Origin of the sequence: Porphyrobacter sp. AAP82 (assembly GCF_000331285.1) — a bacterium.
Classification (GTDB): Bacteria; Pseudomonadota; Alphaproteobacteria; order Sphingomonadales; family Sphingomonadaceae; genus Erythrobacter.
Map to the genome: position 1 here is coordinate 57,261 of NZ_ANFX01000008.1, position 54,814 is coordinate 112,074.

Annotated in this window: 56 protein-coding genes, 1 tRNA gene and 1 pseudogene (2 of these 58 only partly in view); 39 read left to right on the top strand and 19 right to left on the bottom strand. The window is 67.0% G+C overall.

Annotation, left to right across the window (positions count from 1 at the left end; all coding sequences use genetic code 11):
- Positions 1-65: the beginning of a methyl-accepting chemotaxis protein gene (locus D620_RS0101130; RefSeq protein WP_026091861.1), read on the bottom strand. It extends 1,336 nt beyond the left edge of the window; only the first 65 of its 1,401 coding nucleotides appear in the window; it begins with the start codon at positions 63-65; the stop codon falls past the left edge of the window.
- Positions 66-201: 136 nt separating this feature from the next.
- Here D620_RS0101130 and D620_RS0101135 point away from each other — a divergent pair, with 136 nt between their 5' ends.
- From D620_RS0101135 to D620_RS0101145, 3 genes are read left to right on the top strand one after another with little or no spacing between them, the layout of a single operon-like run.
- Entirely contained in the window at positions 202-1,386 is a 1,185-nt protein-coding gene (locus tag D620_RS0101135) for a vWA domain-containing protein (RefSeq protein ID WP_017663941.1), read from the top strand.
- Positions 1,386-1,763, top strand: a complete 378-nt coding sequence (locus D620_RS0101140) for a hypothetical protein (protein ID WP_017663942.1) — start codon at positions 1,386-1,388, stop codon at positions 1,761-1,763. Before D620_RS0101135 ends, D620_RS0101140 begins: the two co-directional genes overlap by 1 nt.
- Positions 1,760-2,593 (top strand): DUF817 domain-containing protein, encoded by an 834-nt coding sequence (locus D620_RS0101145; RefSeq protein ID WP_017663943.1) that lies wholly within the window; start codon positions 1,760-1,762, stop codon positions 2,591-2,593. Before D620_RS0101140 ends, D620_RS0101145 begins: the two co-directional genes overlap by 4 nt.
- On the opposite strand, the gene D620_RS0101150 is transcribed toward D620_RS0101145, so the two are convergent.
- Positions 2,590-3,885 carry a spinster family MFS transporter gene (locus D620_RS0101150; RefSeq protein WP_017663944.1) on the bottom strand — a complete coding sequence of 432 codons (1,296 nt, stop codon included), beginning with the start codon at positions 3,883-3,885 and terminating at the stop codon, positions 2,590-2,592. The genes D620_RS0101145 and D620_RS0101150 overlap by 4 nt on opposite strands.
- Before the next feature lie 77 nt (positions 3,886-3,962).
- A complete protein-coding gene (locus D620_RS0101155; RefSeq protein WP_017663945.1) occupies positions 3,963-5,162 on the bottom strand; it encodes an exo-beta-N-acetylmuramidase NamZ domain-containing protein in 1,200 nt (399 codons plus the stop codon).
- Positions 5,163-5,252: 90 nt separating this feature from the next.
- On the opposite strand from D620_RS0101155, the gene D620_RS0101160 reads away from it, so the two are divergent.
- Positions 5,253-5,756: a TspO/MBR family protein gene (locus tag D620_RS0101160; protein WP_017663946.1), complete on the top strand. Its 504-nt coding sequence runs from the start codon at positions 5,253-5,255 to the stop codon at positions 5,754-5,756.
- On the opposite strand, the gene D620_RS0101165 is transcribed toward D620_RS0101160, so the two are convergent.
- Positions 5,753-6,322: a DOMON-like domain-containing protein gene (locus tag D620_RS0101165; protein WP_233991924.1), complete on the bottom strand. Its 570-nt coding sequence runs from the start codon at positions 6,320-6,322 to the stop codon at positions 5,753-5,755. The genes D620_RS0101160 and D620_RS0101165 overlap by 4 nt on opposite strands.
- A 23-nt stretch (positions 6,323-6,345) precedes the next feature.
- On the opposite strand from D620_RS0101165, the gene tyrS reads away from it, so the two are divergent.
- The 7 genes from tyrS (at position 6,346) to D620_RS0101200 (ending at position 13,175) form a co-directional block, all read left to right on the top strand.
- Positions 6,346-7,575, top strand: coding sequence for a tyrosine--tRNA ligase (gene tyrS / locus D620_RS0101170; protein WP_017663948.1), 1,230 nt, complete (start codon positions 6,346-6,348; stop codon positions 7,573-7,575).
- Between the two features lie 89 nt (positions 7,576-7,664).
- Positions 7,665-8,003: a PilZ domain-containing protein gene (locus tag D620_RS0101175; RefSeq protein WP_026091862.1), complete on the top strand. Its 339-nt coding sequence runs from the start codon at positions 7,665-7,667 to the stop codon at positions 8,001-8,003.
- A gap of 61 nt (positions 8,004-8,064) precedes the next feature.
- Positions 8,065-9,363: an MFS transporter gene (locus D620_RS0101180; protein ID WP_017663950.1), complete on the top strand. Its 1,299-nt coding sequence runs from the start codon at positions 8,065-8,067 to the stop codon at positions 9,361-9,363.
- Entirely contained in the window at positions 9,360-10,280 is a 921-nt protein-coding gene (cysK, locus tag D620_RS0101185) for a cysteine synthase A (protein WP_017663951.1), read from the top strand. The genes D620_RS0101180 and cysK overlap by 4 nt, the downstream gene beginning before the upstream one ends.
- A gap of 125 nt (positions 10,281-10,405) precedes the next feature.
- Positions 10,406-10,984 (top strand): dienelactone hydrolase family protein, encoded by a 579-nt coding sequence (locus tag D620_RS0101190; RefSeq protein WP_017663952.1) that lies wholly within the window; start codon positions 10,406-10,408, stop codon positions 10,982-10,984.
- A gap of 81 nt (positions 10,985-11,065) precedes the next feature.
- Positions 11,066-11,569, top strand: a complete 504-nt coding sequence (locus tag D620_RS14380; RefSeq protein ID WP_017663953.1) for a hypothetical protein — start codon at positions 11,066-11,068, stop codon at positions 11,567-11,569.
- A gap of 100 nt (positions 11,570-11,669) precedes the next feature.
- On the top strand, positions 11,670-13,175 hold the full coding sequence (locus tag D620_RS0101200; protein WP_017663954.1) for a M20/M25/M40 family metallo-hydrolase: 1,506 nt from the start codon (positions 11,670-11,672) through the stop codon (positions 13,173-13,175).
- A gap of 3 nt (positions 13,176-13,178) precedes the next feature.
- On the opposite strand, the gene D620_RS14385 is transcribed toward D620_RS0101200, so the two are convergent.
- The 5 genes from D620_RS14385 to D620_RS0101225 all read right to left on the bottom strand — a co-directional run bounded on the left by D620_RS14385 (position 13,179) and on the right by D620_RS0101225 (position 17,977).
- Positions 13,179-14,069 (bottom strand): alpha/beta hydrolase, encoded by an 891-nt coding sequence (locus D620_RS14385; protein WP_017663955.1) that lies wholly within the window; start codon positions 14,067-14,069, stop codon positions 13,179-13,181.
- A 93-nt stretch (positions 14,070-14,162) separates the two neighbouring features.
- Entirely contained in the window at positions 14,163-15,968 is a 1,806-nt protein-coding gene (locus D620_RS0101210; protein ID WP_017663956.1) for an acyl-CoA dehydrogenase C-terminal domain-containing protein, read from the bottom strand.
- A 59-nt stretch (positions 15,969-16,027) separates the two neighbouring features.
- Positions 16,028-16,477, bottom strand: a complete 450-nt coding sequence (locus tag D620_RS0101215; protein WP_017663957.1) for a MerR family transcriptional regulator — start codon at positions 16,475-16,477, stop codon at positions 16,028-16,030.
- A gap of 32 nt (positions 16,478-16,509) precedes the next feature.
- Entirely contained in the window at positions 16,510-16,905 is a 396-nt protein-coding gene (gene hisI / locus D620_RS0101220) for a phosphoribosyl-AMP cyclohydrolase (RefSeq protein ID WP_017663958.1), read from the bottom strand.
- 376 nt (positions 16,906-17,281) lie between these two features.
- Positions 17,282-17,977, bottom strand: coding sequence for a ComF family protein (locus D620_RS0101225; RefSeq protein WP_017663959.1), 696 nt, complete (start codon positions 17,975-17,977; stop codon positions 17,282-17,284).
- Positions 17,978-18,033: 56 nt separating this feature from the next.
- On the opposite strand from D620_RS0101225, the gene D620_RS0101230 reads away from it, so the two are divergent.
- The gene (locus tag D620_RS0101230; RefSeq protein ID WP_017663960.1) at positions 18,034-18,801 is read left to right on the top strand and encodes a hypothetical protein; all 768 of its coding nucleotides are present in this window, start codon (positions 18,034-18,036) and stop codon (positions 18,799-18,801) included.
- On the opposite strand, the gene ppdK is transcribed toward D620_RS0101230, so the two are convergent.
- The 3 genes from ppdK to D620_RS0101245 all read right to left on the bottom strand — a co-directional run bounded on the left by ppdK (position 18,798) and on the right by D620_RS0101245 (position 24,764).
- Positions 18,798-21,464 carry a pyruvate, phosphate dikinase gene (gene ppdK, locus D620_RS0101235; RefSeq protein ID WP_017663961.1) on the bottom strand — a complete coding sequence of 889 codons (2,667 nt, stop codon included), beginning with the start codon at positions 21,462-21,464 and terminating at the stop codon, positions 18,798-18,800. The genes D620_RS0101230 and ppdK overlap by 4 nt on opposite strands.
- 76 nt (positions 21,465-21,540) lie before the next feature.
- Positions 21,541-23,832 (bottom strand): glycine--tRNA ligase subunit beta, encoded by a 2,292-nt coding sequence (glyS, locus tag D620_RS0101240; RefSeq protein WP_026091863.1) that lies wholly within the window; start codon positions 23,830-23,832, stop codon positions 21,541-21,543.
- Positions 23,832-24,764, bottom strand: a complete 933-nt coding sequence (locus D620_RS0101245; RefSeq protein WP_033375826.1) for a glycine--tRNA ligase subunit alpha — start codon at positions 24,762-24,764, stop codon at positions 23,832-23,834. Before D620_RS0101245 ends, glyS begins: the two co-directional genes overlap by 1 nt.
- Before the next feature lie 353 nt (positions 24,765-25,117).
- Between D620_RS0101245 and D620_RS0101255 the strand changes: the two genes are divergently transcribed.
- The 8 genes from D620_RS0101255 to D620_RS0101290 all read left to right on the top strand — a co-directional run bounded on the left by D620_RS0101255 (position 25,118) and on the right by D620_RS0101290 (position 30,126).
- Positions 25,118-25,318, top strand: coding sequence for a helix-turn-helix transcriptional regulator (locus D620_RS0101255; RefSeq protein WP_017663965.1), 201 nt, complete (start codon positions 25,118-25,120; stop codon positions 25,316-25,318).
- A complete protein-coding gene (locus D620_RS0101260; RefSeq protein ID WP_017663966.1) occupies positions 25,315-25,770 on the top strand; it encodes a hypothetical protein in 456 nt (151 codons plus the stop codon). The genes D620_RS0101255 and D620_RS0101260 overlap by 4 nt, the downstream gene beginning before the upstream one ends.
- An 84-nt stretch (positions 25,771-25,854) precedes the next feature.
- Entirely contained in the window at positions 25,855-26,865 is a 1,011-nt protein-coding gene (locus D620_RS0101265; RefSeq protein ID WP_017663967.1) for a TraB/GumN family protein, read from the top strand.
- Positions 26,865-27,782 carry a TraB/GumN family protein gene (locus D620_RS0101270; protein ID WP_155799924.1) on the top strand — a complete coding sequence of 306 codons (918 nt, stop codon included), beginning with the start codon at positions 26,865-26,867 and terminating at the stop codon, positions 27,780-27,782. The genes D620_RS0101265 and D620_RS0101270 overlap by 1 nt, the downstream gene beginning before the upstream one ends.
- Before the next feature lie 120 nt (positions 27,783-27,902).
- Entirely contained in the window at positions 27,903-28,505 is a 603-nt protein-coding gene (locus D620_RS0101275) for a 50S ribosomal protein L25/general stress protein Ctc (protein WP_026091864.1), read from the top strand.
- 106 nt (positions 28,506-28,611) lie between these two features.
- Positions 28,612-29,181: an aminoacyl-tRNA hydrolase gene (gene pth / locus D620_RS0101280; RefSeq protein WP_017663970.1), complete on the top strand. Its 570-nt coding sequence runs from the start codon at positions 28,612-28,614 to the stop codon at positions 29,179-29,181.
- Between the two features lie 4 nt (positions 29,182-29,185).
- Positions 29,186-29,608, top strand: coding sequence for a DUF1330 domain-containing protein (locus D620_RS0101285; protein WP_017663971.1), 423 nt, complete (start codon positions 29,186-29,188; stop codon positions 29,606-29,608).
- 5 nt (positions 29,609-29,613) lie between these two features.
- Positions 29,614-30,126 (top strand): AAA family ATPase, encoded by a 513-nt coding sequence (locus D620_RS0101290; RefSeq protein ID WP_017663972.1) that lies wholly within the window; start codon positions 29,614-29,616, stop codon positions 30,124-30,126.
- Here D620_RS0101290 and D620_RS0101295 read toward each other — a convergent pair.
- Complete coding sequence (locus tag D620_RS0101295; RefSeq protein ID WP_017663973.1) at positions 30,120-31,277, bottom strand: serine hydrolase domain-containing protein; 1,158 nt, start codon at positions 31,275-31,277, stop codon at positions 30,120-30,122. The genes D620_RS0101290 and D620_RS0101295 overlap by 7 nt on opposite strands.
- Positions 31,278-31,401: 124 nt before the next feature.
- Here D620_RS0101295 and ychF point away from each other — a divergent pair, with 124 nt between their 5' ends.
- Both ychF and D620_RS0101305 read left to right on the top strand, forming a co-directional pair.
- On the top strand, positions 31,402-32,502 hold the full coding sequence (ychF, locus tag D620_RS0101300) for a redox-regulated ATPase YchF (RefSeq protein WP_017663974.1): 1,101 nt from the start codon (positions 31,402-31,404) through the stop codon (positions 32,500-32,502).
- A 240-nt stretch (positions 32,503-32,742) separates the two neighbouring features.
- Positions 32,743-33,951 carry a nucleotide pyrophosphatase/phosphodiesterase family protein gene (locus D620_RS0101305; protein ID WP_017663975.1) on the top strand — a complete coding sequence of 403 codons (1,209 nt, stop codon included), beginning with the start codon at positions 32,743-32,745 and terminating at the stop codon, positions 33,949-33,951.
- On the opposite strand, the gene mutL is transcribed toward D620_RS0101305, so the two are convergent.
- A complete protein-coding gene (mutL, locus tag D620_RS0101310; protein ID WP_017663976.1) occupies positions 33,948-35,822 on the bottom strand; it encodes a DNA mismatch repair endonuclease MutL in 1,875 nt (624 codons plus the stop codon). The two genes, D620_RS0101305 and mutL, sit on opposite strands and share 4 nt — an antisense overlap.
- Before the next feature lie 206 nt (positions 35,823-36,028).
- On the opposite strand from mutL, the gene D620_RS0101315 reads away from it, so the two are divergent.
- The 6 genes from D620_RS0101315 (at position 36,029) to D620_RS0101340 (ending at position 42,130) form a co-directional block, all read left to right on the top strand.
- The gene (locus D620_RS0101315) at positions 36,029-37,072 is read left to right on the top strand and encodes a rod shape-determining protein (protein WP_017663977.1); all 1,044 of its coding nucleotides are present in this window, start codon (positions 36,029-36,031) and stop codon (positions 37,070-37,072) included.
- 48 nt (positions 37,073-37,120) lie between these two features.
- Positions 37,121-38,098 (top strand): rod shape-determining protein MreC, encoded by a 978-nt coding sequence (gene mreC, locus D620_RS14390; protein WP_017663978.1) that lies wholly within the window; start codon positions 37,121-37,123, stop codon positions 38,096-38,098.
- Positions 38,098-38,652: a rod shape-determining protein MreD gene (gene mreD, locus D620_RS0101325; protein WP_017663979.1), complete on the top strand. Its 555-nt coding sequence runs from the start codon at positions 38,098-38,100 to the stop codon at positions 38,650-38,652. The genes mreC and mreD overlap by 1 nt, the downstream gene beginning before the upstream one ends.
- Positions 38,652-40,802: a penicillin-binding protein 2 gene (gene mrdA / locus D620_RS0101330; RefSeq protein WP_017663980.1), complete on the top strand. Its 2,151-nt coding sequence runs from the start codon at positions 38,652-38,654 to the stop codon at positions 40,800-40,802. Before mreD ends, mrdA begins: the two co-directional genes overlap by 1 nt.
- Complete coding sequence (rodA, locus tag D620_RS0101335) at positions 40,799-41,935, top strand: rod shape-determining protein RodA (protein WP_017663981.1); 1,137 nt, start codon at positions 40,799-40,801, stop codon at positions 41,933-41,935. Before mrdA ends, rodA begins: the two co-directional genes overlap by 4 nt.
- 119 nt (positions 41,936-42,054) lie before the next feature.
- Positions 42,055-42,130: transfer RNA gene (locus tag D620_RS0101340), tRNA-Lys, on the top strand.
- 22 nt (positions 42,131-42,152) lie between these two features.
- Here D620_RS0101340 and D620_RS0101345 read toward each other — a convergent pair.
- Positions 42,153-43,505, bottom strand: coding sequence for an aromatic ring-hydroxylating oxygenase subunit alpha (locus tag D620_RS0101345; RefSeq protein ID WP_017663982.1), 1,353 nt, complete (start codon positions 43,503-43,505; stop codon positions 42,153-42,155).
- A gap of 226 nt (positions 43,506-43,731) precedes the next feature.
- On the opposite strand from D620_RS0101345, the pseudogene D620_RS16710 reads away from it, so the two are divergent.
- The 5 genes and pseudogenes from D620_RS16710 to D620_RS15605 form a co-directional block, all read left to right on the top strand.
- A pseudogene (locus D620_RS16710) lies at positions 43,732-44,007 on the top strand (transglycosylase SLT domain-containing protein); the annotation flags it as partial.
- Between the two features lie 795 nt (positions 44,008-44,802).
- Positions 44,803-46,050 (top strand): 3,4-dihydroxy-2-butanone-4-phosphate synthase, encoded by a 1,248-nt coding sequence (gene ribB / locus D620_RS16715; RefSeq protein WP_026091867.1) that lies wholly within the window; start codon positions 44,803-44,805, stop codon positions 46,048-46,050.
- 5 nt (positions 46,051-46,055) lie between these two features.
- Positions 46,056-46,475 carry a 6,7-dimethyl-8-ribityllumazine synthase gene (ribH, locus tag D620_RS0101355; RefSeq protein WP_017663984.1) on the top strand — a complete coding sequence of 140 codons (420 nt, stop codon included), beginning with the start codon at positions 46,056-46,058 and terminating at the stop codon, positions 46,473-46,475.
- A 164-nt stretch (positions 46,476-46,639) separates the two neighbouring features.
- Entirely contained in the window at positions 46,640-46,804 is a 165-nt protein-coding gene (locus D620_RS16165; RefSeq protein ID WP_017663985.1) for a hypothetical protein, read from the top strand.
- 144 nt (positions 46,805-46,948) lie between these two features.
- Positions 46,949-47,509 carry a winged helix DNA-binding protein gene (locus tag D620_RS15605; RefSeq protein WP_017663986.1) on the top strand — a complete coding sequence of 187 codons (561 nt, stop codon included), beginning with the start codon at positions 46,949-46,951 and terminating at the stop codon, positions 47,507-47,509.
- Here D620_RS15605 and eno read toward each other — a convergent pair.
- Positions 47,506-48,792, bottom strand: a complete 1,287-nt coding sequence (eno, locus tag D620_RS0101370) for a phosphopyruvate hydratase (protein ID WP_017663987.1) — start codon at positions 48,790-48,792, stop codon at positions 47,506-47,508. The genes D620_RS15605 and eno overlap by 4 nt on opposite strands.
- A gap of 204 nt (positions 48,793-48,996) precedes the next feature.
- Between eno and D620_RS0101375 the strand changes: the two genes are divergently transcribed.
- The 6 genes from D620_RS0101375 to D620_RS0101400 all read left to right on the top strand — a co-directional run bounded on the left by D620_RS0101375 (position 48,997) and on the right by D620_RS0101400 (position 51,837).
- Positions 48,997-49,623, top strand: a complete 627-nt coding sequence (locus D620_RS0101375) for a hypothetical protein (RefSeq protein ID WP_017663988.1) — start codon at positions 48,997-48,999, stop codon at positions 49,621-49,623.
- A 21-nt stretch (positions 49,624-49,644) separates the two neighbouring features.
- Positions 49,645-50,088, top strand: coding sequence for a hypothetical protein (locus D620_RS0101380; protein ID WP_017663989.1), 444 nt, complete (start codon positions 49,645-49,647; stop codon positions 50,086-50,088).
- A complete protein-coding gene (locus tag D620_RS0101385) occupies positions 50,085-50,462 on the top strand; it encodes a hypothetical protein (RefSeq protein WP_017663990.1) in 378 nt (125 codons plus the stop codon). The genes D620_RS0101380 and D620_RS0101385 overlap by 4 nt, the downstream gene beginning before the upstream one ends.
- The gene (locus D620_RS15610) at positions 50,459-51,040 is read left to right on the top strand and encodes a hypothetical protein (RefSeq protein ID WP_017663991.1); all 582 of its coding nucleotides are present in this window, start codon (positions 50,459-50,461) and stop codon (positions 51,038-51,040) included. Before D620_RS0101385 ends, D620_RS15610 begins: the two co-directional genes overlap by 4 nt.
- A gap of 82 nt (positions 51,041-51,122) precedes the next feature.
- Positions 51,123-51,353, top strand: a complete 231-nt coding sequence (locus tag D620_RS0101395) for a DUF4170 domain-containing protein (protein WP_017663992.1) — start codon at positions 51,123-51,125, stop codon at positions 51,351-51,353.
- A 4-nt stretch (positions 51,354-51,357) separates the two neighbouring features.
- Positions 51,358-51,837: a GNAT family N-acetyltransferase gene (locus D620_RS0101400; protein ID WP_017663993.1), complete on the top strand. Its 480-nt coding sequence runs from the start codon at positions 51,358-51,360 to the stop codon at positions 51,835-51,837.
- A gap of 9 nt (positions 51,838-51,846) precedes the next feature.
- Here D620_RS0101400 and D620_RS0101405 read toward each other — a convergent pair whose 3' ends face one another.
- The 3 genes from D620_RS0101405 to carB form a co-directional block, all read right to left on the bottom strand.
- Positions 51,847-52,134: a hypothetical protein gene (locus D620_RS0101405; protein ID WP_017663994.1), complete on the bottom strand. Its 288-nt coding sequence runs from the start codon at positions 52,132-52,134 to the stop codon at positions 51,847-51,849.
- A gap of 21 nt (positions 52,135-52,155) precedes the next feature.
- Complete coding sequence (gene greA, locus D620_RS0101410) at positions 52,156-52,632, bottom strand: transcription elongation factor GreA (RefSeq protein WP_017663995.1); 477 nt, start codon at positions 52,630-52,632, stop codon at positions 52,156-52,158.
- 117 nt (positions 52,633-52,749) lie between these two features.
- On the bottom strand, positions 52,750-54,814 hold the 3' portion of the coding sequence (gene carB / locus D620_RS0101415) for a carbamoyl-phosphate synthase large subunit (protein WP_017663996.1). Its footprint extends 1,262 nt past the window's final position; 2,065 of the gene's 3,327 nt are visible here — the last part of the coding sequence; its start codon lies beyond the right edge, outside the window; it ends in the stop codon at positions 52,750-52,752.

Sequence of the window (54,814 nt, forward strand, 5' to 3'; positions counted from 1 at the left end):
CCGCAGCTCTCGGGGATCATCCCCAAGGCATGGGCATTGGCGGTATCGATGGCGAGAGAATTCATATGCGGTTCGCGGCCCTGTTGCATGGTCTGCGGGACACTAGGCAGATGATGGTAAGCAAGCGGTTAAGATTTGCCCTGTCGCCCTCGCAAGAATGGGGACTGGTCAGGCGCGCGGGCGCGGGTTAAGCGTTCACCCATGTTCTTCAATTTCGTCGACGAGCTTCGCGCCGCCGGGATCGGCGCCTCCTTCAAAGAGCACCTCACCTTGCTTGAGGCGCTCGACAAGGACGTGATCGAGCAGACGCCCGAGGCCTTCTATTACCTGTCCCGCGCAACCTTCGTGAAGGACGAAGGGCTGCTCGATCGCTTCGACCAGGTGTTCCAGAAGGTCTTCAAGGGGATCATGACCGATTACGGCCAGAACCCGGTCGACATCCCCGAGGACTGGCTGAAGGCGGTCGCCGAGAAGTTCCTGACGCTCGAGGAGATGGAGAAGATCAAGTCGCTGGGTGACTGGGACGAGATCATGGAGACGCTCAAGAAGCGGCTCGAGGAACAGGAAAAGCGCCACCAGGGCGGCAACAAGTGGATCGGCACGGGGGGCACCTCGCCCTTCGGCAATTCGGGCTACAACCCCGAAGGCGTGCGCATCGGCGGTGAGGCCAAGCACGGCCGCGCGGTCAAGGTGTGGGAAAAGCGCGAGTTCAAGAACCTCGACAACACCAAGGAACTCGGCACCCGCAACATCAAGATGGCCTTGCGGCGTCTGCGCCGCTTCGCCCGCGAAGGCGCAGCGGACGAATTGGACATTCCCGGCACCATCGAAGGCACCGCCAAGCAGGGCTGGCTCGATATCAGGATGCGGCCCGAACGCAGGAATGCCGTCAAACTGCTGCTGTTCCTCGATGTCGGCGGGTCGATGGACCCCTTCATCAAGCTGGTGGAAGAACTGTTCAGCGCCGCCACAGCGGAGTTCAAGAACCTCGAATTCTTCTACTTCCACAACTGCCTGTATGAAGGCGTGTGGAAGGACAATAAGCGCCGCTGGCAGGAACGCACCAAGACCTGGGATGTTCTCCACAAATACGGCCACGATTACAAGATCGTGTTCGTGGGCGATGCGGCGATGAGTCCCTACGAGATCACCCATCCGGGCGGCTCGGTCGAACACATGAACGAGGAAGCGGGCGCGGTGTGGCTCCAGCGCGTCGCCAACACCTACCCCGCGACCGTGTGGCTCAACCCCGTGCCCGAAAAGCAGTGGGGCTATTCGCAGTCGACCAAGATGATCAAGCAGCTGGTCGGCGACCGGATGTATCCGCTGACGCTCGAAGGGCTGGATGACGCGATGCGGGAGCTGTCGCGGAAGCACGGGGCTTGATGAGGCGCCTGTTGGCCGCGGTGGTCGCCGGGGTGGTGTTCTTTGCCCTGTTCGTCTCGCTCATCAACCGCGGCGCGATGTTGGTCTGGCCGGCCTATGGCGAGGCCTTCCCCACGAACAGCTTTTCCTCTGGCATGATGATCCTGCGGCTGTGCATGGGCGCCGCGGCTCTGCTCGGGTCGGGTTATCTCGTCGCCGCCATTTCGCGAGTGAAGCATCTCGCCGCAATCATCGCCGCAGGCGTGCTGTTGCTGCTCGGCGGCACGGTCCACCTGAACGAGCCGATCTGGTCATCCTTCCCGCTGTGGTATCACATCGCCTTCATCGGATCGATTGTCCCGGCGGTGCTCATCGGCGCACGGCTGCGCAGGGCGTGAACCACACCCGCTTCGAGGCGATCCGCCTCCGGCTCGAGGCGTTCGACCCGGGCACGGGCTGGCGGCTATGGCTCTACGAATTCCTGCTGTTCGGCTTCAAGCAGGGATGGGCGTGCCTGTTCGGCGGATTGCTGCTCGCGCTGCTGCTCGGCACGCACCTGTTCTATCCCGACCGCGCAGCCCTTCACCGCTATGACTTCCTGACCCTCGCCGCCATCGCCATCCAAGCCGCAATGCTCGCCTTCCGGCTCGAGACATGGCGAGAAGCTCGCGTCATCCTCATCTTCCACGTCGTCGGCACGGTGATGGAGCTGTTCAAGACGGTGGCCGGATCATGGACCTATCCCGAGGCGAGCGTGCTGCATATCGGCGCGGTGCCGTTGTTCTCTGGCTTCATGTATGCCGCCGTCGGCAGCTACATCGCGCGGGTGTGGCGGATCTTCGACTTCCGCTTCAGCCACTATCCGCCCGCATGGACGACATGGGCCTTGGCGGCGGCGATCTATGCCAACTTCTTCACCCACCATTACGTCTTGGACATCCGCTGGGGACTGTTTGCCGCCACGGCTGCGATCTTCTGGCGCACCCGCGTCCACTTCATGAACTGGCGCGTCCATCGCTGGATGCCGCTTCTGGTCGGCTTCGGCCTCGTCGCATTGTTCATCTGGTTTGCCGAGAACATCGCCACCTTCGCCAATGCCTGGAACTATCCCGGGCAGGAGAAGGAGTGGAAGATGGTCAGCCTCGCCAAGTATGGCAGCTGGTACCTGCTGATGCTGATCAGCTTCGTGCTGGTGACGATGGTGCAGCCCGTGCGGGAGCCGGACTAGGCGCCCTTTTGATCCAGCTCCGCATCCAGATGCAGGCTGCACCGCCAGAAGAAGAACGCCGGCACCAGCCCCAGCACCGCCGCGCCGTAGAGCACGTAGCGCACGCTATCCGCGCCGTAGACGGGTTGCAGCCAGTCCGACAGCATCCCGAAGAACAGCGGTCCGAGGCCCAGCCCGATGAGGTTCTGGAAAAACAGCAGGCTCGCCGCCGCAATCGCCCTCGCCCGCAGCGGGACAAGGCCTTGCGCCGCCGAATAGCACGGCCCGTAGTAGAGCGAGTTGAACACCGTCGGCAGGAACAGCAGCACCAGCGCCAGCGGCCAGGTCGGCGCGTGATAGGCGGCAATCGCGAGCGGCACCGCCAGCGCCATCCCGATCGCAGGCGCGCTCAGCACGTGGCGGCGGTTTGTCGCGCCGAACCGGTCGGCGAGATAGCCACCCGCCCATGTGCCGAGGATCCCCGCAGCGCCGCCCAAGAGGCCGAAGGACAGCCCCACCTCCCCCGGTGACAGGTCATGGGTGCGCTGGAAGAAGATCGTGGTCCAGGTGGTTTTGCCGTAAGACAGGAATGACGCCGCCGAGCCCGCGCAGACCAGCAGCACGAAAGCGCGCGAGCGCATGACTTCGGCCACCGCTTTCCCGAGCGGCAGCGCGGCAGGCTGGCTCTTGGCGCGCAACACCGCCGCGGCGTCAGAACGGCGCGGGTCGCGCAAGCCGAACCACACGACCAGCGACAGCACGACGCCGGGAAGTCCCACCACCACGAAGGCTTCGCGCCATCCGAGAAAGTCGGCGAGCAGCCCGCCGATCACCATCCCCAGCAGCGATCCGACCGGAATACCCAGCGAATAGAAGGCCAGCGCCGAGGCGCGCTTTTCAGGGGGCACCATGTCGCTGATCAGCGAATGCGCAGGCGGCGTGCAGCCCGCCTCCCCCACTCCGACCCCGATCCGGGCGAGCAGCAATTGCCAGAAATTCTGCGCGAGGCCGCACAGCGCGGTCATCCCCGACCACAGCGCGAGCGCCACGGCGATGAGCTGCGGGCGGCTCGTCGTCTCGCGGTCGGCGAAACGGGCGATGGGAATGCCCAGCACTGTGTAGAACAAGGCGAAGGCCAGCCCCGTCATCAGCCCGATCTGGGTGTCGGAAAGGTCGAGATCGCGCGCGATCGGCTCGGCAAGGATGTTGACGATCTGGCGGTCGATGAAATTGAAAACATAGACCGTGAGCAGGATCCACAAGGTCAGCCTTGCCGATTGCACGCCGGTCCCGCTCGCTGCCGCGGTTGCCATTCTCTGTCTCTCTCCCATCGGTGGCAGGTGTTCCGCCATCCGCTTGTCATGCGCGCTGCGGCGTCATGACGTCACTTTCAATAAAGCAGGTGATGCCGCACCTCGGCAATCCATGCCGCCTCGTCGTGTGACGTCACCGTGTCGAGATCGGCAGGGCGCGCGGCGGGGTCGTCGACCCATTCGCGCAAGCCCGGCCCGCCGTTGATCACGTCGATCGCGAGGCGGGTGACTTCGTACTCGTACGGAAAATCGCGCCACAGCGGGTAATCGGGATAGAGCATCCGGATCGCCTTGAAGGCGAGCGCCTGTAGCCGCCAGGGCTTGAAGCTGTCGTGGTTGTAGAAAGACCCTTCTGCATGAATCATCAATGCATTGCAGAGCATTCCTTGGTGCTTGTGGAAGGTCGGCTCGAACCAGCATTCGCGGATGGCGCAGCCCGCCAGCCACTCGGGCGCGAGCGTGTTCATCACCTTCAGCACCGCGCCCGCGTCAATATCCGGAGCGCCGAACAGCACTTCGAGCGGCCGCGTCGTGCCCCGCCCTTCGGACAGCGTCGTGCCCTCCAGCATCACCGTGCCAGCATAGGCCCGCGCCATGTTGAGGTTGGCCGCATTGGGCGAGGGATTGATCCACAGGCGTGACGCCGGCCACCCGAAGCCGTCGGCATCATCGGGACGCCAGCCCTCCATCGCCACCACTGTGTAGGCGACGTCGAGACCGAAATGCGCGATGAACCAGTGGCCCATCTCGCCCATGGTGAGGCCGTGGCGCATCGGCATCGGCGCGGCGCCGACAAAACTCTCCTGTCCGCGCAGGAGCATCAACCCTTCGACCGGGCGCCCGGCAGGGTTGGGGCGATCAAGCACCCATACCTCCTTGCCGGCCTTGGCCGCTTCCTCGAGCAGATACAGCAGCGTGGTCACGAAGGTGTAGATCCGGCAGCCCAAGTCCTGAAGGTCGAACAGGAACACATCGGCGCTCGACATCATCCGCCCCGTCGGGCGGCGCACCTCGCCATAGAGCGAAAAGATCGGGATGCCGTAGCGCGGGTCCATCTCGTCCGCGGTCTCGACCATGTTGTCCTGCTTGTCGCCCTTGAGGCCGTGCTGCGGGCCGAAGGCGCTGTTCACCTGTACGCCTGCCGCAATCAGCGCATCGAGGCTGTGGGTCAGATCTGCGGTCACGCTCCCAGGGTGCGCGACCAGCGCAACGCGGCGGTCCTTCAATCGGGCGAGGAGTTCGGGGTCGGCGAGCAACCGGTCGATACCGTTCATCATGGGCATCAGCGATGGAACATCGCCTGCGCAAAGGCAATCCTTGGGAATGAGGGCTGGGAACATTGTCCGCCGTGTGCCAGTTAGGTGCCCATGGACATCGACTGGACACCCGCAGCCATTGCCGCTGGCTGGGCAATCATCCTCGGCGGTGCGGGCGGCGCGCTGACCGAGATCGGCCAGTGGTATCGCGACCTTCGCAAGCCGCCATGGCAACCGCCCGACTGGCTGTTCGGCCCGGCCTGGACGGTCATCCTCGCCCTGGCGGGGTGGAGCTTCTACATCGGCCTCACCGAGGCCCCCACGCCCGAGGCGCGGATTGCGGTCTGGGCGCTGTTCATCGCCAATTTCACGCTCCATTTCATGTGGTCGCCGCTGTTCTTCAAGCTGAAGCGACCCGACTGGGCGCTCGCCGAGAATGTCTTCCTGTGGCTTTCGGTGGTGGCGCTGATGGTGGTGCTGCCGCGCTTGGTGGGCAACGCCTTTGCGGGCTGGCTGAACGTCCCCTATTTCATCTGGGTGAGCTTTGCCTTCGTGCTCAACTGGAAGATCGTGCAGTTGAACCGCCCCTTCGTGACCGCAGCTCCGACGGGTTAACGCTCGATAATCAGCGCGCGGTTGGCTTCCGAATGGAACTCGGGCTGGCCGGGGGGAAAGGCGAGCGCCCAGTATTGCCTGGTGCCGTCGGCATGTTCGACCACCGCATTGAGTGCGACCTGCGCGGGCACGGGCAGATCGGCCGCGATGCGGGCCCTGAGCACAAGACTGCCATCGTCGTGCGAACAGGCCAGTGCAATTGCATGGACTGGCGCATCGCGCATCCCTTGGCGGAAGGAATCGAAGTCGTAAGCCGCCCACTGCCCCGAAGGCGAGAGGTTGAACTCGCGATATTGTGTGTCTCCCAGCGGCTGCCAGAAGATCTCGAAGCAGGTCGTCTGCCACAGGTTGTCGCGCCGGCCGGGTGCGGCGGCAGGCGGCACGGTGATCCCCGCGATCGCCCCGTCGAGCCGGAATTCCGCCTCGCAGCCTTGGCTTGTGGCGGTGACCGAGGCGGTGACGGCGCGGACCGGGCCGAGGTCGCAGGCGACATGGAGCATCAGCGGGTGCATCCACCCGGTGTGGCCGTTCCTCCCGCCCCCGGCAAGCCACTTCCCGTCGCGCAAGCGCCCTGTTAGGGGCGCTGGCCATGAGCACCTACGAATCCGACCTCCTGCGCCTGCTCGAAGAGCGCGGCTACATCCACCAGATGACCGACGCGGCGGGCCTCGATGCACTTGCCGCAAGGCAGGTGGTGCCCGGCTATATCGGCTTTGACGCGACCGCGCCTTCGCTCCACATCGGCAGCCTCGTCCAGATCATGATGCTGCGCCGCTTGCAGCAGAGCGGGCACAAGCCGGTGGTGGTGATGGGCGGCGGCACGACGCGGATCGGCGACCCCACCGGGCGCGACGAGAGCCGCAAGATGCTCACCGACGAGACGATCGAGGCAAACATCCGCTCGATCTTCACTGTCTTCGACAAGCTTCTGGTATTCGGCGATGGTCCGACCGATGCGGTGATGGTCAACAACCATGACTGGCTGGGCCAGCTCGGCTACATCCAGCTGCTCCAGGAAGTCGGCACGCACTTCACGATCAACCGCATGCTGACCTTCGACTCCGTCAGGCTGCGGCTCGAGCGCGAACAGCCGATGACCTTTCTCGAATTCAACTATATGATCCTGCAAGGATACGATTTCAGACACTTGTCAAAGGAACTTGATGTTCGCTTGCAGATGGGCGGGTCGGACCAGTGGGGCAATATCGTCAACGGGATCGAACTCGGCCGGCGGATCGACGGAACCGAACTGTTCGGCCTCACCACGCCGCTTTTGACCACCGCGAGCGGGGCGAAGATGGGCAAGACCGCGGCCGGCGCGGTATGGCTCAACGAGGATCAGCTCCCGGCGTATGATTTCTGGCAATACTGGCGCAACGTCGATGACGCTGACGTGGGCCGCTTTCTGCGCCTCTTCACCGACCTGCCCCTCGATGAGATCAGCCGCCTCGAAGCACTGGAAGGCGCGGAGATAAACGCCGCCAAGGTGGTGCTTGCCAACGCGGTTACCGGCCTCGTGCGGGGCAGCGGCGCCGCGACCCGTGCCGAGGCCACCGCGCGCGAAACCTTCGCCGGATCGGGCGCGGGAGAAGACCTTCCAGCGATCGCCACCGGACCTGAAGGCGTGCGCCTTGCCGCGCTCCTCACCGAAGTCGGCCTTACCGCCTCGAATGGCGAGGCCAAGCGCAAGGTTGCCGAGGGCGCGGTGAAGCTCGAGGGCGAGACCGTGAGCGATCCGGCGCAGCTGGTTCTTCCGCAAGCGGGCGAGACTCTGCGCCTCAGCCTCGGCAAGAAACGCCATGCTCTTGTCACGCGCTAATCCCTGAGGCGCGGTTCCTTTACCAATTGTCAGCCTTTCTGCGGCATTTCCCTTGTCTGTGACCCAGACGGAGGGAAGGATCGCGCTACGTGACAGGTGGAGCTAATCTCAGCGTAACCGACATGCGCCGTGCGGCGCGTCACCCGGTGGATTTTCCGGCAATCGTCGAGCATTTCGCGTATGGCGACCTGCACCTGCACATCTGCAACCTTTCCGCTCACGGCTTCATGGTCGACGATGGCGGGCAGCTCCAGCGCGGCGACCGCATCATTATCCGCCTGCCGATCGTCGGCCGGATCGAGGCCTATGTGATCTGGACCCGCGACAACCGTGCCGGCTTTCAGTTCGAACGCATCATCCGGCTCGACGATTTCGTCGCCATCATCGACGAGCTCCAGCCCAATCCGCGCCTGCGCCGTACGCGCTGAGCCAACATAAAGTCGCAGGGGCGCAAGTTTCGCCTGCTTGGCAGAGCGTCTGCCGCCTGCCATGGCGCGCAGCGTGACCGATGCCGTGACTGCCCCCGTTCCCGCCTCCCCGCTCCATATCGGCGATTACCGGCGCTATTGGCTGGCACGCTTCATGGGCGTGTTTGCGACCATGTCGATGGTGGTGCTGCTCGGCTACCAGCTCTACGCCGTGGCGCGTGACGATTACGGGATGAGCGTTGCCGAGGCCTCGTTCCAGCTCGGCCTCCTCGGATTGGCGCAGTTCGTGCCCCTGTTCCTGCTCACGCCGGTTGCAGGGCTTGCCGCCGACCGTTTCGACCGGCGCCATGTCGCGGCTTTCGCCAACGGGATCGACGGGCTTGTCGCGGTTGTGCTGGCGCTGGCGACCTGGGCCGATGCGCTGGATCTGCCGATCCTCTTCACGCTTGCCGCAGCGCACGGTGCGGCAAGGGTGTTCCTCGGCCCTTCGATGAGCGCGATCGCGCCCAATATCGTGCCCCCTGCCCTGCTGCCGCGCGCCATCGCGCTGTCCTCGATCGCCTGGCAGACCGCGAGCGTCGCCGGACTGGCGGTGGGCGGCCTGATCTTCGCCCGCGCCGAGTGGCTGCCGCATGCGCTCTCGGCCGCGCTGCTCGGCTGCTCGATGCTGCTAATCCTCACAGTGCGCCCCGTACGCGCGAGGCAGGACGGGCCGCGCCTCAAGCCGGTGAAGCAGATCGCCGAGGGGCTGGTCTATGTCTGGCGCGAGCGGTTCCTGCTGGGCTGCATCACGCTCGATCTCTTCGCGGTGCTGCTAGCGGGTGCGACCGCGCTGCTGCCGGTCTTCGCGCGCGACATCCTGTTCGTCGGCCCCGAGGGCCTCGGCCTGATGCGCGCGGCCCCCGCTTTCGGGGCGGCGAGCGTGGCGCTGTGGCTATCGTTCCGGCCCTTGCAGCGCGAGGTCGGGGTCAAGATGCTCTGGGCGGTCGCCGCCTTCTGGGCGCTGACCATCGCCCTTGCCTTTTCGCGATACTTCATCGTGTCGCTGGCGATCCTTGCCGCGATGGGCGCGGTCGACATGGTCTCGGTGTTCATCAGGAGCTCGCTGGTCCAGCTTTTCACCCCCGACGACAAGCGCGGGCGGGTATCCTCGATCTCGGGACTTGCGATCTCGGCCTCGAACGAGCTCGGCGAGATGCAATCGGGGCTCGCCGCAGCGCTGCTGGGTGCTGTCGGCGCGGTTGTATTCGGCGGCGCGGGTGCGATAATCGTGACATTGGTCTGGGCGTGGTACTTCCCCGAGCTGCGCCGCGCCCGCAGTTTCGAGCCGCAGGAACTCAAGAAAGAGGTATCATCATGAAGGCCGACAACATCCTCGCCACCATCGGCGGCACCCCGCACATCCGCCTTGCGCGGCTGTTCCCGGATCACGAGGTATGGGTGAAGTCCGAGCGCGCCAACCCCGGCGGCTCGATCAAGGACCGCATCGCGCTCGCCATGGTCGAGGACGCCGAGGCGCGCGGCGCTTTGAAGCCCGGCGGCACGATCGTCGAGCCGACTTCGGGCAACACCGGCATCGGGCTTGCGATGGTCGCCGCGGTCAAGGGCTACCGCCTGGTGCTGGTCATGCCCGAATCGATGTCGGTCGAGCGCCGCCGGCTGATGCTCGCCTATGGCGCGAGCTTCGACCTTACCCCGCGCGAGAAGGGCATGAAGGGCGCGATCGAGCGCGCGATGGAACTGGTCGCGAGCACGCCGGGCGCGTGGATGCCGAGCCAGTTCGACAACGCCGCCAACCCCGCCGTCCACGCGCGCACCACCGCGCAGGAAATTCTTGCCGATTTCGCCGATGCTCCCATCGACGTGATGATCACCGGAGTCGGCACCGGCGGGCACCTTACGGGCTGCGCCGAGGAATTGAAGAAGCACTGGCCGGCAATGAAGGCCTATGGCGTCGAGCCCGCGCTCTCGCCGGTCATCAATGGCGGCCAGCCCGGCCCGCACCCGATCCAGGGGATCGGCGCAGGGTTCATCCCCGGCAACCTCCACACCAACGCGATCGACGGCGCAATCACCGTCGATGCGGAGGAGGCCAAGGACATGGCGCGCCGCGCCGCGCGCGAGGAAGGCATGCTGGTCGGCATCTCGAGCGGGGCGACGCTCGCCGCCATTGCCAGCAAGCTCGGCGATCTCCCTGCGGGCGCGCGGGTGCTCGGGTTCAACTACGACACCGGCGAACGCTATCTCTCGGTTCCGGATTTCCTTCCGGTCGAGTAGGATGCTCGAGCAGATCGACTACGCCGACGGCGGGACCAAACTGACCGGATGGCTGGCGCGGCCGCTGGGTCGCGCGCGCGCGGCGGTGACGGTGTTCCCGACCTTCATGAACGCGACCCCCCGGGGTGACGGCCAAGGCAGGCGCGCTGGCGGATGCGGGGTGCATGGCATTGGCCGCCGACTTCTATGGCCCCGATGCGCCGCATGATGCTGCGAGCGCCCTTGCGGCGATGAACGCGCTGACCGCCGACCCGCTGGCGATGCGGCGGCGGCTGCGGGCGAGCCTCGACACGCTGGCGGCGATCGCACCCGGTATCCCGCAGATGGCGATCGGATACTGCCTTGGCGGGATGGCGGTGCTGGAAATGGCCCGCGGCGGCGCCGATCTGGCGCTTGCGGCAAGCTTCCACGGCCTGCTGGCCAGTCCACTGCCCGCTGCCGCTCCGATCAGGCCGCGCCTGCTGGTGTGCCATGGCGATGCCGATTCGCTGGTGCCCCGCGCGCACGTCACCGCCTTCTGGGAGGAGATGGACCGGGTCGGCGCGGACTGGCAGTTCCTGTCTTTTGCCGGTGTCGAACATGGCTTCACCAACCCATTCACCCCCGCAGGCGATCCCAATCCGGCCTATCATCCGCTCGCCGACCGGCAATCATGGGCCGCGCTCATGGGACTGATCGACAGCGTCACTTCGGGGACCGCATAACCCTTTCCTTAACCCTGCTGGCGTAACCCTGTGCGACAAGATTGCGCGAGCGATCAGGTCTTTGCGCGGGAACCGGCGGTCATGAAGTTCATCAAGCTCGAATCGCGCGGCGGCAACTACCTCGTTGTCGCCTCGAACGTGGCTTGGCTGCGCACCGCCGAGAACGGCCAGACCAGCGTCGGCATCGTCGGCGGGCAGCCGCTGCTGGTGGTGGGCTCGATCGAGGAAGTGGCCGAGAAAATCCTGATCGGACTTGGCGAGGCGCATGGCGAGCCGGGCCCCGCCCCCGCTTCTGCCGCTGTTGCACCGCCTCCGCCGGTGGTCGCCGCACCTCCGCCGCCCGCCATTCCCGTGCCCGAGCCCGAGCCTGTGATCGCGGCCCCCGAACCCGAGCCAGAACCAGAACCCGTCCGCGCTGCGCAGCCGGCGCCCCCACCCCAGCGTCCCGCGGCAACCCCTGCGCCCGCCCGCCCCCGCGTCGCTTCGGCGCGGTCGGCCAGCCAATGGGAGCGGCCTGCATCGCCCGCAGCCAAGAGCCTCAAGATGAAGGTGAGCTCGCAGCGCATGATGGGGATGCTCGACTAGCTTCGGCACGGCTGGTCATCCGCCGGATCGCCCTCGAAAGCCATTGCGCTCGCCCGCGCACCTGATACCCCCATGTGACACACACAGGGGAGACCAGCACATGAAGCGAGCTTTTGCGGGATGGACCTTTGGCGCGGTGATCGCGCTTGCTGCCGCGCCGCTGGCGGCCGAGACGCCGCAGCGCGAAAAGATCGCGGCCACCGTCGCCGCGCAGCACGACACCACTGTCAAGGCGCTTCAGGACTGGGTCGCCTTGCCCACCATCGCCGCCGAAAAGCGCGGCACGCCCGAGGGGGCCGAATACATGATGAAGCTCGCGCGCGATGCCGGGTTCCAGCAGGCCAAAATCATCCCCACCGACGGCGTGCCTGCGGTGTTCGCCACGCTCGATGCTGGCGCCAAGACCACGGTCGGTATTTACTTCATGTATGACGTCAAGCAGTTCGATCCGTCCGAATGGAACACCGACCCGCTCCAGGCGACGCTGGTCGATCGGCCCGGCGAGGGCAAGGCGATCGTCGGGCGCGGAGTGGTCAACCAGAAGGGGCCGGAGATGGCCTTCCTCGCCGCGATCAAGGCGATCCAGGCGAGCGGGCGCAAGCTGCCCGTCAACCTCGTGCTGGTGGCCGAGGGCGAGGAGGAGGTCGCCTCGACCCACTTCGACCAGGTCGTCGCCGTACCCGAAGTGCAGGCGGCGCTCTCCAAGGCGATCGGGGTGTTCATCCCTTCGGGTGCACAGAACAAGGATGGCAGCGCCGAGATCACCCTGGGTGCCAAGGGCGCGGTCGAATTCCAGCTGGTGGTCGGCGGCGAGACCTCTGACAAATACCCCAAGACCGACGTCCACTCCTCGAACTACGCGCGTGTCGAAAGCCCGGCATGGCGTCTGGTCAAGGCATTGGACACGCTGGTCGCCGATGACGGGCATACGCCCGCGATCGATGGCTGGTTCGAGAACGTCCAGCCCCTCACCGCCCGCCAGAAGGAGCTGATTGCGCAGGGTGCGACGCCCGAACGCGAACGCCAGGAGAAGGCCTCGCTCGGCATCGGGCAATTCATCGACAACGAGGATTACCAGACCAGCCTCGAGCGGTTCTATTCGCAGCCTACCGTCAACATCCAGGGCCTCGTGTCGGGCTACACCGGCGAAGGCGGCAAGACCGTGCTGCCCGGCCGCGCCGAAGCGAAGCTCGAATTCCGCCTCGTGCCGAACATGACCAAGGCCGAAGCCGTCAGCAAGCTTCAGGCGCACCTTGCCAAGCGCGGGTTCGACGATGTGCGGGTGACGGTCTCGGGCGGCTACGGCCCCAACGAAACCGCCGAGGATGCGGCCCTGATCCGCGCGCAGAAGAAGCTCTTCGAGGCGAGCGGCATCCCCTACACGATCCGCCCGCGCAATGCCGGGAGCTGGCCGGGGGTGATCTTCAACGGCGCGCCGCTGAACCTGCCGGCCTCGCAATTCGGCCTCGGCCGCGGCGGGGGTGCGCATGCGCCCAACGAATGGTTCCTGATCGAGAGTTCGGACCCCAAGGTCTTCGGGCTCGACCAGGTGACCATGGCCTATGTCGATTACCTCTATGTGATCGCCGAGGAAGCGAAGAAGTAGGCCTCAGCGCGCGGCGATCAGAGCGGCGGCGGCTTCGGCCATCCCGGCATTGCTGTGCGCGATGCCGGGCACGCGCTGCATGGTCCAGCCGAAGCGCAGCCCTCTGGCAGCAGCGGCGGCCTCGCCCTGCGCGAAGAACGCCTGCCCGCGCGCATAGCGGTGCGGGCCTTGCGCATCGGCCTCGGGGGTCTTGCGCAGATCGGGGTCGGCGCGGTCGGTGTCGGCCGTACCAAGCAGCACGGTGAGCGGCTTGCCGAGCGCTGCGGCAAGCGCTGCTTCTTCCACCGGCGTGGCGCCGAGCCCGTAGGGAAAGGCAATGCTGCGGTCGGGCATGGTGTACCAACCCGCATTGGCGGCAATCGCCTTCTCGATGCGCGCCTCGGCCATGAACAGGACATAGCGGTGCACGAACTGCGCACCGGCGGAATGGCCATAGATGCTGTAGCGCTGCACCTTTGTGCCGAAGCGCTGGCGGGCTTCATCGAAGAGCGGCTCGATCGCGGCGAAAGACCAGCGGCCCGGCGGGCGAGGCGCGCCGTCCTCGGCCGTGAAATAGCCGGTGTTGTAACCGAGCGATCCGGGGAAATCGGCCGTGCCGAACTGCGGAGCGATGGCGATGAAACCGTGGCGGCGGGCCAGCAGCGCCCATTCGTCACGGTAGCGATCGGCATCGCGGTTGACCCCGTGCATCACGAAAAGCACAGGCGTATCGGCGGTGACCTGATCGGGGAGCTGGTAATAGACCGGCAAGCCCGGCCCCTCCCAAGCGGTGAAGACAAAGCTCCCGCTCGCCGGGTTCCGGGTCGCCGCGCGATCCGGCTGCAAGGGTGACGCTGTGCCGGGAACGGCGAACAGCGATGCGGCAGCAGCGATTGCCAAGATCCAGCCCCGCATCGACGCTCTCCTGTAAACCAAGCCCGGCGCACAAAGCATGCGGGCCGCCATGGATCAACATGGCGGCCCGCAAAAAGTGTCGCAAGGGCTGGCTTACGCGGCGGTCGCGAAGGCCTCCGCCGGCAGCTTCATCATGTAGTCGCTGCCCGCTTCCAGCTTGCGGCGCAGCGCGCCCGCATCGGGGAGGAAGCGTTCGGCGTAGTAATTGGCCGAGACCAGCTTTGCCTCGTAGAAGGCCTTGTCGTCCGGGCCCTCGGCAACCTTCGCGAGCGCCACCTTGGCCATCTTCAGCCAGAAGTGCCCGAGCGTCACGATGCCCATGATGTGCATGTAGTGATGCGCGCCCGCGCCAAGGTGGTTGGGGTTCGCCATCGCGTTCTGCATGAACCACATGGTCGCCGCCTGCTGCTCGCCGAGCGCCTTTTCGAGGCGTTCGGCGATCGGCTTGAGGGTCTCGTCCTGCTTGGCGGCGGCGATTTCCTCGCCGATCATCGCGAAGAAGGCCTGGATCGCCTTGCCGCCCCCTGCTGCGAGCTTGCGGCCGCACAGGTCCATCGCCTGCACGCCGTTGGCGCCTTCGTAGATCATCGCGATGCGGCTATCGCGCACGAACTGCTCCATGCCCCACTCGCGCACATAGCCGTGGCCGCCATAGACCTGCTGCATGTTGTTGGCGATGTCATAGCCCTTGTCGGTGCCATATCCCTTGATGACCGGGGTCATCAGCCCAATCAGAAGGTCGGCCATCTCGCGCTCTTCGGGGGTCTGCGCCTTGTGGGTGAGATCGACCTGGAGCGCGCCCCACAGGCACAGGGCGCGCATGGCTTCGGTGAAGACCTTGGCGTCCATCAGCATCCGGCGCACGTCGGGGTGGACGAAGATCGGATCGGCCTTGGCAGCGGGGTCGGCCGGGCCGGTCAGCGCACGGCCCTGACGGCGGTCGAGCGCGTAGGTCACCGCGTTCTGGTAGGCGACCTCGGCCTGGGCATAGCCCTGGATGCCGACGCCAAGGCGCGCGGCGTTCATCATGATGAACATCGCGGCAAGGCCCTTGTTCTCCTCGCCCACGAGATAGCCGGTCGCGCCGTCATAATTGAGCAGGCACGTGGCGTTGCCGTGGATGCCCATCTTCTTCTCGATCGACCCGCAGGTGACGCCGTTGCGCACGCCGGGGTTGCCGTTCTCGTCAAGGATGAACTTGGGCACGATGAACAGCGAGATGCCCTTGGTGCTGTCGGGCGCACCCGGGGTCTTGGCCAGCACCAGATGGATGATGTTGCTGGTAAGATCATGCTCGCCAGCCGAGATGAAGATCTTGGTACCGGTGATCGCATAGGTGCCATCGCCATTGGGCACGGCCTTGGTGCGGATCATGCCGAGATCGGTGCCGCAGTGCGGCTCGGTCAGGTTCATGGTGCCCGACCATTCGCCCGAGATCATCTTGGGGACATAGGTTGCCTTCTGCTCGTCCGAACCCTTGGCGATGATCGCCGAAATCGCCCCGGCAGTGAGGCCGGGATACATCGCAAAGGCCTGGTTGGCAGTGCCGGTATATTCCTCGAGCACGAAGCCCAGCACGTGGGGGAGGCCCTGACCGCCGAACTCTTCGGGCTGGGCAAGCGTGCCCCAACCGCTTTCGACATAGGCCTGATAGGCTTCCTTGAAGCCCGGGGGGGTGGTGACGCTGCCATCGTCGTGGCGGGTGCAGCCATGCTCGTCCCCGGCCTGGTTGATCGGGGCGAGCACTTCGGCACAGAACTTGCCGGCCTCGTTGATGACGGTCTCGATCATGTCGGGCGTCGCGTTCTCGAAGCCCGGCAGGTTGCCGTAGCTCGCAAGATCGAGCACTTCATTGACGATGAAGCGCGTGTCGCGGGTGGGCGCGGTGTAGGTCGGCATCGGTTGATCCCTCTGGTGTGCAGACGTGTTGAAGCGGTGCGGTGCTGCTTGCTAGCGCATCAGCGCAAGTCGAGCTTTTCGATTTCAGCCACGAAGTCGGTCAGTTCCTTGATCGAGCTGTCGATGTCGTCGCGCTGCGCCTTCAGCTTGGCGATATGCGTGCGGCATTTCTCGATCGTGACGCGGCGCTGTTCCACGCGGCCGTCGTCGAGATCGTAGAGGTCGATCATCTCGCGGATCTCGGTCAGCGAAAAGCCGACATTCTTGGCGCGCATGATCCACGCGAGCCGCGCGCGGTCACGTTTGGAATAGACGCGGGTGAGCCCGACGCGCGCCGGGTTGATCAGACCCTCGTCCTCGTAGAAGCGCAGCGCGCGCGCGGTGCAGCCGAACTCCGAGGTCAGGTCGGAGATGGTGAAATGTTCGCGCTCGTGGACATCCGGCCGGTCAAGATGCGCACCGTTGCGGCGCGGTTCGGCGGCGGCGGGTTGAGCAGGAGCGGTAGCCATGACGCGCGTCCTACCTTACGTTTACGTGAGCGTCAAGTATCCTTGCGGCGCAGCGCCGGCTCGCCGTCGCCCTCAACGACTTCCCGGTAGAAGCAGGAACGCGCGCCGGTGTGGCACGTGGGGCCGGCCGGCCTGGCCCGAATCAGCAGCGCGTCCTGATCACAATCGACCAGCATCCCCTCGAGCGCCAGATAGTGCCCCGAACTCTCGCCCTTCATCCACAAGGTCCCGCGCGACCGGGACCAGAAATGGACCTTGCGGCTCTGGAGCGTCTTTGCGAGCGCTTCGGCGTTCATGTGCGCCACCACCAGCACGGTGCCGTCGGCGGCATCGACCACGACCGCGGTCAGCAGCCCTGCCCCATCGAATTTGGGTGCAAAGACAGGGCCCTTCTCGCGCTCTTCGGGAGTGAGGACAGGGTCGGGCATGCAGGCAACTCCAGAAAGGGCCGGGGCCGGTCATGCAAGGATTGTTGCAAGCACACAACAGGACGTCACAAAAAATTGCGCGCGCCCAGGTTTCGTCTTCCGCGTCAGGCAAGTCGGTGGAACAAAACCGCCGGAGCCTTCGCAAGGGGTTCTCCGCCGGACTTGTGGCACCGCCCGGTGCCACGTTCAGGGGGTGACCGGACCGCAGATTTGGCAGCGGGGTGCCAGCGCGACCGGTTGAACGATAGGGACTGGATCCCGGCAGCGAAGCTAGGGGTCGCTGCCTCTGCTCGCCAGAGAGGATCCGCACCGTTTCGTCACGTGGCGCCCGGGGCCGAAAGGCCTCGGGCGTTATGTTTTTACGGGCCGGCAGACCTCACGGATGCGCGAGCTTGTGATCCTCCTCGACCCGCGCAAAGCAGGCCAGCGCGACCGATGCGGGCGCTGCCGCCGAGATGGCGGCAAGACAGGCGCGGCTGGTCGCACCGCTGGTGAGCACGTCGTCGACGAGCACCACGTCGCGTCCCCTGAGCCGCGCCGCCGCGCCCGGCGCTAGGCGGATCGCGCCGGTCAGCACCCGCTCGCGCGCCTCGCGGCCCAACCCGCCAAGGTTGGGCGTGCGTCGGAACCGCATCAGCGCCGCGACCGCCGCCTCGCCCTTGCCCTGCCGCGCCAGCGCCTGCGCAAGCAGCGCCGCCTGGTTGAAGCCCCGGCTCCACAGCCGCCAGCGGTGGAGCGGCACCGGCACCAGCAGCGGCAGTGGCTGGCCTGCCTCGGGTTCGGGCATCCGCGCTGCGATCAGCCGCGCCAGCAGCCCGCACAGTGCGATCCGCCCGCCGTGCTTGTAGGCCAGCACCAGCTTGCGCGAGGTCTCGTTGTAATAGGTCGCGGCGTAGACCGGCACGGTATGGCCAGCCACCTGCGCATGTTCGGGCACCTCGAGCGTGCTCCAGCAATCGGTGCACAGCCCCGCCTGCCCCGCGACCGCTGCCCCGCACGACGGACAGCGCGGCGGATAGATGAAATCCACCAGCGGGGCCATCTGGCGGGCAAGGTGAAGGGCCGCTGCCATGCGCGCCAGTGTCGCACGTCTTGCAACCAGCAGGCAAGCGCGGCAGGGCGGCGCGGATGAACACCCCCGCCGTCCCCACGATCTTCGCCGAGACCCGCCGCCTCGCCCGGGCCCGCCGCGCGGCGCAGCGGCAGCGGGCGTCTGCCGATCCGGCGCGGTTCATCCTTGATGACATCGCCGAGGACATGATCGACCGGCTCGGCTTCGTGCGCCACATCCCGGCTCGCGCGCTGCTCATCGGCCACGGCGGAGAGGCGCTCGCGGACTACCTGACCAAAGGCGGGGCCGCGGTCGCAAGCGAACCCCTGGTCAATCCGGCCGAGCCGCTGGCTGGCGGCCCATTCGACTTCATCGGCGTTAGCGGCCAGCTCGATGCGGTCAATGACCTGCCCGGCGCGCTCATCCACCTGCGCGGCGCGCTCACCCCTGGCGGCCTTGTCATCGCCAGCTTCATCGGCGGCCAGAGCCTCGGCGCCCTGCGCGCCGCGATGCTCGCCGCCGAGCCAGATCGTCCCGCGGCCCGGCTCCACCCGCTGGTCGACGCCCGCGCCGCCCCGGCCCTCCTCCAGCGCGCCGGCTGGAAGGACCCGGTGGTCGATACGCACAGCCTGACCGTGCGCTACGGATCGTTCGGCAGATTGGTCGCGGACCTGCGTGACCAAGGCCTCGGCAATGCCCTCGCCCGGCCCGCCGGCGCGCTGGGCAAGGCCGCCTTGACCCGCGCCCGCGCCGCCTTCGCCGCCCGCGCCGATGCCGATGGCAAGACCGCCGACACCTTCGAGATCGTCACCCTCACCGGACGGCGATCCCTCGCCGGAACCTAGGCCTTCTTCAACGCCGCCTGCGCCGCCGCAAGCCGCGCGATCGGCACGCGGTAGGGCGAAGCGCTGACGTAATCGAGGCCGACACTCTCGCAGAAGGCGATGCTAGCCGGGTCGCCGCCATGCTCGCCGCAGATGCCGAGCTTGATGTCGGGCCGCGTCATGCGCCCGCGCTCTGCCGCGAGTTCGACCAGCTGACCGACGCCCTCGATATCGAGGCTCACGAAAGGATCGCGCGGGAAGATGCCCTTTTCGACATAGACGCTGAGGAACCGCGCCGCATCGTCGCGGCTGACGCCGAGTGTGGTCTGGGTGAGGTCATTGGTGCCGAACGAGAAGAACGCGCCTTCCTCGGCGATCTCGCCCGCCATCAGCGCGGCGCGCGGCAGTTCGATCATCGTGCCCACGAGGTATTCGACCCGCGTGCCAACCTCGGCGAACACGGCTTCGGCTTCCTTGTCGACCAGCGCCTTGAGGATCGCGAGCTCGCGCTTGGTGGCGACCAGCGGGATCATGATTTCCGGGAGCGGCGCCTCGCCAGAAGCCTGCATGACCGCGCAGGCCGCCTCGAAGATCGCGCGGGCCTGCATCGCGTAGATCTCGGGGAAGGTGATGCCCAAGCGGCAACCACGGTGGCCCAGCATGGGGTTGAACTCGTGCAGCTCGCCCGCGCGGCGCTTCAGGTGATCGACCCCGAGGCCGGTGGCGTCCGCCAGCTCGGCGAACTCCTCGTCGGCGTGCGGCAGGAATTCATGCAGCGGCGGATCGAGCAGGCGGATCGTGCAAGGCAGCCCCGCCATCACCTCGAAGATCGCGGTGAAGTCCGCACGCTGTTCGGGCAGCAGCCCCTCCAGCGCCCGGCGGCGCCCCGCCTCGTCTTCGGCGAGGATCATCTGGCGCACGAGGCTGATGCGCGAGGCTTCGAAGAACATGTGCTCGGTGCGGCACAGACCAATGCCCTCGGCCCCGAACTGGCGCGCCATGCGGCAGTCTGCCGGCGTCTCGGCATTGGTGCGCACCTTCATGCGCCGCAGCTTGTCCGCCCACACCATCAGCGTCCCGAAATCGCCCGCCAGCTCCGGCTCGACCGTCGGCACGATGCCGAGCATCACCTGCCCCGTCGCCCCATCGAGGGTGATGGCATCGCCCTCTTTGAGCTCGGTGGTCCCGATGCGCAGGGTGCGGCTTGCCCGGTCGATCGACACCGCGCCCGCTCCCGAGACGCAAGGGCGCCCCATCCCGCGCGCCACCACCGCCGCGTGGCTCGTCATCCCGCCGCGCGCGGTGAGGATGCCCTGGGCTGCGTGCATCCCGTGGATGTCTTCCGGGCTGGTCTCGACCCGCACCAGGATCACCTTCTCGCCGCGGCCCGCCCATTGCTCGGCGGTGTCGGCATCGAGCACGATCCGGCCCGCCGCTGCCCCCGGCGAGGCGGGGAGCCCGGTGGTCAGCACATTGCGCTCGGCCTTCGGGTCAAGCGTGGGGTGGAGCAATTGGTCCAGCGCCATCGGATCCACGCGCCGCACCGCCTCGCGCTCGTCGATCAGGCCCTCGGCCACCATGTCGACCGCCATCTTCAGCGCAGCCTTGGCGGTGCGCTTGCCCGAGCGGGTCTGGAGCATCCACAGCTTCCCGCGCTCGACGGTGAACTCGATGTCCTGCATGTCCTTGTAGTGGAGTTCCAGCAGGTCGAACACGCGGGCGAGTTCGGTGTAGGCCTCAGGCAGCGCCTCTTCCATCGACGCCGGCTTGGCGCCGGCCGCCGCGCGCGCCGCCTTGGTCAGGTATTGCGGTGTGCGGATGCCGGCGACCACATCCTCGCCTTGCGCGTTGATCAGGTACTCGCCGTAGTAGGCCCGCTCGCCGGTCGCCGGATCGCGGGTGAAGGCGACGCCGGTGGCGCTGATCTCGCCCATGTTGCCGAACACCATCGCCTGCACGTTGACCGCGGTGCCCCAGTCGCCCGGGATGTCGTTCAAACGCCGGTAGACCTTGGCGCGGTCCGAATCCCAGCTGTCGAACACCGCGCGGATCGCGCCCCACAGCTGCTCGGTCACATCCTGCGGGAAGTCGCGGCCCAGTTCCTCGGCGACGATCCCCTTGTATTCGCCCACCAGCGCCTGCCAGTCTTCGGCGGCCATCTCGGTGTCGTTGTAGAAGCCCTTGTCTTCCTTGGCGATCTCGAGCGCTTCTTCGAACAGCCCGTGATCGATCCCGAGCACGACATCCGAATACATCTGGATGAAGCGGCGGTAGCTGTCCCAGGCGAAACGCGCGTCGCCGCTCGAGGCGGCGAGGCCCTCGACGGTCGCATCGTTCAGCCCGAGGTTGAGCACCGTGTCCATCATCCCCGGCATCGACACCCGCGCGCCCGATCGGACCGAGACCAGGAGCGGGTCCGCCGCCTCGCCGAAGCGCTTGCCGACCGCCGCCTCGACATGGGCGAGCGCATCGGCGACCGCTGCCTTCAGCCCCTCGGAAAAGCCCGCACCATCGCGCAGATAGGCGACGCATTCCTCGGTGGTGATGGTGAAGCCCGGGGGCACCGGCAGGCCGATCGACGCCATCTCGGCAAGGTTGGCGCCCTTGCCGCCGGTGACGGTCTTGTCCTTCTGGCGCGGATCGGTGTGCGCGGCGCTGCCGCCGAAGGGGTAGACTGTTTGCACGTCACGTCATCCTGTTAAGCAGCGGCCGCAAGCGGCAAGTTGGAGACACATGAGACACTGTCCAGGGGCGAAACGCTCACCCCTCGATCCGGCTGAAATCTGCTACCCGGTGCACCGCATCGCGGAAACGCGCGAGCAGGGCAAGGCGCGCGGCGCGCTTGTCCGCTTGCGGGTCGTTGACAGTCACCTCTTCAAAGAACCGGTCGATGGGAGCGCGCAAGGTGGCGAGCGCAGCCATGGCATCGGCGAACCTCTCGGCCTCCACCGCCGCAGCAGCGCGCGGAGCGGCGGCATCGAGCGCGTCGATCAGCGCCTTTTCCGCTTCTTCGGGCGTGTAGGAAAGCGCTGAATTGTCGCGGGCTTCGGCGGCGAGGATCTCGCCCACGTCGGGATCGTCGACCATCGCCAGCGGGTCTTCCTCGCCGGTGTCGGGGATGGTGTCGTTGCCGTCCTTGAGGCTGGCGAGCACCATGGGATCGGGCGCGCCGGTCGGGCCTTGGTAGCCCTCCTTCTTGAGAATGTTGGCGGCACGCTTGTAGCCCGCGAGGAGGTTGGTGCCGTCCTCGGTGGTGACGAAGGCCTGAAGCGCATGAACGCGGGCGAGCAGGCGGACGAGATCGTCCTCCCCGCCGAGCGCGAAAACGGCGTCGATCAGGTCGTGGCGGACCCCGGCTTCGCGCTGCTGGACCTTGAGGCGGTCGGCGAAGAAGTCAAAGAGCGCGTCGAGCGCCGCTGTTCCCGAAGTAGGAGCGTCGAGCGTTACGAGGAAATCGTGGCGTCCAATCGCTGTGCCGAGCCGAAACCTGAGGCCATTTTTCAAGACAAGTGCGATAATGGCGAGAGTTTGCCGTCTCAGAGCAAACGGGTCTTTTGAGCCCGTCGGCTTCTCGTCTACGGCGAAAAACGAAACGAGCGTATCCAGCTTATCCGCCAGCGACACCGCCACCGTAACCGGCGCAGTCGGCACATCGTCGCCCTGTCCGACCGGCTTGTAGTGATCGCGGATCGCCTCGGCGACCTCTTGCGGCAAGCCCTCCTTCGCGGCGTAGTAGCCGCCCATCAGGCCCTGCAATTCGGGGAACTCGCCGACCATCTCGGTGACAAGATCGGCCTTGCACAGCCGCGCGGCTTGTTCGGCGAGGTCGGCCAGACTCCCCTCCCGCTTGCGGGAGGGGTCGGGGGTGGGCGCATCAGGGCGCGCGCTCGCAGGCCCACCCCCAGCCCCTCCCGCAAGCGGGAGGGGGGTGTCGGCGACAATCCCCTCCTCGCACAGCCAGCGCGCCAGCTTCGCCACGCGCAGGGCCTTGTCGGCGACGGTGCCGAGCTTTTCGTGGAAGGTGATGCGGGAAAGCTTCTCGTCATGGACTGCGAGCGGGGTCTTCTGGTCCTGCTCCCAGAAGAAGCGCGCGTCGGAGAGGCGCGCGGCGAGGACCTTGCGGTTGCCGTCGATGACCACAGCGGGGTCGAGCGGAGCGATATTCGCGGTGCAGACGAAGGCGTTGGCGAGTTTGCCCTTCGCATCTTCGCACACGAAATACTTCTGGTTCACCCGCGCGGTGAGCTGGATCACCTCGGGCGGCACGTCGAGGAAAGCCTCGTCGAAGCGACCGAGCAGCGGGACGGGGTTTTCGGTGAGGCCCGCGTTCTCGATGACAAGGCCCTCGTCGGCGATCAGGGTGAGGCCCGCCTCGGCAGCGACCTTGGCCGCACCTTCCCGGATGATGTCCTGCCGCTCCTCGTGATTGACGATCACGAAAGCGTTGCGCAGCTTGGCGATGTAGTCGTCCGCACCGTCGATAGTGACGGGGCCAGATGCGTGGAAGCGGTGGCCGTAGGTTGTATTTCCGCTTTCGAGCCCGTCAAAATCCGCTGGCACCGTTTCTTTGCCCAGCATTGCGACAATTCCAGATAGCGGCCTAACCCAACGAAGGGAATTCATCATTCGGGACTGTTCGCCCCAGCGCATCGACTTGGGCCAAGCGAAATCCCAAACAATGCTGAAAACAACGTTGTGCAGGACTTCTAGCATCCTGAATCCGGGAACATTTTTGACCGCGAACCACACACCGTCTCGTTCAAGAAGTTCTTCTCGGGTCACTTTGACCTTGCTCAGGAAGCCGGTCAAAGCCTGCTCGGGAGCGCTTACCTTCGGTCCCTTAGTTTCTTCGATAACGGGATTAGATGTGTCCGGTAGGTCACGAGCAATCAACACGAGACGTCGAGGAGTTGACCAAACAGTAACGTCACCAACCTGTGCGTTCCATTTGCCCATCTCGCGGCGGAACAGCTTTTCGAGTTCCGCGCGCGCACCGGCCTGCATCCGGGCAGGGATTTCCTCGCAGCGCAGTTCGAGCAGGAAGTCGGCCATCAGAGGAGACTCCACCCGGGGTATTTCGCCTGCCACTCCGGCGTCATCTTGGCCGCATAGGCCTCGCAACTGGAGCGCGCGAGGTCGCGGACGCGGCCCATGTAGCTGGCGCGTTCCTGCACCGAGATCACGCCGCGCGCCTGCAGCAGGTTGAAGACATGGCTCGCCTCGATCGCCTGTTCGTAAGCGGCGATGGGGACGCCTGCCGACAGTGCATTGCGGCACTCGGCCTCCGCCTTGGCGAAGAGCTCGAACAGCGCGTCGGTGTTCGCCACTTCGAAGTTCCACTTCGACATCTGGCGTTCGTTTTCGAGAAACACCTCGCCGTAAGTCACGCCCTGCGAATTGAAGGCGAGGTCATAGACGTTGTCGACGCCCTGGATGTACATTGCGAGGCGCTCGAGCCCGTAGGTCAGCTCGCCCGCGACGGGCTTGCAATCGAAGCCGCCCATCTGCTGGAAATAGGTGAACTGGGTGACCTCCATCCCGTCGCACCACACTTCCCACCCGAGGCCCCATGCGCCCAGCGTGGGCGATTCCCAGTCGTCCTCGACGAAGCGGATGTCGTGCGCCAGCGGGTCGATGCCGATCGCGGCGAGGCTCTTAAGGTAGAGCTCCTGAATGTCGCTCGGCGAGGGCTTCAGGATCACCTGATACTGGTAGTAGTGCTGGAGCCGGTTGGGGTTCTCGCCATAGCGCCCGTCGGTCGGGCGGCGGCAGGGCTGGACGAAAGCGGCGTTCCACGGCTCGGGCCCCAATGCGCGCAGGGTGGTCGCGGTGTGAAAGGTTCCCGCGCCCATGCGCATGTCATAGGGCTGGAGAATGACGCAGCCCGCGTGCGCGCTCCAGAAGTCGTGGAGCGTGAGGATCATGTCCTGAAACGAGCGCGCGGGATCGCGTGCGGGAGGCGTAAAGAGGGGCGTAGCGCTCATGGCGGCTCGCCATGGCCGAAGCCCCCGCAAGCGTCAATGCCGCGCCGCAGCATTGCCGAGGGGAAAGCGGCCGCAAGAGCGCCCGGGCACAGGCCTGAAGGCGTGTCTGCGAGGTCTGGCAGTCATGCAGATAAGACAGAAAGACAGGTTGTCTTGACATGGTCAGCGAATCACGACATATAGTCAGCATCACCTGACATTCAGTCGGGTTAACGTGACGGAGAACGGACATGAACATCCTCACCAAGAACGTCTGCGTGAAGCAATGGCTGCTGATCGTGATGACCCTGATGAGCGGCTATGCGGCCGGCGCGATCCTCGCCAAGCTGTCGACCGCGGCGGGGTTCTGACCGGTGAAGAACCGCCTCAAGGTGCTGCGCGCCGAGCGTGACTGGAGCCAGGCGGAACTGGCCGGCCGGCTCGATGTCTCGCGCCAGGCGGTCAACGCCATCGAAACCGGCAAGCACGACCCCTCCCTCCCCCTCGCCTTCCGCATCGCTCGCCTGTTCGACATGCGGATCGAGGAAATCTTCGACAATGGAGACCCCGCATGATCTGGAACAGCAAGGACGAAGTGCTTGGACCGGGCGAGACCCGCACCCGCCAGCGCCAGCGGCGGCAGATTTTCTACATCGGGGTTGCGGCGCTGTTCGGCGGGGTGATCGGCTTTTCGACCGGCTTCTTCGATGAAGGGACCGGCAGCCTGTTCAGCGGTGACTGGGAGAATATCAAGCTCCCACCGGCGCTCGCGCTCGGGCTCGTGGTCCTGCTGCTCGGCGGCTTCCTGGTGCTCCCCCTGTGGGGCTTCCGGATGATCGACGATTACAAGCGCGAGCACAACTTCATCGGCTTTACCGGCGGCTGCGTGTCGGTGCTGGCAGGCTACCCCATCTGGGCGGTGCTCTATGCCGGCGGCTTTGCGCCCCCGCCCCATGCCTTCGGGATCTTCGGAATCGCCTACGTCTCGATGATCCTTGCCTTTCTCTATGCCCGCTGGCGGCTCTGACCTTCCCCGCAGGTCATGCCAGCACCTTGTTTCCCGGGTATTTTTGACCCACACACCAACACATCACCGAAAGGAATCCGTGACATGAAGCTTTCATCCCTTCTCGCTCTGACCGCCGCGCCCTTCGCCCTGTTCGCGGCGAACCCCGCGCTGGCGCAGGACCCTGCCGGCACTGCCGAGCCTGCCGCGGCCGCGCCCAAGGGGCCGGCGCTGTGGAAGGTCGCCGATGCCGATACCACCATCTACCTGTTCGGCACGGTCCACGTGTTGCCCCAGGGCCTAGAGTGGTACGATGCCACGATCGCCAAGGCGCTCGACGGTTCGGACATTCTCGTGACCGAAATCCCGATGGACCCGGCGAGCGAGGCCGCGATGGCGCAAATGGCCCGGCAGAAGGGCGCGCTGCCGGCCGGCACCACCCTGCGCTCGCTCCTGAATGACGAGCAGAAGGCCACCTACACCGCGGCCCTCACCCAGCTTGGCGGCAAGATCGAAGCCGCGCAGCTTGCCCAGGTCCCGGCCGAAGCGCGCGCCCAGTACGAGGACGCCAAGGCCAAGGGTCTGGTCCCGGCTCCGGGCGAGATGCTGGCGGGCCAGTTCGACGGTCTCAAGCCCTGGATGGTGGGCCTCACCATGTCGATCCTGCCGCTCACCTTCGAAGGCTATGATCCCAATAGCGGCGTCGAGAAGGTGCTGCTCGGCAAGGTCGGCACCAAGGAGAAGGGCGCGCTCGAGACCGCCGAGTTCCAGCTCGGCATCTTCGATAGCATGCCGCAGGACGCGCAGGTCACCTTCCTGATCGAAGCCGCCAAGTCGATCGACGAAACCAAGCCGATGCTCGACCGCATGGTCGCCGAGTGGATCGAGGGCGATGCCGACCAGCTTGCCGCGGTGATGAACGAGAGCATGGACGATCCCAAGGTCGCCGATGCGCTGCTCTACGCCCGCAACCGCAACTGGGCCGAGTGGATCGACACCCGCCTCGACCAGCCCGGCACCGTGTTCATCGCGGTCGGCGCGGGCCACCTTGCCGGCGCCAAGAGCGTGCAGGACTACCTCGCCCAGAAGGGCATCAAGGTGAGCCGCGTCAAGTAATGGCAGGAACGCCAGGGGCGATGGGCTTGCGGTTCGCCGCGGGGATCATCGCCCCCCTCCTCCTCCTTCTGGCTGCCGGGTGCAGCGATACACCCGACATGCCCGCAGCCGACAGGGCCCCGCCCGCACCGCTGCTCTACGAAATCGCTTCGGCCGACGGGTCGGTGGAGGGCTGGATGGTCGGCACCATCCATGCCCTCCCCGCATTTGTCGAGTGGCGCACGCCAGCCCTCGCCAAGGCGGCGGACAGCGCCGATCTGCTGGTGGTGGAAGTCCGCGATCTGTCAGGCGGCGGCGCGGCGGCAGCGATCTATGCAGGGCTGGCGAAGAGCCCGGGCCTTCCCCCTCTCGACCAGCGTCTTCCGCCCGAACTTCGCCCGCAACTGGCCGCGCTGATGGCGCGCGGCGGCCTGGCCGCCAATGATCTTGCCGCTGACGAGACCTGGGCTGCGGCGCTTGCGCTTGCCCGGATCGATGCGCCCGGCGATCCTGCCAATGGCGTCGACCGCGCGCTGATCGCAGACTTTGCCGGGCGCCCGGTGCGCGAACTCGAAGGCTTTCGCGGCCAGCTGGCGATCTTCGACCGCCTGCCCGAAGACCAGCAGCGCGCCATGCTTGCTGCCGTGGTGCGCGAGAGCACATCGGCCGTGCGCGATCCCGAGCGCCTCCAGCGCGCCTGGATTGCCGGCGATGCGGCCATGATCGAAGCCTCGACCCGCCAGGGCATCCTTGCCGATCCTGCCCTGCGCGCAGCGCTGCTGACTGCGCGCAATCGCCGCTGGGCCGCCGCGCTCGGGCCCCTGCTTGCCGGGGACCCGCGCCCGCTCATCGCGGTCGGCACCGCGCATCTGGTCGGGTCCGATGGGCTCGCCGCCCTGCTTGAGGCGCAGGGCTACCGCCTGCGCCCGATCCCCTAAACGGGTTGCCTTTCGGGCAATCCCTCTCTAAGGGCCCGCGCTTCGGTGCTTCCGGTCATCCCTGGAGGCGGTGGCACCGTGTGACTGTATCCATCAAACACGCATTCGAAAGGCATCCGTATGAGCGAGACTCTTACCCTGCCGGCCGAAGCGCGCGAACGGGCTGGCAAGGGAGCCTCCCGAGCACTTCGCCGCGAAGGTCGGACCCCTGCTGTCATCTATGGCGGCAAGGAAGAACCCACCATGATCCACGTCGAGCAGAAGGAACTGGTGCGCCAGCTGGGCACCGGGCACTTCATGAACTCGATCGTCCTTATCGAGATCGGTGGCAAGACCGTCCGCACGCTCCCCAAGGATGTCGCCTTCCACCCGGTGACCGACCGTCCGACCCATGTCGATTTCCTGCGCTTGTCGGGTGACAGCAAGGTCGAAGTCTCGGTGCCGGTGGTGTTCGTCAACGAAGACGCCTCGCCCGGCCTGAAGAAGGGCGGCGTGCTCAACATCGTGCGCCACGAACTCGAACTGCTGTGCCCCAATGCCGACATCCCCGAGGAAATCGCGGTCGATGTCACCGGCAAGGAGATCGGCGATTCGATCCACATCAGCGACGTGGCCTTGCCCAAGGGCGTGACCAGCGTGATCACCGACCGCGATTTCACCATCGCCACCGTGATCGCCCCGTCGGGCCTCAAGAGCAGCGAAGGCGAAGCCGCTTCCGAGTAAGCGCGCTGCCTCTCATGGCTTTGCAGCCAAGGAAACTAGGGCGCCGGGCTTCCTTCGCGGGAAGTCCGGCGTTTCGTTTTATGCAAGGGGGCATTAGGGAAACGTCATGCAGATCTGGGTCGGCCTCGGAAATCCCGGACCGCGCTATGCGCTCCACCGGCACAATGTCGGCTTCATGGCCGTGGACGTGATCGCCGACATGCATGATTTCGGCCCCGTCCAGAAGAAGTTCGCCGGATTGGCGCAGGAAGGGCGGATCGGCGCGCACAAGGTGCTGTTGCTGAAGCCTGCCACCTTCATGAACGAAAGCGGCCGCGCCGTGGGCGAGGCGCTGCGTTTCTACAAGCTCGATCCGCAAGCGCTCACCGTTTTTCATGACGAGCTCGACCTTGCCCCCTTCAAGGTCAAGGTGAAGCAGGGCGGCGGCCATGCCGGTCACAACGGCCTGAGGTCGATCGACCAGCATCTGGGCCCCGATTTCCGTCGCATCCGCCTCGGCATCGGGCATCCGGGACACAAGGACCGGGTCAACGGCTACGTGCTCGGCAACTTCGCCAAGGCCGAGGAGGATGATCTTGCCGCGATGCTCGGCGCGATCGGTGCGGAGGCGGAATGGCTCGCCAAGGGCGATGACGTGCGCTTCATGAATGATGTGGCATTGAGGATGCAGGATTGATTCCGTGACAGACACGCGCGCCTATCTCGAGGTCAGCCCGCAGCAGGGCGCCGCGTTCTTCGGATCACCGGATAATGGCCCGGTGGTGATGCTCAACCTGCTGCGGTTCCGCGAGACGGCCGACTATGCCCACGCCCCCGATCGCGCTCCGCCAGCGCCGGTCAGCGGGCGCGAGGCCTATGAGCTGTATATGCGCGCGATGCTGCCCTTGCTGGAGGCGAGCGGCGGGGCTGTGTTGTTTTCAGGGTCTGCCGGCGCTTTCCTGATCGGCCCGGCCGGCGAAGGCTGGGACCATGTCCTGCTGGTGCGACAGGCGAGCAAGTCCAGCTTCCTCGCTTTCGCCAGCGATCCCGAAAGCCAGCGCATCGCCGCCCACCGCACTGCGGCGATCAGCGATTCACGGTTGCTGCCGATCCGCGCGGATTGAGCAGCATGAACCGCGTGCTCATCATCGGCCCGTGCGGTTCGGGCAAGAGCACGCTGGCCCGCGAACTCGCGCCGCGCATGGGCCTGCCCCTCGTCCACATGGACCAGCTCGGCTGGCAGGCGGGTTGGGTCGAGACCGAGAAGGCCGAACTGAACGCCCGCCTCGCCGAGGTGGTCGCGCAGGACCGCTGGCTGATCGAGGGCAATTACGGCAGCACCCTCGTCCCCCGCCTCGCCCGCGCCGACACCGTCATCTATCTCGATTTCCCGATCCGCCTGTGCCTGTGGCGGCTCGTCCGGCGCCTGCTCGCCTACCGCGGCCGGTCACGCCCCGACATGCCCGAGGGCTGTCCCGAACGCTTCGATGCGGGCTTCCTGTGGTATGTGCTGAACTGGAACGCGGGCCCCCGGGTGCGCACCGAGGCCAAGCTCAAGGGCTCCACCGGCAACCTCGTGCGGCTGAACGGCCCCGCCGCGCTTGCCGGATGGCGACAGGCACAGGGGCTTGGGCCTCAGTAATCGGCGTCGGGATATTCCCAGCGCCACGGCATGCCGGTCTCGCCCAGCAGCGCGTCGATCAGCCTGGGGAAGCGCCGCTCGGCCCGCACATCGTTCGCCATGACCACGACGCAGCGCTGCCCCGCCTCGAGGCAGACCATCATGTTGGCGGTCGAATCATTATGGCCGCCCTTGAACCAGCCCGGCCCCTGCGGCCCGGTGAAGGCGATCACCCCAAGGCCTGCGCGCATGGCGAAGCGCTCGGCCTCGGGCGCCTCGGGCTGGAGGCTCGGGAACTGCGAACGGGTGGTGATCGCCATGTGCCCCCGTGCGAATTCGGCGTGCATCGCCGGCGACAGGCCGAAGCCGCGCACCATCGCGGCGGCAAGCTGGGCCATGGCTTCAGGCGAGACATCCATCGAACCCGCCATCCGCACCCGGCTGCGCTCGTCATGCGGCGCGATCTCGCCGCTCCGGGTCCACCCGTCGGCAAGGTTCGCGGCAAACTCGGGGCGCCACATCAGGCCCACATCCGTAAGACCCAGCGGCGCGAACAGATCGGCAGCGACGCCCTCGCCCACGCTTGGCCCCCCATCGGCCTCGAAGGCGAACTGGAGCAGCATGATGCCCTCGCCCGAATAGCCGTAGCGGCTGCCGGGATCGAAATGGAAGCGCAGCTTGCCGCCCTCATCGAGGAACGCGAAGTTGGCAAAGCCGGTGGCGTGGCTCAGCACATGGCGCGCCGTGATGCGGCGCCATCTGTCATCGCCTGCAAGGTCGCCCCAATTGCCATAGGCGTCGAGGTTGCCGTAGTCCGGCAAGGGCCGGGCAAGCCGCACGGCCAGCGGCGCGTCGAGATCGATCCGGCCGCGCTCGGCCTGCATCGCGGTCCAGTATCCGAACACCGCCTTGGTGAGCGAGGCGCCGTACATGATGGTTTGCGGGGTCAGCGGCTCTGCGCTGGCGTTGCGGATCCCGAACGTCTGGACCGAGCGCACCTGCCCGGCATCGATCACCGCGATGGCGAGACCCTGCGCCCCGCTCGCCTCCATCGTCCCGCGGGCAAGCGCGGCGACGGTGTCAGGACCGGCCACGGGCGGGCTGTGGGCCGCCGCTGCGCTCGCCAGGGCACTCCATGCGAGCCCCGCCATCATGCCCGCGCGCTTCGCCATCCCGCTCTCCCGTCACCGCCATGGCTATCGCGACCCGCCCGGCATGTCCACCGCCCCGCCTCTAGCCATGCGCGCCCCTCCCCGCTAAGGGCGGCGCTTTCCAGCTAGCCAAGGCACTTTCATCATGGGTTTCCGTTGCGGGATCGTCGGCCTGCCCAACGTGGGCAAGTCCACTCTGTTCAATGCGCTGACCGAGACGCAGGCGGCGCAGGCGGCGAACTATCCCTTCTGCACCATCGAGCCCAATGTCGGGCAAGTCGCCGTTCCCGACGAACGCCTCCAGAAGATCGCGGCCATCGCCAAGAGCGCCAAGATCATCGAGACCCAGCTGGGCTTCGTCGACATCGCCGGGCTCGTGAAGGGCGCGAGCAAGGGCGAAGGGCTCGGCAACCAGTTCCTCGGCAACATCCGCGAGGTCGACGCTATCGTCCACGTCCTCAGGTGCTTCGAGGATGACGACATCCAGCACGTCGCCAACAAGGTCGATCCCATTGCCGACGCCGAGGTGGTCGAGACCGAGCTGATGCTCTCCGACCTCGAGAGCCTCGAGAAGCGCGTGCCGGCCGCCGCCAAGCGCGGGGCGGCGGGCGACAAGGAGGCCAAGGCGATGGCGAGCGTGCTCGGCCAGGCCTTGGAGCTGCTGCGCGAGGGCAAGCCCGCCCGCCTCACCGTCCCCAATGACGAGGAGGAAGCGCGCCTCTTCCGGCAGGCCCAGTTGCTCACCGCCAAGCCGGTCCTGTATGTCTGCAACGTCGCCGAAGAGGACGCCGCGACCGGCAACGACCTGTCCGCCAGGGTCTTCGCCAAGGCCGCCGCCGAGGGCGCCGAAGCCGTCGTCGTGTCCGCCGCGATCGAGGCCGAACTGGTCGCCATGCCCGAGGAGGACCGCGCCGAGTTCCTCGAAGCCCTCGGCCTTACCGAGAGCGGCCTTGCCCGGGTGATCCGCGCCGGGTTCAAGCTCCTCGGCCTCAAGACCTTCTTCACCTGCGGCCCGAAGGAGGCCCGCGCCTGGACCTTCCCCGATGGCGCCAAGGCCCCCCAGGCCGCCGGCGAGATCCACTCCGACTTCGAACGCGGCTTCATCCGTGCCGAGACCATCGCCTACGAGGACTACGTCACGCTCGGCGGGGAGGCAGGCGCCAAGGAAGCGGGCAAGCTCAGGCAGGAAGGCAAGGAGTACGTCGTGCAGGACGGCGACGTGCTGCTCTTCAAGTTCAACGTCTGAACCGGCGCCCCGGCAGGCCGCGGCGCGCGCCTGTAGGAGACACATGAGACACTGTCCTGGCGCGGAAAACCTCCGTTCCGGCAGCCCGCCAATCTGCCGATAATGATGCGCGATGTCAGGGCCTTGTCCATGCCGCCCTTGTACCCCTGCGGGCGGTCTGTAGGAAAGGGGCAACTGCGGCCCTTCGGAAGGGGCGCCTGCGTCTCGCCTTTGCAACGGGCGCGGGCTAAGGCGGGCGCCATGCGCAGGCTCATCCTCATCATCATCGCCCTCGTGTTCCTCCCCGCCGGCCTCGCCGCCAAGGAGGCCCCCCGCCCCGTCACCGTGCTGGTCGGGATCGACGGCTTCCGCGCCGATTATCTGGAACGCGGCCACACCCCCCGCCTCGCCGCGCTGGCAAGACAGGGCGCCGCCGGCCCGATGCGCCCGAGCTTTCCCACCAAGACCTTCCCCAACCACTTCGCGCTCGTCACCGGCTACCGCCCCGACCGCAACGGGATCGTCGGCAACTCCATGATCGACCCGCGCCGCCCGGGGGTAATGTTCGGTCTGGGCAACAACCCGCAGGCGCTTGATCCCTTCTGGTGGAGCGAGGCCGAGCCGCTCTGGATCACCGCCGAAAAGGCCGGCCTGCGCAGCGCGACGATGTTCTGGCCGGGCAGCGAGGTCGCCATCCAAGGCCGCCGCCCGTCCGATTGGCTGCGCTACGACCAGAACGTCTCCAACGTGCAGCGGGTCAACACCCTCATCGACTGGTTGCGCCGCCCCGCCGCGATCCGCCCGGCCTTCACCACGATCTATTTCGACACGGTCGACACCGCCGGCCACCGCTTCGGCCCCGACAGCGCGGAGGTCAACGCGGCGCTCGCCGAGGTGGACACCCGCATCGGCGAGCTGGTCGATGGGGCAGCGAAGATAGGGGTGAGGTTGAACCTTGTCATCGTCGCCGACCACGGGATGCGGGCTATCGACGAAAGCCGCAAGATCCAGCTTGAGGATTTCATCGACCCGGCAAGCTTCATCCTCGTCGAAGGCGGACCCTATGCCGCCATCGAGCCGGTCACCGGCACCGACGACCGCGTCGCCAGGGCGCTTCTGGTGCCGCACGAGCACATGACCTGCGCCCGCAAGGAAGACCTTCCCGCACGCCTGCACTGGGGCAGCAACCCGCGTGTCGCGGCGATCATCTGCATCGCCGAACCGGGCTGGGTGATCGGCGCGGGGACCCCGCCCTACCCGATCACCGGCGGCGCCCATGGCTACGACAATGCCGATCCGCAAATGCTGGCGCTGTTCGTGGCAAACGGCCCCGCCTTTGCACAAGGGGCGCGGCTGGAGGTGTTCGACAATGTCGCGGTCGCCGCCCTGCTGCGCGCGGTGCTCGGCCTGCCCGAGGATGCGGACGCCGACGGGAAGCTGGCGGATGTGCGGGCGGCGCTGCGGCGCTAATGCCGCCCGAACAGCTTTTCGACGTCCTCCATCGACAGCTTCACCCAGGTCGGCCGCCCGTGGTTGCACTGGCCTGACCTCGGCGTCGCTTCCATCTCGCGCAGCAGCGCGTTCATCTCCGCGACGCTCAGGGTGCGCCCGGCGCGCACCGAGCCGTGGCAGGCCATGGTGGCGAGCACCAGTTCGAGGCGTTCGGCGAGCAGCAGCGCGCCCGAATCCTCCTGGCGCCCATGCTTGGCGATGTCGTCGGCCAGATCGCGCAGCAGCGCGCTGCTATCGGCCTTGGGGAGCGCGGCGGGGAGCGCGCGCACCAGCATCGCGGCCGGGCCGAAGCGCTCGATGACGAGGCCGTAGCGGGCAAGGCCCGCGGCGGCGTCTTCGAGGCGGTCGCAATCGACTTCGTCCAGCTCGACCACGTCGGGGACCAGCAGGGCCTGGCTGCGGCGCATGTTCTCGTCCGCACCGGCGGCGCGCAGGCGTTCGAGGACGAGGCGTTCGTGGGCTGCGTGCTGGTCGACCAGCACGAGGCCATCGGCGGCCTCGGCGACGATATAGGTGCCCGCAACCTGCCCGCGGGCGATGCCGAGGGGGTAGGATTGCGCCTCGGCGGGGAGAGGCGCTGCGGGTTCTGCGCGGCCTTGGGGCATGGCAAAGGTCTGTGCCATCTCCCGCAACAAGAGCCCCTCCCCTTGAGGGGAGGGGTTGGGGAGGGGTGCTTCGGTCCATGCGGGATAGGGCAGCCCTCCCATCCCCGACCCTTCCCCCGAGGGGAAGGGAGGAGAAAGGGGCTCCGCCTGCCACCGTGCCATCGCCGCCCGGTCCGGCCCCTGCGCGCTGCGGCGGTCACCGCTCGCCAGCGCTTGCCTGAGGCCCGAGACGATGAACCCGCGCACCCCCGCGCTGTCGCGGAACCGCACCTCGGTCTTGGCCGGGTGGACATTCACGTCGACATCCTGCGGCGGCAAATCGAGAAACAGCGCGAGCACCGCGTGGCGATCACGCGCGAGCATGTCGGCATAGGCGCCGCGCACCGCGCCCACCAGCAGGCGGTCCTTCACCGGCCGCCCGTTGACGAAGAGATACTGGTGATCGGCGACACCGCGGTTCCAGGTGGGAAGCCCCGCCACGCCGGTCAGCCGCATCACGCCGTGGGGCGTGTCGCGCTCGATCGCGATTGCGACCGAATTGTCCTTGAGCTCGTGGGCGATGATCCGCGCGACGCGGGTTGCCAGCTCCTCGCCCGCTTGCAGGTTGAGGACGGTCCGCCTTGCCCCCTCCCCGAGCGTCTCGAGCGTGACCGCGATATCGGGCCGCGCCATGGCGAGGCGGCGCACCACATCGAGGCAGGCGGCATATTCGCTGCGGGCCGAACGCAGGAAATTGCGGCGCGCGGGCACCTTGGCGAACAGCTCCTCGACCCGCACGCGGGTGCCCGGCGGAAGCGCGGCGGGCTCATCGGCAATCGGCGCGCCGTGATCGACCACCCGCCGCCAGCCTTCCGCGGCGCCAGCCTCGCGGCTCTCGATGGTGAGGCGCGCGACGCTGGCGATGCTCGGCAGCGCCTCGCCGCGGAAGCCCAGCGTGGTGACGAGCTCGATCGCGCCGTCCGCGCCGATCAGCGAATCGGGGAGCTTGGAGGTCGCATGCCGCTCCAGCGCCAGCGCCATCGCCGCAGGGCCCATCCCGCAGCCGTCATCGGCCACCTCGATCCGCGCAAGGCCTCCTTCGGCCAGCACCACGCCGATTCGCCGCGCGCCAGCGTCGATCGCGTTCTCGACCAGCTCCTTCAGCGCCGCAGCCGGGCGCTCGACCACCTCGCCGGCGGCGATGCGGTTGACCAGATCGGTAGGGAGGCGGCGGATTTCCGGCATTTGCCGCAACGCTAGCGGCGAGCCGCCGCAATTTCGAGGGCAGCCGCGCCAAAATCACCGCGACGGTGGACAAATATTTTGGCCTTTTGCCCGCGGATTCGCTAGGCGCGCGCAGTCATGTCATAAACGGGTCCGCAACCTCCCGCCGCCGCATCCCCGACAGCGGTAGCGGATGAGGCCCGTCATTACCGGAAAACACACCCAACATGAGCTTCCTGTCCAATCTCTTCAAGTTCGGCTCGCAGAACATGGCGATCGATCTCGGCACCGCCAACACGCTGGTCTATGTCCAGGATCAGGGCATCGTCCTCAACGAACCCTCGGTGGTCGCGATCGAGACGATCAACGGCATCCGCCGCGTGAAGGCGGTCGGCGATGACGCGAAGATGATGATGGGCAAGACCCCTGACAGCATCGAGGCGATCCGCCCGCTGCGCGACGGCGTGATCGCCGACATCGAAGTGGCCGAACAGATGATCAAGCACTTCATCCAGAAGGTGCACGGTAAGAAGTCGATGTTCCGCTATCCCGAGATCGTGATCTGCGTCCCCTCGGGCTCCACCTCGGTTGAACGCCGCGCGATCCGCGATGCGGCCTCCAATGCGGGGGCTTCGGACGTCCAACTGATCCTCGAGCCGATGGCCGCTGCCATCGGCGCCGACATGCCGGTGACCGAACCGGTGGGCTCGATGGTGGTCGACATCGGCGGCGGCACCACCGAGGTCGCGGTGCTCAGCTTGCGCGGCCTTGCCTACACCACCTCGGTGCGCACCGGGGGCGACAAGATGGACGAGGCGATCGTCAGCTACGTCCGCCGCCACCACAACCTCCTGATCGGTGACGCCACCGCCGAGCGCATCAAGAAGGATTACGGCATCGCCATGATCCCCGAAGACGGCGTGGGCGAGACCCTCACCCTGAAGGGCCGTGACCTTGTCAACGGCGTGCCCAAGGAAATCACCATCAACCAGGCGCATGTCGCCGAGGCCTTGAGCGAACCGATCGGCGCGATCGTCGAAGGCGTGCGCATCGCGCTTGAAAACACCGCACCCGAACTCGCCGCCGATATCGTCGATCAGGGCATCGTCCTTACCGGCGGCGGCGCGCTGATCCGCCGTCTCGACGAGCACCTGCGCGAGGAAACGGGCCTGCCCGTCTCGGTCGCCGAGGATCCGCTGACCTGCGTCGCCATCGGCACCGGCCGGGCGATGGAGGATCCGGTCTATCGCGGCGTGCTGATGACCGCGTGATTCGCGCATCGGTAAGCCGGCTCCGGCAGCAGAAGGGAATCTAAAGCCATGGCGCCCCCCTCTTCGCGCCGCGCCGGCTTCTCGAAGAAAGCGCAACTCTCGCTGTTCACCGGCTACCTGCTGGCCGCAGCGGGAGCCGTGGTGGGTGCAGCGCTGCTCGCCCTGTCGCTGTGGCAGCCGTCCGCCTTTGCCCCCTTGCGCGGACTGGCCGGCGATGTCGTCACCCCGGTTGGAAGCGGCACGGCAGCGGCGCGCGCGGGCTCGCAAGGGCTGTTCGCCGGGCTGATCGGCTATTTCAACGCCGGCACCCAGAACGCCGAATTGCGCCGCGAGAACGCAATCGCGCGCATCCGCCTTGCCGAGGCCGAAGCGGTCAAGGCCGAGAACGCCCGCCTCAAGGGCCTGCTCGGCCTGCGTGACGGGGAGAGCAAGCCGGTCGCCACCGCGCGGCTGGTCGGATCGACCGCCACCAGCGGGCGGCGCCACGCCTATCTCGGCGCGGGCTCGGCGAGCGGGGTTGCGCCCGGCATGCCGGTGCTGTCCGAACGCGGCGTGATCGGCCGGGTGCTCGAAACCGGGCGCTTCTCCTCGCGCGTGCTGCTGCTCACCGACAGTGAAAGCGTGTTGCCGGTGCGCCGCGCCAAGGACAACGTCATCGCCTTTGCCGAAGGGCGCGGCGATGGCCTCTTGCGCATCCGCCTCGTCAACCTCGGGGTCAATCCATTGAAGGTCGGCGACATGATGGTGACGAGCGGCGCGGGCGGCTACTACCGCCCCGGGGTCGCGGTTGCGATCATCGCCAAGATCACGCCCGACGGCGGCATCGCCCGGCTTGTGGCGGAACCGGCGGCGACCAATTTCGTATCGGTGCTGCCGATCCACGAGGCCGCCGCGATTGCCGAGCTCGATGCCCCGCCAGGCGCTGACGCCCCGGCTGCGGCCCCGTCTGCTGCTGCGCCTGCGCCCCGGCCTTCTGCGGCGCCAACGCCAGCGGCACCCGACGGCGGCGCGGGCGCGGAGGAGTGATGGAGCGGCTCGACCCTCGTGCCCGTTCGGACATCTATGGCCCGCGCATCAACCGCGCGCCGGCCCCGTGGCGGGTGCGCAGCGTGCCCTATGCCTCGATCATGCTCGCTTCGGCCCTGCCGGTGCTGCTGATCGCCGACACCATGCCGCTTGCCCCCTCCTTCGGCTTTCTGATGCTGCTCGCGTGGCGGATGGTGCGGCCCGGCCTGCTGCCCCTGTGGGCCGGCGCACCGCTCGGGGCCTTCGACGACCTGTTCAGCGGCCAGCCTTTCGGCAGCGCGATCTTGCTGTGGTCGCTCGCCATGATCGCAATCGAGGCGATCGAGGCGCGCTTTCCCTGGCGCGGGTTCTGGCAGGACTGGTTCACCGCAGGGGTGATCGCGGTGGTCTACTGGCTGGCAAGCCTTGTCGTCTCGGGCGCGAGCCTGACGCCCGAGATGCTGCTCGTCGCCGCCCCGCAGGCGCTGCTGGGCGTGCTGCTCTATCCGGTCATCGCCCGCGCCGCCGCCGGGCTCGACCGCTTCCGCCTGTCACGCGCGCGGACGATCGACTGATGAAGATCCCCTTCCTCCAGCGCGGTCCCCACAAGCCTGCGCGGATGATCAGCGCCTCGCTCCTGCGTTCCTCGTTTGAACGGCGCGCGGTGCTGATCGGCGCGGTACAGGGCGGCGTGGGCGTGCTGCTGGCCCTGCGGCTGGGCTATCTCTCGGTCGCGGAGAACGAGAAATACCGCACGGAATCCGAAAGTAACCGCGTAAACCTCACGCTCATTCCGCCGCGCCGGGGCTGGATTCTCGACCGTGACGGCGCGCCGCTCGCTTCCAACCGTGCCGATTTCCGCGTCGATCTCATCCCCGAACGCCTGGTCGATGCCGAGGGGACGATCGACCGGCTCGGAGCATTGCTCAGCCTCGAGCCGGCGCGGATTGCCGACATCAAGGACAAGGTCTCGGCCGCGCGCGGCTTCCAGCCTGTCGAGGTGGCGAGCGGGCTTCGCTACGAGGACTTCGCGGCGATCAGCGTGCGCCTGCCCGAATTCCCCGGCGTCGTCCCGCAGCGCGGCTTCTCGCGGTTCTACCCGACCGCATCGAGCGTCGGCCATCTGATCGGCTATGTCGGCCCTGCATCGGCCGAGGAATACGAGAAAGATCCCAACCCCCTGCTCATCACACCCGGTTACAAGATCGGCAAGGACGGGCTTGAAAAGCAGTTCGAAATGAACCTGCGCGGCGTCCCCGGTGCGCGCCGGGTCGAGGTCACCGCAGGCGGCCGGATCGTGCGCGATCTCGAAACCCGCGAGGATGTGCAGGGGCAGCCGGTCAAGCTCACCATCGACGGCCCCTTGCAGGATTATGCGGCGCGCCGCATCGGCCTCGAAAGCGGCTCGGTGGTGGTGATGGACTGCCGCACCGGCGACCTGCTCTGCATGGCATCGATGCCGAGCTTCGATCCCAACTCCTTTTCCGACGGGATCGGCGGGGTCGAATATGCGATGCTGCGCGACGATGAACGCGTGCCGCTGCGCAACAAGGTCCTGAAAGGGCTCTATCCTCCCGGCTCGACGGTCAAGCCGATGGTCTCGATGGCGCTGATGCAGGCCGGGATCGACCCCGAAGAGACCGTCAGCTGCGGCGGGGGGCTGCGCGTCGGCAACCGTGTGTTCGGCTGCTGGAACCGCCGCGGTCACGGCTCGGTCAACATGGCCAAGGCGATCTACCAGAGCTGCGACGTCTATTTCTACGCGATGGCCCAGCGCATCGGGATGCAGCCGATCGCCGACATGGCGCGCCGCTGCGGGATGGGGCAGGAATTCCCCCTGCCCGTGGTCAGCCAGTTCTTCGGCACCGTGCCCGATCCGGCGTGGAAGATGAAGAAATGGGGCCGCGAGTGGCAGACCTTCGATACGGTCAACGCCACGATCGGCCAGGGCTATATGCTCGCAAACCCGATCCAGCTTGCGGTGATGGCGTCGCGGATCGCAACCGGGCACCACGTGATGCCCCGTCTGACGCTCGACACCACGCCCAAGGGCTTCAACGACATCGATTTCCCGCTGGAGCAGGTCCAGTATGTGAGGCAGGCGATGAGCGACGTCGTCAACGGTCCGGGCACCGCCGGCCGCGCGCGCCTGCCCATCCCCGATGTGCTGATCGCCGGCAAGACGGGGACCGCGCAGGTCGTCTCGCTGTCGATCTCGAACGGCAAGTCGGGTCCGTGGAAATATCGCGACCACGGGTTGTTCATCTTCTTCGCCCCCTATGACAAGCCGCGCTACGCCGGTGCGGTGGTGATCGAGCATGGCGGCGGGTCGGGCGCGGCCTATCCGATCGCGCGCGATGTGATGACCTATCTGTTCGACCCCGCCAAGGGGCTGGAGGCGCTCGCCGCGCTCGAGGCCGGGTGGGGCGGCACGGCGCAGCAACGGCTCGAGGCGCGTTATGCCGCCTATGCGGCCGAGCGCGGGGCCGGCGTCAGCCGCCCGCCGCGCCGCGACGAGGAAATCTTCGACCGGGTCGAGGCCGAAGCCCGCCGCGCCGCCACCCAGACCGATGCGATCGCGGGCGAGGTGATCGCCCCGCGGCCCGAGGCCAACCCCTCGGGCACCCCGCCGGGCGGCGCCGCCCCGCCTGCGCAGGCGCCCGCTGACTCGCCTGCGCCCGCGCCCACCGCAACCCCCGCGCCACCCGCAGAGACCGCCACATGAGCACCATCGTCCAGCGCTCCGGGATCATCCCCGAACCGATCGCCCGCCAGCCCTGGGAGATGCTGATCCCGCTGGTGCTGCTGACCTCGTTCGGCGGTCTGGTGCTCTATTCAGCAGGCGGCGGCGCGATGGAGCCCTTTGCGCTGTCGCACTTCATCCGCTTCGGGGTGTTCGCGGTGATGACCGCGATCATCGCCTCGCTCCCGCGCGATGCGGTGCGGGTGCTCACCTACCCCGCCTATCTGATCGTGCTGCTGCTGCTGCTGGCGGTCGAGATCGTCGGCCAGGTCGGCGGGGGGAGTCAGCGCTGGCTCGAATTCGGTCCGATCCGCATCCAGCCTTCCGAGCTGATGAAGCCCGCGGTGGTGCTGGCGATGGCGCGCTTCTACGAGACGCTGCCTGCGGGCATGATCGGATCGTGGCGTTCGGTGCTGCCGGCGGGCATGCTGATCGTGCTGCCGATCGGGCTGGTGCTGCTCCAGCCCGACCTTGGCACCTCGGTCGCGATTGCCTTCGGGGGCGTGGTGGTGATGTTCCTCGCTGGCCTTCCCATGTGGTGGTTCCTGTCGGCGATGGGGGCCGGGATCGCCGCGCTGCCGCTCGTCTATTTTTTCGCGCTCCACGATTACCAGCGCGCGCGGGTCACCACCTTCCTCGATCCCGAAAGCGATCCGCTGGGCGCAGGCTATCACATCGCGCAATCAAAGATTGCAATAGGTTCTGGCGGTATCTTCGGAAAAGGCTTCAACAACGGCACCCAGAGCCACCTCGATTACCTGCCCGAACCGCACACCGATTTCGTGTTTGCCACCATGGCCGAGGAATGGGGGCTGATGGGCGGTCTGTTCGTGCTCGCCATGTATGCGCTGATCCTCAAGTGGGGCTGGAAGGTCGCCAACCAGAGCCACGACCGGTTCTGCTCGCTGCTGGCCGCGGGCGCCACCGCGACGATCTTCTTCTACATCGCGATCAACCTGCTGATGGTGATGGGCATGGCGCCGGCCAAGGGCATCCCGCTGCCGTGGATGAGCCACGGGGGATCCTCGATGATGACCAACATGATCTGCATCGGCCTGCTGATGATGGTCAACCGCTGGAACCGCGAAGCCCCGCGCCGCGGCCTCACGGTCTGATTTGCCGCGCGTGCGAAAAGGGTCTTGCCATCAGGGAGAGACCGGCTAAATGCAGCGCCTCACGCGAATCGGGACGCGGCTTCGGCCCCCGTTCGCGGGGTTTCCGGCATGATCGGAACGGACGCATAGCTCAGTTGGTAGAGCAGCTGACTCTTAATCAGCGGGTCCTAGGTTCGAGCCCTAGTGCGTCCACCACCCCCTTGAATTGTCGCGATTGTTACTCTGCCCCGAGGCAGCGGTCGAGCGCGTCGTGGAAGTGCTGGACGCGGCATTCCTCGTCGCTCAGCCACACCCTATCGAACCCCGCCGAGGCCATCCCCTGCTGCACCCGCCCGAGCAGCGAGATGTCCTCGTCGATCGTCACCGTCATGGTCTTGGCCCCTGCGAGGATGTCCTCATGGGTGAAGCTGTCGCGTTCCGGGCGCCGGTAATCGGCCGGGCGCGGGCCGTTCAAACGGAAGTGGGTGCCGATCCGCTCGCCCTCTTCGTCCCCCGCTTCGCTGCCGGGCGTTCCGTGGAAGCGCACCAGCGTGATCATGTCGAGCATCGAGCGGCCCGGATCCGCTGCATCCGGGCGCGAGCGCATCAGCCAGGCGCTTTCGGGCGTGACCGAGAGGATGACGTTGGGAAACAGGTTGAACTGCCAGACATCGGTGAGCTGCGCGTCGGTGAAATCCGCATAGGCCAGCCCCTGCTCGGCCGCGAGCGCGCGCTTGGCGCGTTGCAGCGCCGGCCTGATCTCGCCCACCCGCCCCCGAAACGCGGCGGGATCGAGGCCGAAAGCCTCGAGCTGCATGGCCTGCATGTCGCTGGGCACATCGGGCACGGGGAAGCCCGAATCCGTCACACCGCCCTCGACGAACACCGCCGTGTGCCCGTGATCATAGAGCCCGATCGGCGCGGTGGTGCACTCGAACATCCGGCGGTGGATCGGGTGAAGGAAGGGCACGTGGTAGAGCTCGGCGAAGTTGTCGATGATCGCCTTCCAGTTGCACAGGTGCGAGACGCTCTGGTCGCCCGTCACGTCCATCAGATCGAGCCGGTAGGTGCCGATCGCTGCGGCCAGTGGGGCGAGGAATTCGGCGAGAGTGAGCGGCCCCGGCGTCAGGCGAATGAACACGAGGCCCAGCGCCTCGCCCACCTCGACCGGGCGGAGCGACAGCTCTTCGCGCGGCACGCCGTTGGAGAAGCGCCCCGCCCCCGGCACACTCTCCAGCGCGCCGTCGAGCCCGTAGACCCAGGCGTGGTAGGGGCAGACGAACTTGCGCAGCACGCCTGCCGCCGCTGTGACCAGGCGCGTGCCGCGATGGGTGCAGGCATTATGCATGGCCCGCAGGGCGCCATCGGCGCCGCGGGCGACGATCACGCTCAGCTTGCCGATATCGAAGGTGATGAATTGGCCGGGCTCGCGCACATCGGCGGCAACCCCGGCCACCAGCCAGCTGGTCGCCCACAGCTGCTCGGCTTCACGCTCCATCCAACCGGGCGAGACGTAGCGTTCCTTGGTGAAGTTGCGGATCGCGATGGGTGAGCGATCCGGTGTGTGGGCCTGCGCGAAAGTGGTTGCCATCCGTGCCTCCTCCTGCCGCCGCTCATGGGTAGGATCGGGCGCCCGGGCGCGGAACTGGTTAAACTCACATGCCATGGGGAGAGGGCGAGGCTGCGGGACGGCATTTTCCCTCGGTGAAACCCTGCGTAAACCACCCCGCGTGAGGGGGGATTTAACCCCCTTGCTGTAATCCGCGCGGGTGCTCCGCTCTATCGCCCTTTATTGCCTTGGCTTGCTCGCGCTCGTGATGCTCGGCGCAGCGCCCGTGCGTGCGCAGCAGGGGACCTTGCGTTCGGCGCTTGCGGGCTGGTCAGCCGCGCCCGTCGAGCCTGCCGCGCGCGAGGCACCGCGCACGCCCGCCAGGCGCGAGGTGGTGGCCGCGATCCGCAAGGCATCGCAGCGCACCGGGGTCGATTTCGGCTATCTGCTCGCCCAGGCGCATCTCGAATCCGGGCTGAACCCGGATGCCAAGGCCCGCTCGTCCAGCGCGCGGGGCCTTTACCAGTTCATCGAGAGCACCTGGATCGCGAGCTACCAGCGCAATGGCGCGCGCTATGGCCTGCGGGACGGCGCCTCCGCCGCGCCCGCCCCGGCCTCGCGCGCCGCCCTGCTTGCGCTGCGCAGCGACCCTTCGGCGGCCGCGGTGCTGGCGGCGGCCGATGCGCTCGACAATGCCGCGGTGCTGAAACCGGTGCTCGGCCGCGCGCCGGGCCCTACCGAGCTCTACCTCGCCCACTTCCTCGGCTCGAGCGGCGCGGCGCGGTTCCTGACCGTCTGGCAGCGTTCGCCCGGAACCAGTGCCGCCGCACTCTTCCCGCGCGAGGCGAAGGCCAACCGCGCGATTTTCTTCGCAGCCGGCGGCGCGCCGCGCTCGCTGGCCGAGGTGCTGAGCACGGTTGACGCAAAGGTCAGGGGCGGATTTGCAGCAACGGCAGATCTGCACGATCTGGGCGCTGCCAATGACACGGTGGAAGGTAATCTTTCCGCGTTTTTTGATGCGGATGGATCATCTTCTTCAAGAAATCTCGAGAAACAATCGGCAATCGTCGCGCGGTCGATTGCAGGCCCGGGCAAGGGTGTCGCTGAAGTGGCGAATGGCGCCGCTCGCGCTGCGCAAGCCGCGCCCTGCCCCAGCACTCCACAGTTCGCACGTGTGACAGAGAATATCACACTGAATCAGAGCTATGAGCGCTATATCTCGCACAGGGTCTCAGAAGTCGGCGGTCACCCTGACGGGACTGCGGGCGGGGTGGCATCGCCAATCCGATATTCGCCCGCCACACCTTGCGATCACATCGTAATGTGCTATATGCAACCCATGAGCACATCGATCATCACACGTGTCCGCGAGCTTGTGGACAGCGGGAAGATGACTCGCGCCGGGCTTGCCCGTGCTGCCGGTCTCCATGCCAACACCCTGCGCGATGCGGCGGAGCCTGACTGGAATCCCACGGCCGAGACCCTGCAAAAGATAGAAATGTTTCTTGATTTCAACGATTCCCGGCCCATTCTTGCGACAATTGATGAAATCATCGACGAAGCGCGCAATGGCCGCATGTATATTCTCGTCGATGACGAGGACCGCGAGAACGAGGGCGATCTCATCATTCCCGCGCAGATGGCCACCCCTCAGGCGATCAACTTCATGGCCACCCATGGCCGCGGGCTGATCTGCCTCGCGCTCACCAAGGAACGCGTCGACCACCTGGGCCTCACCCCGATGAGCCGCAACAACAAGGAATCGATGCAGACCGCCTTCACCATCTCGATCGAGGCGAAGGAAGGCGTGACCACCGGCATTTCGGCCGCCGACCGCGCGCGCACCATCTCGGTCGCGATCGACGCAGCCAAGGGCGCCGACGATCTGGTCACCCCCGGGCACGTCTTCCCGCTGGTGGCGCGCGATGGCGGTACGCTGGTGCGCGCGGGGCATACCGAGGCGGCGGTCGATATCTCGCGCCTCGCCGGCCTCAACCCGAGCGGCGTTATCTGCGAGATCATGAACGAGGACGGGACCATGGCCCGGCTCGATGATCTCATCACCTTCGCGCGGCGCCACGACATGAAGATCGGCACGATCCGCGACCTCATCGCCTATCGGATGCGCAACGACCATCTGGTCGAGCGCCTGTCCGAGCGCGCCTTCACCTCGGACTACGGCGGCCAGTGGCGGATGATCACCTATCGTGACCGGGTGGCGGGCGCGGAGGCCTATGTGCTCCAGAAAGGCCACGTCATCCCGGGCGAGGCCACCCTCGCCCGCGTCCACCCGATCTCGGTGTTCGATGACGTGCTGGGGGCACCCGGCCCCCGCAAGCGCACGCTCCAGCGCGCGATGCAGGCCGTGGGTGAACATGGCTCGGGCGTGATCGTGATCCTGACCGGGCGGGTCGGCACCGGCGCATGGGATGCCAGCGAAGAGCTGCGCAACATCGGCATCGGCTCGCAGATCCTCGTCGATCTCGGCGTGTCGGAAATGGTGCTGCTGTCGAACAGCCGCCCCGATCTGGTCGCGCTCGAAGGCTATGGCCTGACCATCACCGACTTCCATCCCATTCCGGAGTAACCCCCATGGCCGATATCCTCATCGTCGAAGCGCGCTTCTATGCTCACCTCAACGACATGCTGATCGCAGGCGCCCGCGCCGCGCTCGAAGCCAAGGGGCACAAGGTCGAGGTGCTGACCGTTCCCGGCGCGCTCGAGATTCCGGGCGCCATCGCGCTTGCTGCCGAGGCCGACCGCTATGACGCCTTTGTCGCCATCGGCGTGGTGATCCGCGGCGAGACCTACCATTTCGAGATCGTCGCCGGCGAAAGCGCGCGCGCGCTCATGGCGCTGACGATGGACGGGATCGCGATCGGCAATGGCATCCTGACGGTCGAGAACGAGGCCCAGGCGCTCGTGCGCGCCGACCCCGCGCAGAAGGACAAGGGCGGCGAGGCGGCCAAGGCGGCGCTCGCGCTGCTCGCCTTGCAGGACCGCTTCGGTTGAGATTTGCGCAGCCCCGCGTCCCGCTCCGGGGCGAGGGCCGCGCTACGTAGTTTCCCTCTGTAGATTTCCATAGGGCATTAACGCGATATCACACCCGTCCCGGCGGCCGCGCACGAAGCGTGCGGGCACCGCGGACACGGGTTGCGCTTGCTTGGGATCTGACTGTGGAAAACCTCACTTCGACCGTGCCGGGCGATGCCCGCCTGCCTGCCGTCATCGCCGCACTCGAACGCGAGCTTGCCGTGCTTGACGAGATGGGCGCGCATATCGCCGGCGCCTATCTCGATGCGGCCATCGATCACCTGCGCCGCGGCCAGGCGCAGCGCTGATAAAGCGCCGCAGCTCTTGTTTTCCCTAGGGAAAATACCGCACTGCGTATTCGTCCGTAAAGCCAACCAGATCGGATGATCTTACATCGGGTTCCGTAGGCATTCCCCTGCGGACGCGAGTCCCGGGCCCCGGAAGGCGGATGGATGGGCGAGATGAGGCACGATACCGGCCAGATGATCGCGGGCGCGCATGTCAGCCCGGGTGCAGGGCACGCCTTGAGCGATGCCGCGCTGCTGTTCCACCCCCTCGCCGACGAGTTGATCGCCATCGCTGCAAGGCTGCGCGAAGCGGCCGAAGGGGGCGCTGCGGATGCGCACTTCGCCGATCCTGCCACGGGCGAGGTGGTGGCCATTGGCCGCCCTGCCCGCCCGGCACGCAGTCACCTCGCGCTTGCCCGCAAAGCCTATGCCCTGCGGCGCAAGCGCGCGGTGCTGTTCGGCAATCCCGACCTCTTCGGCGAGCCCGCCTGGGACATCCTGCTCGACCTCTACATTGCCGCAGGCGAAGGCAAGCCGGTATCGGTGTCGAGCGCGTGTATCGGCTCGGCCGCGCCGGCCACCACGGGCTTGCGCTGGCTGGGCGTTCTCGCGGAGGAAGGCCTCGTGGTGCGCGAAGCCGATGCCGAGAATCACCGCCGCGTGCTCGTCAGGCTGACGCCTTCGGGGCAGGCGGCGATGGACCGGTTCTTCGAGGCTGCCTGTTAGGCGCGCGCGCCGAAGCAGGCGCGGCCTGCAAAGCCGGCGCTGTCGCCCAGTTCCTCCTCGATGCGGATCAGCTGGTTGTACTTGGCAAGCCGGTCGCTGCGGGCGAGCGAGCCGGTCTTGATCTGCCCGCAATTGGTGGCAACCGCCAGATCGGCGATGGTCGAATCCTCGGTCTCGCCCGAACGGTGGCTCATCACGCAGGTGTAGCGCGCGCGGTGCGCCATATCGACCGCCGCGAGCGTTTCGGTCAGCGTGCCGATCTGGTTGACCTTGACCAGCAGCGAATTGGCAAGGCCGCGGGCGATCCCGTCCGACAGGCGTGCCGGGTTGGTAACGAAGAGGTCATCGCCCACCAGCTGCACCTTGTCGCCCAGCAGCTGCGTGAGCGCCGCCCAGCCCTCGAAATCGTCCTCGCTCATGCCGTCCTCGATCGAACGGATGGGGTAATCGGCGCACAGCTTGCCGAGGTAATCGGCCATCTCGGCGGGCGCGAGGCTGAGGCCTTCGCCGCTGATCTCGTAGCGGCCTTCGCGGAAGAACTCGGTCGCGGCGCAGTCCAGCGCCAGCACGATATCCTCGCCGGGCTTGAAGCCCGCCTTGCTGACCGATTCCATGATGAAATCGAGCGCCGCGCGCGTGCTCGCAAGGTCGGGGGCAAAGCCGCCTTCATCGCCCACGCTGGTGGCAAGGCCCTTCTGGTGGAGGCCCTTTTTGAGGGTGTGGAACACCTCGGCGCCCCAGCGCACCGCCTCGGCAATGCTGTCCGCGCCGACCGGCATGATCATGAATTCCTGGATGTCGATCGGGTTGTCGGCATGTTCGCCGCCGTTGATGATGTTCATCATCGGCACGGGCAGCATATGCGCCGACACGCCTCCGAGGTAGGAATAGAGCGGCAGCCCGCGCGCGTTGGCCGCGGCCTTGGCGACGGCGAGCGAGGTGCCAAGGATCGCGTTCGCCCCGAGGCGCGACTTGTTGGGCGTATCATCCAACGCGATCAGCGAGAGGTCGATATCGCGCTGGTCCTCGGTATCGAAATTGGCGATCAGGAGGTCGCGGATCTCCGAATTGACCGCCTCGACGGCCTTAAGCACCCCCTTGCCGAGATAGCGCCCGGCATCGCCGTCACGCAGTTCCACCGCTTCGTGGGCACCGGTCGACGCGCCCGAGGGAACGGCGGCCCGGCCGAAGCTGCCATCCTCCAGCAGCACGTCGACCTCGACGGTCGGATTGCCGCGGCTGTCGAGGATTTCGCGCCCGTGGATGTCGATGATCGCGGTCATGTTTGGCTCCGGCTGTAATGTGGTTTAGGGTGTTAAGACATTCGGCCCCTATGATATTGGGCAAGAGGATGGATCGGGCATGATTCTGGCTTGATGCGACCTTGTGACGAGCCGCTCGCGCGCTGTCCCTATGCGTGAGGAAGGCCTTGCGCAAGCGGCTGCACGAGAGCACCCGATCGCCCGGAAACGCAATGGAGACCTTCTATGGCAGACACCAACCCGACCGACACCGCCCCCGCGAAGAAGACCCCGGCCAAGTCCGCCAAGGGCGGCGTGACCAAGTCCGAAGGGCCGGCCAAGGCTGCCTCGCGCAAGACGGCGGCAACCGCCAGGGCAGCCGACGCCGCGCCGGCCGAGGCAGCGCCTGCATCGACGCAGGTCATCGAGGCCAAGAGCCGCTTCAATGCCGCGCTCGAAGAAGCCAAGGCCGGCGCCGCAGCCCTGCGCGCCGAGGCCGAGACGCGCCTCTCGGCCGTCAGCGGCCAGGCCAGCGCCAAGGGCACGGATTTTGTCGCCGAAGCCAGGGGCAAGGCCGGCGAGCTTGCGGTCGAAGGCAAGCAGGCCGCGAGCGACGCCATCGCCTCGCTCGGCAAGGTGGTGGGCGACAGCGCGCCCCAGATCGACGAGCGCCTCGGCGAGCAATATGGCGACTATGCCCGCAAGGCTGCGCGAACCTTGCAGGAAACCTCGGCCAGGCTCGAATCCAAGAGCGTCGAGGAATTGGGCGAGGACGCGCGCGAAATGGTGCGCAAGAGCCCGGGCGTTGCGGTCGGCGTTGCCGCGGTGGTCGGCTTCTTCCTGGCGCGGCTGCTGGGCAGCAGGCGCCGCTGACGGCGGCGGGGAGGCTGGCCCATGGCTGATATCGACCCCGGCCTCGCACGGCCGCAGGATGGCGCTCCCCCCGAGGCCGAGCGCGCGCCCGCGCCCTCGCCCACCGCACCCGAAGCACCCGATGCGGGCCTTTCGGCGCTGCGCGAGGATGTGACCGCGCTGGTCGAGGACGCGCGCAATTATGCCGAGGCTGAAATCGCCTTCCAGAAGACCCGCGCGGCGCTCGCCGGCAAGCACGGCGCACGCGCGCTCATGCTGCTGGTGCTGGCGCTGGTGCTGCTCAACCTCGCGCTGATCGCGCTGGCGGTGGGCGCGGTCATTGCGCTCGCCCCGCTGGTGACGATCTGGGGGGCGATCGCGATCGTCGTCGGCGTGCTGCTGCTGGGGGTGGTGCTGCTGGTGATGGCGGCAGCGAGGGACGGCAAGATGATCGGGGCGATGTTCGGCGGGGGAGAGGGATCATGACCCGCCTCACCGACCGCTTCATCGCGGACCGTGCCCTGCGCGACACCGCCCGCCGGGTCCTCAACAATGATATCGAACGCCTGCGCGGCGCGCTTGCCGAACAGGGGATCGCGAGCCGGGTGTCGTCGGGCGTCACCGCGACCATCTCGGACCGGATCCGCTCCGGCGCGCGCGATGTGCTCGCCGAGGCGCGCGTGCAGGCCGGGACACGCAAGGGGCTGCTCGCCGGGATCATTGCGGCCATCGTGCTGTTCCTCGCCCGCGGGCCGATCCTCGACTGGATCGAGGAACTGCTCGAAAGCGATTTTGACGAAGAAGACGATCCGACCATGCCGGATGGCCCCGCAGAGCCTTTCGAAGGAGACCCCGCATGACCGATACCCCCGCCCCGGAACAACGCGACTCCCAGCGCGATGCGCTGCGTGCCCGCATCGAGGCGGCCGAGCGCCGCAATGCCGAAAAGAACCTCGCCGAGCAGGCCCTCGCCGCCGCAGATGCGGCGATCGACTACACCCGCGCCAATCCGCTGACCGTGGTCGGCGGGGCGGTCGCGTTCGGGTTGGTGATCGGCCTTCTCACCCGCCCCGGCCGCCGCGTGGCAGGCCGCGCGCTGCATTCGGCCGGCGATGCGCTGTCCGGCGCGGCCACCGGCGCCACGTCGGGCGTCAAGTCGGTCGCGGCGCGCGGCGGATCGCGGCTCGGCCAGATGATCGGCGAGGCGGCAGTCGCCTACGCGATGACGATGATCGACGAGGTGCTCGACGCCGCGCGCGAGGGCAAGGAACGCGCCGGGGATCTGGGCGAGGCGGCCGGCGCGCAGGCCAAGAAGCTGTCCGCCGGCGCCGCCGATGCGGCAGGCTCGGCAGCGGACAGCACCCGCACCCTTGCCCGCCGCACGCGCGATGCCGCGCTCGAGGTGGTGCGCGATATCCGGCGTCAGACCAAAGGCTGATCCGCGCGCGCAGTGGAGGCTTGCCCTTGGCGTCAAGCGCGCTAGAGCCGCGCGCATCCTTCCTCTCCAAGGGCGCACGACCATGGCAGAAACCACCCCCACCCAGCGGCTCCACCTCGTGATGGGCGGCCGCGTCAAGGATCCGCGCGGGATCGAATTCCAGGACCCGGAAAGCCTCCACGTCGTCGGTGTCTTCAGCTCCTATGACGCCGCGGTCGACGCGTGGCGCACGCAGGCCCAGCGCACCGTCGATGATGCCGAGATGAAATACGTCGTGGTGCACATCCACAAGCTGCTGACGCCCGAGGACTGAGGCGGTGATCCGGCCCTTCCGCGCGGAAGATGCCGGGGCCGTTGCCGCTCTGACGCTGGCGGCGATCCGCTCCCTGGGCGCGCGCGCCTATTCGCCCGTGCAGGTGGCCGCATGGGCCGCCCGCCATCAGGGGCCCGAACCCTTCCTGGCGCGCGCAGCCAAGGGGGACAGCATACTTGTTGCCGTCGACGCGCAGGACCTACCCCTAGCCTATGTGCTGACCGAGGCGGACGGGCACGTCGACATGCTCTACTGCCACCCGGATCACAGCGGGAATGGCGTGGCTGGCTTGCTGCTGCGCATAGCCGAAGCGGAAGCGCGCGACACGGGAAGCACGTGCTTGTACACCGAGGCCAGCGAGCTGGCCCGCCCGGTTTTCGCGCGCGCAGGCTACCGCCTGCTCGGCCGGCGCGACTTCACGATCCCCCACGAGGGCCGTGCGATTGCGATCCACAATTACGCGATGGAAAAGCGCTTCGCCTGAGCCGCGCCCTTAGCGCAGCGCCGCGACCGCTGCCGCGACACCGACCGCCAGCAGCGCGACCACGGCCTTGGTCCGGCGGTTCGAGAGCCGGCCCTGCCACAGCTCTTCATCGAGCCACCATCTGCCCTTGCCGTCGGTCCTGAGCACATCGGCGCCCTTCAACCGTTCGAAGGCGCGCTGGCGGCTCGGGCGTGCGGGGGCATAGGGGATCGCATCGGCCATGCTGACCGCGCGTTTCTGGATGAAGTGGGCCGCAACCTTGCGTTCGGCGAGCGGCCTTACCGGAGGTATCGCCATGACCGCCCCCCTTGATCCGCGTTAGATGAACTCGATCTTGTCGACGAGGTAAAACTTCTCGCCCGAGGGCACGGTGACCTCGATCTCGTCACCCACGATCTTGCCGATCAGCGCGCGCGCAAGCGGCGAGTTGTAGCTGATGCGGCCCTTGTTGGCATCGGCCTCGGTCTGGCCGACGATCTGGTAGCGCACCGGCTTGTCGTTCTCGTCGAGCAGGGTGACGGTCGCGCCGAAGATGATCTTGTCGCCCGACAGCGTGGTGGGATCGATGATCTGCGCGCGGCTGACCTTGTCTTCCAGTTCGGCAATCTGCGCCTCGACCTGGCCCTGGCGTTCCTTGGCGGCGTGATATTCGGCGTTTTCCGAAAGGTCGCCATGGGCGCGCGCTTCCTCGATCGCCTCGACGATCTTCGGGCGTTCCTCGCGCAGGACCTTGAGGTCGGCGGTCAGCCGCTCGTAACCCTCGGCCAGCATCGGGACCTTTTCCATCGTCGCCATAGCTCTTCGTCTTTCCGCTTGTTTTTCTGGACCCCTGCCCCCGAGGGAAAAGAAAGCTATCAACGCCGTCCAGCTGGCTCGACGTCAGGCACTCTCGTTTGTCGGGGGAGGTGTCAGTCAGCTGCCATAATAGTCCTGCAAGCTGCGGACTTCAAGCTGGTCCGGCCGGATCGCCGAAATCGCCGCCGCTGCCGCCACGGAAGCCGCCGCGGTCGTGTAGTAGGGAACCTTGCCCGCGAGCGCTGCCTGACGGATCGATTTTGAATCCATCAGCGATTGCCAGCCCTCGGTCGTGTTGAAGATCAGCGCGATATCGCCGTCGATGATCTTGTCGACGATATGCGGCTGGCCCTCGGCCACCTTGTTGACCCGCTCGACGCCAAGGCCCTGTTCGGCGAGATAGGACTGCGTACCGCCCGTGGCGATCACGCGGAAGCCGTGTTCGATGAGCCGCCGCACGGCCGGGACGATCACCGCCTTGTCGGTGTTCTTGACGCTGACGAAGACCGTTCCGGACTGCGGCGGGATCATGCCTGCGCCAAGCTGCGACTTGAGGAAGGCGGCCTCGAAGCCGGTATCGATCCCCATCACCTCGCCGGTGGACTTCATTTCCGGGCTCAGCACCGGGTCCGCGCCGGGGAAGCGCGCGAAGGGGAAGACCGCTTCCTTGACCGCCATGTACGGCAGGTCGCGCTTGAAGGGTTCGAAGCCCGCCAGTGGCTCGCCGGCCATCACCCGCGCGGCGATCTTGGCGACGGGCTGGCCGATGGCCTTCGCCACGAAGGGCACGGTGCGGCTGGCGCGCGGGTTGACCTCGATCAGGTATACCGTGCCGTCCTTCACCGCGAACTGGATGTTCATCAGGCCCTTGACGCCCAGCGCGAAGGCCAGCGCTTCGGCCTGGCGCTCCATCTCGGCGATGATCTCGGGCGAGAGGCTGTAGGGCGGCAGGGTGCAGGCACTGTCGCCCGAATGGACGCCCGCCTCCTCGATATGCTGCATCACGCCCGCGATCCGCACTTCGGTGCCATCGCACAGGGCATCGACATCGCATTCGATCGCGTCGCGCAGATACTGGTCGATCAGGACCGGGCTGTCCCCGCTGACGTTCACTGCGGTGGCGATGTAGCTGTCGAGCTGGGCTTCGCTGTCGACGATCTCCATCGCCCGCCCGCCCAGCACGTAGGAAGGGCGCAGCAGCACCGGATAGCCGATCCGCGCGGCGACCGCAGCGGCCTCGTCGCGGCTGCGGGCGATGCCGTTGTCGGGCTGCTTGAGCTTCAATTTGCTGACCAGCTTGGCAAAGCGTTCGCGGTCTTCGGCAAGGTCGATCGCATCGGGCGAGGTGCCGAGGATCGGGATACCCGCGTCCTCCAATGCCTGCGCAAGCTTCAGCGGGGTCTGCCCGCCGAACTGGACGATCACCCCGAGAAGCTCGCCCCGCGCCTGCTCGACCCGCAGGATTTCCAGCACGTCCTCGTCGGTCAGCGGCTCGAAATAGAGCCGGTCGGAGGTGTCGTAATCGGTCGAGACGGTTTCGGGGTTGCAGTTGACCATGATCGTCTCGAAGCCCTGTTCCGCAAGCGCGAAGCAGGCGTGGACGCAGCAATAGTCGAACTCGATCCCCTGCCCGATGCGGTTGGGACCGCCGCCGAGGATGACGATCTTTTTCCGGTCGGAAGGGTCCGCCTCGCACTCGGGGGCACCGAAGCTCGGGGCCTCGTAGGTCGAATACATGTAGGGCGTGATCGCCTCGAACTCGGCAGCGCAACTGTCGATCCGCTTGAACACGGGGAAGACACCGAGCTTGTGGCGAAGGCTGCGCACTTCCTCCGCGCTGGTCGCGCCGGCCATGGCGACCAGCGCGTCGTGAAGCAGCCCGGAACGCTCGGCCTGGGTTTCGGCAAGCCCGCCTGCCACCCCCACCGATCGCACCGCGAGCGTGGCGAGGCGCTTGTCGGAAAAGCCCATCGCCTTGAGGTGTCTGAGGCCCGCCGCATCGCGCGGCAGGCCGTCCTTCTGGAGGTCCTTCTCGGCCGTGATGATCGCCTCGATCTGGCGCAGGAACCACGGGTCGTAGAAGGTGACGGCCGCCACGTCCTCGACCGAAAGCCCCTCGCGGAAGGCCTGGGCGACCTTGAGCAGCCGGTCCGGAGTGCGGCGCGAGAGGGCGGCGGTGATG

What these genes read in the sequence shown, in the direction of transcription:
- D620_RS0101265 (WP_017663967.1), top strand. Translation starts at nt 25,855, where the DNA reads ATGAAGCTTTCATCCCTTCTCGCTCTGACCGCCGCGCCCTTCGCCCTG.
- rodA (WP_017663981.1), top strand. Translation starts at nt 40,799, where the DNA reads ATGAGCACCATCGTCCAGCGCTCCGGGATCATCCCCGAACCGATCGCC.
- D620_RS0101385 (WP_017663990.1), top strand. Translation starts at nt 50,085, where the DNA reads ATGACCCGCCTCACCGACCGCTTCATCGCGGACCGTGCCCTGCGCGAC.
- D620_RS0101245 (WP_033375826.1), bottom strand. Translation starts at nt 24,764, where the DNA reads ATGAGCGCTACGCCCCTCTTTACGCCTCCCGCACGCGATCCCGCGCGC.
- glyS (WP_026091863.1), bottom strand. Translation starts at nt 23,832, where the DNA reads ATGGCCGACTTCCTGCTCGAACTGCGCTGCGAGGAAATCCCTGCCCGG.
- D620_RS15610 (WP_017663991.1), top strand. Translation starts at nt 50,459, where the DNA reads ATGACCGATACCCCCGCCCCGGAACAACGCGACTCCCAGCGCGATGCG.
- D620_RS0101225 (WP_017663959.1), bottom strand. Translation starts at nt 17,977, where the DNA reads ATGGCAGCGGCCCTTCACCTTGCCCGCCAGATGGCCCCGCTGGTGGAT.
- eno (WP_017663987.1), bottom strand. Translation starts at nt 48,792, where the DNA reads ATGACCGCGATCATCGACATCCACGGGCGCGAAATCCTCGACAGCCGC.
- D620_RS0101405 (WP_017663994.1), bottom strand. Translation starts at nt 52,134, where the DNA reads ATGGCGATACCTCCGGTAAGGCCGCTCGCCGAACGCAAGGTTGCGGCC.
- D620_RS0101160 (WP_017663946.1), top strand. Translation starts at nt 5,253, where the DNA reads ATGGACATCGACTGGACACCCGCAGCCATTGCCGCTGGCTGGGCAATC.
- ychF (WP_017663974.1), top strand. Translation starts at nt 31,402, where the DNA reads ATGGGTTTCCGTTGCGGGATCGTCGGCCTGCCCAACGTGGGCAAGTCC.
- D620_RS0101140 (WP_017663942.1), top strand. Translation starts at nt 1,386, where the DNA reads ATGAGGCGCCTGTTGGCCGCGGTGGTCGCCGGGGTGGTGTTCTTTGCC.
- D620_RS0101155 (WP_017663945.1), bottom strand. Translation starts at nt 5,162, where the DNA reads ATGATGAACGGTATCGACCGGTTGCTCGCCGACCCCGAACTCCTCGCC.
- D620_RS0101395 (WP_017663992.1), top strand. Translation starts at nt 51,123, where the DNA reads ATGGCAGAAACCACCCCCACCCAGCGGCTCCACCTCGTGATGGGCGGC.
- ribH (WP_017663984.1), top strand. Translation starts at nt 46,056, where the DNA reads ATGGCCGATATCCTCATCGTCGAAGCGCGCTTCTATGCTCACCTCAAC.
- D620_RS0101305 (WP_017663975.1), top strand. Translation starts at nt 32,743, where the DNA reads ATGCGCAGGCTCATCCTCATCATCATCGCCCTCGTGTTCCTCCCCGCC.
- cysK (WP_017663951.1), top strand. Translation starts at nt 9,360, where the DNA reads ATGAAGGCCGACAACATCCTCGCCACCATCGGCGGCACCCCGCACATC.
- D620_RS0101315 (WP_017663977.1), top strand. Translation starts at nt 36,029, where the DNA reads ATGAGCTTCCTGTCCAATCTCTTCAAGTTCGGCTCGCAGAACATGGCG.
- D620_RS0101210 (WP_017663956.1), bottom strand. Translation starts at nt 15,968, where the DNA reads ATGCCGACCTACACCGCGCCCACCCGCGACACGCGCTTCATCGTCAAT.
- D620_RS0101260 (WP_017663966.1), top strand. Translation starts at nt 25,315, where the DNA reads ATGATCTGGAACAGCAAGGACGAAGTGCTTGGACCGGGCGAGACCCGC.
- D620_RS0101135 (WP_017663941.1), top strand. Translation starts at nt 202, where the DNA reads ATGTTCTTCAATTTCGTCGACGAGCTTCGCGCCGCCGGGATCGGCGCC.
- D620_RS14380 (WP_017663953.1), top strand. Translation starts at nt 11,066, where the DNA reads ATGAAGTTCATCAAGCTCGAATCGCGCGGCGGCAACTACCTCGTTGTC.
- D620_RS0101375 (WP_017663988.1), top strand. Translation starts at nt 48,997, where the DNA reads ATGGCAGACACCAACCCGACCGACACCGCCCCCGCGAAGAAGACCCCG.
- greA (WP_017663995.1), bottom strand. Translation starts at nt 52,632, where the DNA reads ATGGCGACGATGGAAAAGGTCCCGATGCTGGCCGAGGGTTACGAGCGG.
- pth (WP_017663970.1), top strand. Translation starts at nt 28,612, where the DNA reads ATGCAGATCTGGGTCGGCCTCGGAAATCCCGGACCGCGCTATGCGCTC.
- D620_RS0101150 (WP_017663944.1), bottom strand. Translation starts at nt 3,885, where the DNA reads ATGGCAACCGCGGCAGCGAGCGGGACCGGCGTGCAATCGGCAAGGCTG.
- D620_RS0101290 (WP_017663972.1), top strand. Translation starts at nt 29,614, where the DNA reads ATGAACCGCGTGCTCATCATCGGCCCGTGCGGTTCGGGCAAGAGCACG.
- mrdA (WP_017663980.1), top strand. Translation starts at nt 38,652, where the DNA reads ATGAAGATCCCCTTCCTCCAGCGCGGTCCCCACAAGCCTGCGCGGATG.
- mreD (WP_017663979.1), top strand. Translation starts at nt 38,098, where the DNA reads ATGGAGCGGCTCGACCCTCGTGCCCGTTCGGACATCTATGGCCCGCGC.
- D620_RS0101215 (WP_017663957.1), bottom strand. Translation starts at nt 16,477, where the DNA reads ATGGCTACCGCTCCTGCTCAACCCGCCGCCGCCGAACCGCGCCGCAAC.
- hisI (WP_017663958.1), bottom strand. Translation starts at nt 16,905, where the DNA reads ATGCCCGACCCTGTCCTCACTCCCGAAGAGCGCGAGAAGGGCCCTGTC.
- D620_RS0101345 (WP_017663982.1), bottom strand. Translation starts at nt 43,505, where the DNA reads ATGGCAACCACTTTCGCGCAGGCCCACACACCGGATCGCTCACCCATC.
- D620_RS14385 (WP_017663955.1), bottom strand. Translation starts at nt 14,069, where the DNA reads ATGCGGGGCTGGATCTTGGCAATCGCTGCTGCCGCATCGCTGTTCGCC.
- D620_RS15605 (WP_017663986.1), top strand. Translation starts at nt 46,949, where the DNA reads ATGGGCGAGATGAGGCACGATACCGGCCAGATGATCGCGGGCGCGCAT.
- D620_RS0101380 (WP_017663989.1), top strand. Translation starts at nt 49,645, where the DNA reads ATGGCTGATATCGACCCCGGCCTCGCACGGCCGCAGGATGGCGCTCCC.
- mreC (WP_017663978.1), top strand. Translation starts at nt 37,121, where the DNA reads ATGGCGCCCCCCTCTTCGCGCCGCGCCGGCTTCTCGAAGAAAGCGCAA.
- ribB (WP_026091867.1), top strand. Translation starts at nt 44,803, where the DNA reads ATGAGCACATCGATCATCACACGTGTCCGCGAGCTTGTGGACAGCGGG.
- D620_RS0101200 (WP_017663954.1), top strand. Translation starts at nt 11,670, where the DNA reads ATGAAGCGAGCTTTTGCGGGATGGACCTTTGGCGCGGTGATCGCGCTT.
- tyrS (WP_017663948.1), top strand. Translation starts at nt 6,346, where the DNA reads ATGAGCACCTACGAATCCGACCTCCTGCGCCTGCTCGAAGAGCGCGGC.
- mutL (WP_017663976.1), bottom strand. Translation starts at nt 35,822, where the DNA reads ATGCCGGAAATCCGCCGCCTCCCTACCGATCTGGTCAACCGCATCGCC.
- D620_RS0101230 (WP_017663960.1), top strand. Translation starts at nt 18,034, where the DNA reads ATGAACACCCCCGCCGTCCCCACGATCTTCGCCGAGACCCGCCGCCTC.
- D620_RS0101270 (WP_155799924.1), top strand. Translation starts at nt 26,865, where the DNA reads ATGGCAGGAACGCCAGGGGCGATGGGCTTGCGGTTCGCCGCGGGGATC.
- D620_RS0101275 (WP_026091864.1), top strand. Translation starts at nt 27,903, where the DNA reads ATGAGCGAGACTCTTACCCTGCCGGCCGAAGCGCGCGAACGGGCTGGC.
- D620_RS0101295 (WP_017663973.1), bottom strand. Translation starts at nt 31,277, where the DNA reads ATGGCGAAGCGCGCGGGCATGATGGCGGGGCTCGCATGGAGTGCCCTG.
- D620_RS0101180 (WP_017663950.1), top strand. Translation starts at nt 8,065, where the DNA reads ATGGCGCGCAGCGTGACCGATGCCGTGACTGCCCCCGTTCCCGCCTCC.